This window comes from uncultured Slackia sp. (assembly GCF_934630525.1).
Lineage (GTDB): Bacteria > Actinomycetota > Coriobacteriia > Coriobacteriales > Eggerthellaceae > Slackia.
In genome coordinates this window covers 57,672-115,342 of sequence record NZ_CAKTVX010000007.1, presented here as the reverse complement: position 1 = coordinate 115,342, position 57,671 = coordinate 57,672, and the positions used below count along the sequence as shown (strand labels likewise).

The 57,671-nt window shown below is 57.0% G+C and carries 43 protein-coding genes (2 of these 43 cut by a window edge); 28 read left to right on the top strand and 15 right to left on the bottom strand.

Annotated features, from left to right (window positions below; genetic code table 11):
* Window positions 1-764, top strand: partial view of an iron-containing alcohol dehydrogenase gene (locus tag Q0D41_RS07145; RefSeq protein ID WP_294377288.1) — the 3' portion only. 406 nt of this gene lie to the left of the window's left edge; the window shows 764 of its 1,170 coding nt (coding positions 407-1,170); the start codon falls outside the window, past its left edge; its stop codon occupies window positions 762-764.
* A 179-nt stretch (window positions 765-943) separates the two neighbouring features.
* Here the strand turns inward: Q0D41_RS07145 and Q0D41_RS07140 are convergent, their stop codons facing one another.
* Both Q0D41_RS07140 and Q0D41_RS07135 read right to left on the bottom strand, forming a co-directional pair.
* A complete protein-coding gene (locus tag Q0D41_RS07140; RefSeq protein WP_294377287.1) occupies window positions 944-1,414 on the bottom strand; it encodes an HAD family hydrolase in 471 nt (156 codons plus the stop codon).
* Window positions 1,415-2,320: 906 nt separating this feature from the next.
* Window positions 2,321-3,085 (bottom strand): hypothetical protein, encoded by a 765-nt coding sequence (locus Q0D41_RS07135; RefSeq protein WP_294377285.1) that lies wholly within the window; start codon window positions 3,083-3,085, stop codon window positions 2,321-2,323.
* A 357-nt stretch (window positions 3,086-3,442) separates the two neighbouring features.
* Between Q0D41_RS07135 and Q0D41_RS07130 the strand changes: the two genes are divergently transcribed.
* Window positions 3,443-4,156 carry a hypothetical protein gene (locus Q0D41_RS07130; RefSeq protein WP_294377281.1) on the top strand — a complete coding sequence of 238 codons (714 nt, stop codon included), beginning with the start codon at window positions 3,443-3,445 and terminating at the stop codon, window positions 4,154-4,156.
* Here the strand turns inward: Q0D41_RS07130 and Q0D41_RS07125 are convergent.
* Window positions 4,143-4,664, bottom strand: coding sequence for a GtrA family protein (locus Q0D41_RS07125; protein WP_294377278.1), 522 nt, complete (start codon window positions 4,662-4,664; stop codon window positions 4,143-4,145). The genes Q0D41_RS07130 and Q0D41_RS07125 overlap by 14 nt on opposite strands.
* Before the next feature lie 500 nt (window positions 4,665-5,164).
* Between Q0D41_RS07125 and Q0D41_RS07120 the strand changes: the two genes are divergently transcribed.
* The 5 genes from Q0D41_RS07120 to Q0D41_RS07100 all read left to right on the top strand — a co-directional run bounded on the left by Q0D41_RS07120 (window position 5,165) and on the right by Q0D41_RS07100 (window position 9,873).
* Window positions 5,165-5,926, top strand: coding sequence for a MerR family transcriptional regulator (locus Q0D41_RS07120; RefSeq protein WP_294377273.1), 762 nt, complete (start codon window positions 5,165-5,167; stop codon window positions 5,924-5,926).
* A 91-nt stretch (window positions 5,927-6,017) separates the two neighbouring features.
* Complete coding sequence (nirJ2, locus tag Q0D41_RS07115) at window positions 6,018-7,037, top strand: putative heme d1 biosynthesis radical SAM protein NirJ2 (RefSeq protein ID WP_294377271.1); 1,020 nt, start codon at window positions 6,018-6,020, stop codon at window positions 7,035-7,037.
* A 28-nt stretch (window positions 7,038-7,065) separates the two neighbouring features.
* Entirely contained in the window at window positions 7,066-8,061 is a 996-nt protein-coding gene (locus Q0D41_RS07110) for an ABC transporter substrate-binding protein (protein ID WP_294377267.1), read from the top strand.
* Window positions 8,062-8,069: 8 nt separating this feature from the next.
* Window positions 8,070-9,110, top strand: coding sequence for an iron ABC transporter permease (locus Q0D41_RS07105; protein ID WP_294377264.1), 1,041 nt, complete (start codon window positions 8,070-8,072; stop codon window positions 9,108-9,110).
* On the top strand, window positions 9,097-9,873 hold the full coding sequence (locus Q0D41_RS07100; protein WP_294377262.1) for an ABC transporter ATP-binding protein: 777 nt from the start codon (window positions 9,097-9,099) through the stop codon (window positions 9,871-9,873). Before Q0D41_RS07105 ends, Q0D41_RS07100 begins: the two co-directional genes overlap by 14 nt.
* Before the next feature lie 66 nt (window positions 9,874-9,939).
* Here Q0D41_RS07100 and Q0D41_RS07095 read toward each other — a convergent pair whose 3' ends face one another.
* On the bottom strand, window positions 9,940-10,308 hold the full coding sequence (locus Q0D41_RS07095; RefSeq protein ID WP_294377259.1) for a VOC family protein: 369 nt from the start codon (window positions 10,306-10,308) through the stop codon (window positions 9,940-9,942).
* 485 nt (window positions 10,309-10,793) lie between these two features.
* Between Q0D41_RS07095 and Q0D41_RS07090 the strand changes: the two genes are divergently transcribed.
* The 3 genes from Q0D41_RS07090 to Q0D41_RS07080 all read left to right on the top strand — a co-directional run bounded on the left by Q0D41_RS07090 (window position 10,794) and on the right by Q0D41_RS07080 (window position 17,743).
* Window positions 10,794-10,940: a hypothetical protein gene (locus Q0D41_RS07090; protein ID WP_294377257.1), complete on the top strand. Its 147-nt coding sequence runs from the start codon at window positions 10,794-10,796 to the stop codon at window positions 10,938-10,940.
* 202 nt (window positions 10,941-11,142) lie between these two features.
* Window positions 11,143-16,872: a hypothetical protein gene (locus tag Q0D41_RS07085; protein ID WP_294377254.1), complete on the top strand. Its 5,730-nt coding sequence runs from the start codon at window positions 11,143-11,145 to the stop codon at window positions 16,870-16,872.
* 199 nt (window positions 16,873-17,071) lie between these two features.
* Window positions 17,072-17,743, top strand: coding sequence for a hypothetical protein (locus tag Q0D41_RS07080; protein WP_294377249.1), 672 nt, complete (start codon window positions 17,072-17,074; stop codon window positions 17,741-17,743).
* 402 nt (window positions 17,744-18,145) lie between these two features.
* On the opposite strand, the gene Q0D41_RS07075 is transcribed toward Q0D41_RS07080, so the two are convergent.
* Window positions 18,146-19,495: a nucleotidyltransferase family protein gene (locus tag Q0D41_RS07075; RefSeq protein WP_294377246.1), complete on the bottom strand. Its 1,350-nt coding sequence runs from the start codon at window positions 19,493-19,495 to the stop codon at window positions 18,146-18,148.
* 212 nt (window positions 19,496-19,707) lie between these two features.
* Here Q0D41_RS07075 and Q0D41_RS07070 point away from each other — a divergent pair, with 212 nt between their 5' ends.
* The 14 genes from Q0D41_RS07070 (at window position 19,708) to Q0D41_RS07010 (ending at window position 33,082) form a co-directional block, all read left to right on the top strand.
* Window positions 19,708-20,505 (top strand): hypothetical protein, encoded by a 798-nt coding sequence (locus tag Q0D41_RS07070; RefSeq protein WP_294377244.1) that lies wholly within the window; start codon window positions 19,708-19,710, stop codon window positions 20,503-20,505.
* Window positions 20,495-20,761, top strand: a complete 267-nt coding sequence (locus Q0D41_RS07065; protein ID WP_294377239.1) for a PqqD family protein — start codon at window positions 20,495-20,497, stop codon at window positions 20,759-20,761. Before Q0D41_RS07070 ends, Q0D41_RS07065 begins: the two co-directional genes overlap by 11 nt.
* 36 nt (window positions 20,762-20,797) lie before the next feature.
* Window positions 20,798-21,328, top strand: coding sequence for a hypothetical protein (locus Q0D41_RS07060; protein WP_294377237.1), 531 nt, complete (start codon window positions 20,798-20,800; stop codon window positions 21,326-21,328).
* The gene (locus tag Q0D41_RS07055; RefSeq protein WP_294377234.1) at window positions 21,325-23,100 is read left to right on the top strand and encodes an ABC transporter ATP-binding protein; all 1,776 of its coding nucleotides are present in this window, start codon (window positions 21,325-21,327) and stop codon (window positions 23,098-23,100) included. The genes Q0D41_RS07060 and Q0D41_RS07055 overlap by 4 nt, the downstream gene beginning before the upstream one ends.
* A gap of 98 nt (window positions 23,101-23,198) precedes the next feature.
* Window positions 23,199-23,639 carry a hypothetical protein gene (locus Q0D41_RS07050; protein WP_294377231.1) on the top strand — a complete coding sequence of 147 codons (441 nt, stop codon included), beginning with the start codon at window positions 23,199-23,201 and terminating at the stop codon, window positions 23,637-23,639.
* A gap of 158 nt (window positions 23,640-23,797) precedes the next feature.
* A complete protein-coding gene (locus Q0D41_RS07045) occupies window positions 23,798-24,568 on the top strand; it encodes a metallophosphoesterase (protein WP_294377229.1) in 771 nt (256 codons plus the stop codon).
* Between the two features lie 80 nt (window positions 24,569-24,648).
* Window positions 24,649-25,479 carry a DUF6994 family protein gene (locus Q0D41_RS07040; RefSeq protein ID WP_294377226.1) on the top strand — a complete coding sequence of 277 codons (831 nt, stop codon included), beginning with the start codon at window positions 24,649-24,651 and terminating at the stop codon, window positions 25,477-25,479.
* A gap of 316 nt (window positions 25,480-25,795) precedes the next feature.
* A complete protein-coding gene (locus Q0D41_RS07035; protein WP_294377224.1) occupies window positions 25,796-26,800 on the top strand; it encodes a LysR family transcriptional regulator in 1,005 nt (334 codons plus the stop codon).
* Window positions 26,797-26,997 carry a 4Fe-4S binding protein gene (locus Q0D41_RS10080; protein ID WP_367113819.1) on the top strand — a complete coding sequence of 67 codons (201 nt, stop codon included), beginning with the start codon at window positions 26,797-26,799 and terminating at the stop codon, window positions 26,995-26,997. Before Q0D41_RS07035 ends, Q0D41_RS10080 begins: the two co-directional genes overlap by 4 nt.
* A gap of 105 nt (window positions 26,998-27,102) precedes the next feature.
* On the top strand, window positions 27,103-29,463 hold the full coding sequence (locus Q0D41_RS07030) for a molybdopterin-dependent oxidoreductase (protein ID WP_294377221.1): 2,361 nt from the start codon (window positions 27,103-27,105) through the stop codon (window positions 29,461-29,463).
* Between the two features lie 3 nt (window positions 29,464-29,466).
* Entirely contained in the window at window positions 29,467-30,069 is a 603-nt protein-coding gene (locus Q0D41_RS07025; protein ID WP_294377219.1) for a 4Fe-4S dicluster domain-containing protein, read from the top strand.
* Window positions 30,045-30,884: a DmsC/YnfH family molybdoenzyme membrane anchor subunit gene (locus tag Q0D41_RS07020; protein ID WP_294377215.1), complete on the top strand. Its 840-nt coding sequence runs from the start codon at window positions 30,045-30,047 to the stop codon at window positions 30,882-30,884. The genes Q0D41_RS07025 and Q0D41_RS07020 overlap by 25 nt, the downstream gene beginning before the upstream one ends.
* A 216-nt stretch (window positions 30,885-31,100) precedes the next feature.
* On the top strand, window positions 31,101-31,313 hold the full coding sequence (locus tag Q0D41_RS07015) for a hypothetical protein (protein WP_294377212.1): 213 nt from the start codon (window positions 31,101-31,103) through the stop codon (window positions 31,311-31,313).
* Between the two features lie 320 nt (window positions 31,314-31,633).
* Window positions 31,634-33,082 (top strand): ATP-binding protein, encoded by a 1,449-nt coding sequence (locus Q0D41_RS07010; RefSeq protein ID WP_294377209.1) that lies wholly within the window; start codon window positions 31,634-31,636, stop codon window positions 33,080-33,082.
* Between the two features lie 171 nt (window positions 33,083-33,253).
* Here the strand turns inward: Q0D41_RS07010 and Q0D41_RS07005 are convergent, their stop codons facing one another.
* The 3 genes from Q0D41_RS07005 to Q0D41_RS07000 form a co-directional block, all read right to left on the bottom strand.
* Complete coding sequence (locus Q0D41_RS07005; RefSeq protein WP_294377207.1) at window positions 33,254-33,454, bottom strand: hypothetical protein; 201 nt, start codon at window positions 33,452-33,454, stop codon at window positions 33,254-33,256.
* 300 nt (window positions 33,455-33,754) lie between these two features.
* The gene (locus tag Q0D41_RS10075; RefSeq protein ID WP_367113818.1) at window positions 33,755-34,039 is read right to left on the bottom strand and encodes a serpin family protein; all 285 of its coding nucleotides are present in this window, start codon (window positions 34,037-34,039) and stop codon (window positions 33,755-33,757) included.
* A 232-nt stretch (window positions 34,040-34,271) separates the two neighbouring features.
* Window positions 34,272-34,835 (bottom strand): TetR/AcrR family transcriptional regulator, encoded by a 564-nt coding sequence (locus Q0D41_RS07000; protein ID WP_294377332.1) that lies wholly within the window; start codon window positions 34,833-34,835, stop codon window positions 34,272-34,274.
* Window positions 34,836-34,951: 116 nt separating this feature from the next.
* Between Q0D41_RS07000 and Q0D41_RS06995 the strand changes: the two genes are divergently transcribed.
* Window positions 34,952-35,482, top strand: coding sequence for an FAD-binding protein (locus Q0D41_RS06995; protein ID WP_294377204.1), 531 nt, complete (start codon window positions 34,952-34,954; stop codon window positions 35,480-35,482).
* Between the two features lie 366 nt (window positions 35,483-35,848).
* Here Q0D41_RS06995 and Q0D41_RS06990 read toward each other — a convergent pair whose 3' ends face one another.
* From Q0D41_RS06990 to Q0D41_RS06970, 5 genes are all read right to left on the bottom strand, one after another.
* Window positions 35,849-36,979 (bottom strand): AAA family ATPase, encoded by a 1,131-nt coding sequence (locus Q0D41_RS06990; RefSeq protein WP_294377202.1) that lies wholly within the window; start codon window positions 36,977-36,979, stop codon window positions 35,849-35,851.
* Window positions 36,980-37,196: 217 nt separating this feature from the next.
* A complete protein-coding gene (locus Q0D41_RS06985; protein WP_294377200.1) occupies window positions 37,197-39,023 on the bottom strand; it encodes a DUF262 domain-containing protein in 1,827 nt (608 codons plus the stop codon).
* A 46-nt stretch (window positions 39,024-39,069) separates the two neighbouring features.
* Entirely contained in the window at window positions 39,070-40,236 is a 1,167-nt protein-coding gene (locus Q0D41_RS06980; protein ID WP_294377198.1) for a hypothetical protein, read from the bottom strand.
* Window positions 40,236-45,944: a type ISP restriction/modification enzyme gene (locus Q0D41_RS06975; RefSeq protein WP_294377196.1), complete on the bottom strand. Its 5,709-nt coding sequence runs from the start codon at window positions 45,942-45,944 to the stop codon at window positions 40,236-40,238. Before Q0D41_RS06975 ends, Q0D41_RS06980 begins: the two co-directional genes overlap by 1 nt.
* 1 nt (window position 45,945) lies before the next feature.
* Window positions 45,946-46,152 carry a hypothetical protein gene (locus Q0D41_RS06970; RefSeq protein WP_114616093.1) on the bottom strand — a complete coding sequence of 69 codons (207 nt, stop codon included), beginning with the start codon at window positions 46,150-46,152 and terminating at the stop codon, window positions 45,946-45,948.
* A 512-nt stretch (window positions 46,153-46,664) separates the two neighbouring features.
* Here Q0D41_RS06970 and Q0D41_RS06965 point away from each other — a divergent pair.
* On the top strand, window positions 46,665-47,456 hold the full coding sequence (locus Q0D41_RS06965) for a TetR/AcrR family transcriptional regulator (protein WP_367113817.1): 792 nt from the start codon (window positions 46,665-46,667) through the stop codon (window positions 47,454-47,456).
* Window positions 47,457-47,468: 12 nt separating this feature from the next.
* Window positions 47,469-52,196 (top strand): 2-hydroxyacyl-CoA dehydratase, encoded by a 4,728-nt coding sequence (locus Q0D41_RS06960; RefSeq protein WP_294377185.1) that lies wholly within the window; start codon window positions 47,469-47,471, stop codon window positions 52,194-52,196.
* A gap of 287 nt (window positions 52,197-52,483) precedes the next feature.
* On the opposite strand, the gene Q0D41_RS06955 is transcribed toward Q0D41_RS06960, so the two are convergent.
* The gene (locus tag Q0D41_RS06955; protein WP_294377183.1) at window positions 52,484-53,182 is read right to left on the bottom strand and encodes a response regulator transcription factor; all 699 of its coding nucleotides are present in this window, start codon (window positions 53,180-53,182) and stop codon (window positions 52,484-52,486) included.
* Window positions 53,163-55,112 (bottom strand): DUF3365 domain-containing protein, encoded by a 1,950-nt coding sequence (locus Q0D41_RS06950; RefSeq protein WP_294377181.1) that lies wholly within the window; start codon window positions 55,110-55,112, stop codon window positions 53,163-53,165. Before Q0D41_RS06950 ends, Q0D41_RS06955 begins: the two co-directional genes overlap by 20 nt.
* Before the next feature lie 234 nt (window positions 55,113-55,346).
* Between Q0D41_RS06950 and Q0D41_RS06945 the strand changes: the two genes are divergently transcribed.
* Window positions 55,347-57,671, top strand: partial view of a molybdopterin-dependent oxidoreductase gene (locus Q0D41_RS06945; RefSeq protein WP_294377177.1) — the 5' portion only. 33 nt of this gene lie beyond the right edge of the window; the window shows 2,325 of its 2,358 coding nt (coding positions 1-2,325); the start codon lies at window positions 55,347-55,349; its stop codon lies off the right edge, out of view.

Here is a 57,671-nt window from a genome sequence, read left to right as displayed (position 1 = left end):
TGGGATGCGTGCTCACCATGGCCGGCACGGGTTCGGAAATGAACGCGGGCGCCGTGATTACCGACCATGCTGCCAAGCTTAAAGTGGGGCACGTTTTCGCGAACAGCGACGTGATGCCCAAATTCTCGATTCTCAACCCCGAATTCACTCTGAGCTTGCCGCATAGGCAGGTTGTGGCCGGCATCTACGACACGTTCAACCATATTTGCGAGCAGTATTTCAGCGGGACCGACAACAACGTGAGCGACAGCATCGCCGAAGGCCTTATGCGCAGCGTGGTCGAGACCGGTCGCATCGCTGCGGAAGACGACCGGAACTACGAGGCGCGCAGCAACATCATGTGGGCCGCGACCTGGGCGCTGAACACGCTCATCGCCAAGGGCAAGCCCACTGATTGGATGGTTCACATGATCGGACAGGGCGTAGGGGCCGTGACCGACGCGACCCATGGCATGACGCTTTCCGCCGTGAGCCTTCCGTATTACCGCTTCATCATGGATGCCGGGTTGCCGAAATTCGCGCGCTTCGCAACGCACGTGTGGGGAATTGACCCTGCGGGCAAAAGCGAACGCGAGCTCGCCGAGGCCGGCCTTTCGGCCATGGAGGCATGGATGCACGAGCTAGGCGTTGCGATGAACCTCACGGAACTGGGCGTGGCCGAAACCGACCTGGACGACATCGTTGCCGCGACATTCATCATGACCGGCGGCTATAAAACGCTCACCAAAGAAGACGTGCGCGACGTTCTGAAACAGTGTTTGTAGAAGGCGAGCAGCGTTTGTGGAAGACGGGCAATGTTCGTAGAAAGCGAGCATCCCTGAAACAGTGACGCCCCGGCGCGCGGCCAAGCCTAAGCTGCGCGCCGCACAGCATCGCCCGCGCGGCGTCGCCCACGCAGCATCGTCCACGCGGCATCACCCACGCGGCATTACCCGGAGCAGCATTACCCACGCAGTGTAGCGCGCAGGCGATCAGTGCGAAGCAGCAGGTCAAACGCATCGAGCGCGTTCGTCACCACGACATCGGCGCAGGTCAAAAGCTTTCCGCACGCACCTTCTTTCCCCATAATCGCAATCGAAAGCGCGGCTTCGCCGAACATGGCGATGTCGTTGAAGCCATTGCCGATGCACACGCAACCTTCGGCGCCAAGCTCGCGCACAATCGCGGCCTTACAGGCGCTCGCATCGTCGCGGGCGAACACGCGCACGTCAGCTGGAAGGCCATCACATTCCGCACGCACCGTACCAAACGTGTCAGCAGTGAGCACGCTGACCTGGGCAAACTCGGCAATTTCCCGAATGCGACCCGCGATACCTTCCATAAGGCGCCCGTCGACGGCAATGGTTCCGTTGTAGTCGCACACCACATGGCGAATTTCGAACGTGCCACGTCCTGGGATGTCGATTTCCAACATAGGGAAAGGTTCCTTTCAATTACGGCCTTAAATGCTTACCGCTTTTCTAAACATGTCGTTTTCATAGTCGCTCCGACTTGCGATATACATTTAAAACGGCGCAGCATGCCAAACATGTCCGGTTTCCGCAGATTTTGGCAGAAAATTGCGGTTGTGAGCGATACGGATTGCTTTCTTAAAAGAAGCGATTCATAAAACACCAGGTCAGAAGCAAGTCGATACGATACCCTCTTATTATGGGCCTTACAAGCCTCTTTAAAATCGTTCACAACCGCAATTCTCTGCCAGAAAAGTCGAAATCGGGACACGATTTCGTCGAAGACGCAAAGAAGAAGGCGGCTGGAAAAGTACAGTGGGGAAGAGACGTGCTGTGCGCCCGCAGGCAACACGCAGCGCGCGGCACGAGACACAGGCGAAGCGCGACAAGCGACATACAACACGCACGCACGCGACATGTAACACACGGCAAACGACAAGTCGCGAGTAGCGAGAGTAGCAAGGAGCACGCAGCCAAAGCTGAGCAAACAAGCAACAAGGAAAAGAACAGCACTCGAAGCAAAAGCACGAGTGCGGGCCCGCAGAAGCCTGATCCAAACTGGCCAGGCCCGTGGAAGCCCGATTCATACCACCCGAATTCATGGAAATCCAGTCAAGCTACCTAAGCCTGCAGAAGCCCAGTTCAGAAACCACTCAAATCTATGGGAGCCAGCCCGAGTCTGCGCCAACCCAGATCGAACCAACTCTGCCCACGCTGGTCACCTCAACCCAACCGACCTCAACTACTCTTGCTTTCCTCACCCAAACCGACTCTGGCAACATCGGCCGCTCTGGTCCGAAGTGACCTAGCGCACGCCGAATCGTGTCGACTTGCGCCAGCCAACATTCGCTTGCACTGACAAAGCATCCCTAGCCCAACGCCGGCGAAATCCCTTCGTTCGGCGCCGATGGATCGTTCGCCCCCATAGCTGGCAAAAGACCCATATCCGAAGACACGATTCCAAGCTCTCGCCAAAGCCTCTCTTGTTTGAGGCGAAAATCGCCTGGCAGGCGCACCCTTTTCCCGAGAATTCGCGCAATACCCTGCGCCGCCTCATCAAACAACGAAGCCCGACGCAGATGCTCGGCGGTCAAATTGACGCTCGTAACGTCCATGGATTCAAGCGCTATGCGTCGCATCGAATCGTTCGCAAGCAGGCGCTCCGCGGAGTGAAACTCCGCGCTGTCGTATTCGACATCGAGCCGCGCGGCAGGCCAATACAAATCACAGCGCAGCGACGATCGCCCCGTCGCGCCCACATTTTTCGGAAGCGGCATTTCCGTATTCATCGTAGGGTGCGGCAAACCATAGCCTCCGAGCGAATAGGGAAGGCACAGCAGCATGGCCAGCTCGCTCTCGCGCGGCGAAGCAGAACCAGCAAGAATGAAGGGCAGCGCACGACGAGCTTTCTTCACGCCTTTGAACGGGGGCGACTTCTCGATGAATGACGCAAGGGCGGCGGGGGAAGTGAGCAGGGCCGCATCGTATCGAGCCGATCCGAAGGTTGAAGCGCGGCGGTACGTTCCGCAAAGCTCAAAGCCGAGCGCTATGAGCTGTTCAAGAGAAAGCGCGCTCGCCATTTCGCAAAACGCCATTTCCGGCGTGCTCACGTACAAGCCGCCGTCAATTTGCATGAACGACCGCGGATGAAACGGCCCCTTGCGAACGGAAGTTTCGAGTCCGCCTCTCACGCGTCGAAGGCGTGCGTGCGCCACGGTTGCGTGAACCGGAACCCCATCGGAAAAGAAGCGGGCTCTTGCTGAGGGGCCAAGTGCGGGCGTCGCGCCCGACATGAGGAACTTGACGGCGGCTTTTGTGTCGCGCTCCAACGCATGGCGAAAATCGCGCGAGCTTTGGAACGCAAAAGGTACGCTCCTGCTGGCGATGGATGCGCCTCGACTGGCAGCGAGCGTGTACGGCGGGACATGAATGCTCCAATTGGGAGACGCGGCGCAAGCGGCAGATGCGCTCCCGCTGGCGATGGATGCATCTTGGCTGGCAGTAGGCATGTTCGGCGTGACATAAATGCGTTGGTTGGGAGACATGCCTCGATTAACGGGCGCGTTCCAATCAACGTGCGCATCACGATTACGGTCGGCGACAACGCCGTCCCAAACGCGCAGAGCACTTTGCTTTCCGAGCACAATAGCCATGGCGGCCTCTTCCTCCGGCGATTTCGCAACGCACCAGATGCAGCTTCGGCAACAACGACGTTTCTGCGGCAACGACGTTTCTGCGACAGCGGCGCCCTCCGCAATAACGGCGTCCTTCGCGATGGTGGCGCATTCCGTAATAGCGGCGCCTTCTGCATCCAGGGATTATGCGAAGCACTCTATCATGAACGCATCCGTTTCCTTCTCGTTTTGGCACAAATTTGCGGTTGTGAACGATGGATTTTTTGGAACGCAAAAGACGCTCTACAAAAGACCAGGTCAGAAGCGTGGAACGTGTCAAAGCGTTCAGAAAAGCCCATCAGCAAGACGAAAAATCGTTCACAACCGCAAATTTGTGCCAGAATTGCCGAAATCGGGACACGTTTTCGGCAAAGCCGGAACAAAAGGAAGGTCGAGAACAAAGCGGAGACCACAGATCACGCAAACCAGCGGCGTACGGCTCCCTTATCGAAGAACAACCCACTTGCGGAAAGCGGGAGCGCACAGATTACACACACCTGCAGCGGTGCCGGCACCCTTAGCGGAAAATGACCCATTTGCACAGGCAGAAACCCCAGATGCCCTGCATCGCCATGGTGATGAATTTGCCGACCATCTCGGGACACCCGAACGACGCAGCCGCCCAGCCTATAAACCAGGTGCCGAACAGGAAGTTCCAGACATACAGGGCGACGAACATGGCCACGCTGCGCCAGAAGTTACTCGACGCCTTGAACGTGATGTTGCGGTTCATAAGGAAATTGAACGAACCCGAGCACGCGACGGCAATGCCGTTCGCGATGCCCGTCGGCAGCGCGAGCTGGGTCAGGGCGAACACGCCGAACTCGACGAACGTCTGCACGATAGATACGCCGTAATACATGAACGCCTGGCGAATGCCGCGAGCAAGAGACGACTGGCTGGCCGGCCTTTCGGCGGTTCTAGCCTTGTCCTCGAAAGTTGTCTCCTCGGACTTTTTGGTCCGTTCCTCGGCGGCGGGACTTCGCCCCTCAACAGCGCCGAGCTGCCCCTCAGAAATATGTGTTCTCGCGTTTTCCATAGGCGCGATTCTAAAACCCACGCACGCCCCGCACCAAAACGTTACCCTTTCGTTGCGGTCGGGGCACAAGCACCGCCACATGCTGAACCCCATGACGAAAAACCCAACGTTTTCCCACGGCAAAAGCCCAAACAAACCCACAGCGAAAGGCTAAGCTAGTCCACGGTAAAAGCCCAAGTCAACCCATAATAAAAGGCCAATCTAGCTATGGCGAAAAGCCCGGCTAACCCATGCTCAACGTATTCAAGTAATGCAAACAACGCAGTCCACGGGCATGCGGCCGTTGATTGTCTGAACACCAGATGGCATGGCGCCCAAGACTCCGAAGATGACGTAACGTCACATCCTGAAGTTTGACGCAGGCGAAACACCGCGCGGCAGGGGAGTCGCTTTGGCGACAAGGCCACGACGAGCGCAAAACCGCGGCAACCACAAAACCGTGGGAACCGTAAAACTGCGCCGCACGCAAACCGATCGGCGCACGCAAAACAGGGGGAAACATGGACGAACAAGGCACTCGAGGTCTCATGACGGTGGGCGAGCTGGCATCGCGCGTAGGCGTGACCGTTCGCACCATTCAATACTACGACCAGCGCGGATTGCTGCACCCCACATGCAAAGGCGAGCAAAACCTGCGCCTGTACTCGTCGGCCGACAAGGAGCGCCTCAACCGCATCATCACCCTGAAATACCTGGGCTTTTCGCTCTCGCAAATTCAGGAAGGCGAGGGAAGCGACTCACTGGCCGAATTGACGGACGCGCTCGCGCAGCGCGAAGCCGAACTCGAGCGCGAAAGCGCGAAAATCCTGCGGGACATGAACGTCGTGCAGGGGCTGCGCGCCCGCCTTACCGGCCACGACCACGCGAACTGGAGCGAGCTTGCCGCCACCGTGGGCGCCGCGCAAGACCGCGAAGACATGCTGTGGTCGGCCATCGCTGGCGACGCGCTTGAGGAATGCCCCATCCCCGAGCTTTCGCGCGAAGAAGTGATCTGCTGGCACCAACTCATGGGCGATACCATCGAAGCCATGCACGACGGCGTTCTGATCACCGACGACCGCGCGCAGGCGCTGGCCATCCGTTTCTCCAGCTTAGGCGGCATGCCCCATGCCCTTGCCGGCCTGAAACGCCTCGCGCGCCAGCGCAGCTCAGGGCCCAAGCAATACGGCCGCGACTTCTACGCCGGCATCCAACGCCGCACGCTCAGCTTCCTGCAAGACGCGCTCGATTGCTCCCGCGCCAACGCCAATACGAAGGCGTAACGACGCGTTTACGTCGTACGCGGTATTGGCCACGACGCAACGTCGCCATCTATCGTCATTCCCCGTCACAATTTCGATCAAAGGGGGAACGATGATCGTATCGTGGATGACCACGAACCGATGCAACCTGAAGTGCGCCCATTGCTACCAAGACGCAGACGAATGCGATAGCAGGGAGCTCTCAACCGAAGAAGCGCGCACGATGATTTCGCAAATCGCACGCGCCGGCTTCAAAATCATGATTTTCAGCGGCGGCGAGCCGCTTATGCGCGATGACATTTTCGAGTTGGTCGCGCACGCAGCGTCGTGCGGCCTGCGCCCGGTGTTCGGCAGCAACGGCACGCTTATCACGCCCGAAATCGCGCGCAAGCTCAAAGAGGCGGGCGCATGCGCCATGGGCATTAGCATCGACAGCCTCGACGCCGAAAAGCACGACATCTTCCGCGGAGTGCCCGGCGCCCACGCGGCCACGCTTGCGGGCATCGAGGCATGCAAGAGCGTCGGCCTGCCGTTCCAAATCCACACCACCGTGGTCGACAGAAACCGCAACGAGATCTGCGACATCACGCGTTTCGCGAAAGAACTCGGCGCGATGAACCATTCGGTCTTCTTCCTGGTGCCCGTCGGCCGAGGCAAAGACATTTCCGATGAAAGCATCGACGTCGAGCAAAACGAGCAGCTGCTCGCCGACATTTTGCGCGCCGGCAGCGACGCGGGCATCGAGGTGAAGCCCACGTGCGCGCCGCAGTTCATGCGCATCGCCGAGCAAATCGGCGTTCAAACGCGCTACACGCGCGGCTGCCTGGCGGGCCTGACCTATTGCGTCGTAGGCAGCGAGGGCATTGTGCGTGCATGCGCATACATGACTGAAGACGCCGGTGACGTGCGCAAACAGCCCTTCGACGAAATCTGGCGCGAAAGCCCCGTATTCCAAAAACTGCGCACGCAGGCGTACAAAGGCGCGTGCGGAACCTGCGACTACAAAGGCGTATGCGGCGGCTGCCGCGCCCGTGCCGCGTACTACCACGACGGCGACATTTTGGGCCAAGACAACTACTGCGCCTGGAGTCGAAAGAACGCGCAGCAAGCCGCGGCCGACGAACGCGCATAGCGCCACAAAGCATAACGAAAAGGAGCATATGATGAAGAAAATCGCGCAAGACACGATTGCGATTTCCTGTGCGCTCGCCATGGGCATGGGCGCGTTTTCCCTGGCAGGTTGCTCGTCGCAGGCCGATTCGAGCGCGTCTGACAACGCGCAAGCAGCCGCATCTGCCTCGCAGGAATCCTACACGTTCACCGACGATTTGGGCCGCGAGGTAACCGTTGCTTCGCACAACCGCGTAGTTGCCGGCATGGGCAGCTTCGCGAACATCTGGGAGCTGGCCGGCGGCACGCTGGTAGGCGCTTCCGACGACGCATTCTCCGATTACGGCATCACCTCGGACGCGCAGAAGATCGGCGATTTCTCTTCGCTCAACGCCGAATCGATCATCGCGCTGAACCCCGACTTCGTGATTCTCACGGGTTCGAGCTCGGGTCGCGGCGGCGGCGTTGCGCAAACCGAACTCGCCGACACGCTCACCGCGGCAAACATTCCCGTCGCCTACTTCAAAGTGACCACGTTCGACGATTATCTGCGCATGCTGCGCACGTGCTGCGATATCACGGGCGACGAGCAGGCATATGCGGAAAACGGCCAGGCGGCGGCAGATAAAATCGAAGAGATTCGCGCGAAGGCCGAAGGCCAGCAGGCCGGAAGCGCGGTGGTGCTTACCACGTATTCGGGCGGCACGCGCGTACAGTCGTCCTCTACGCAAACGGGCGTCATGCTTTCCGAGCTGGGTGCGGAAAATATCGCCGACTCCAACAAGGACCTGCTTTCCGACTACAGCCTCGAAGCCCTGATCGAAGCCAACCCGCGCACCATCTTCCTGCTTCCGATGGGCGACTCCGACGAAGCGGCGCAGAAGGCGCTTGAAGACCAAACGACGGCCAACCCCGCATGGGCGCAGCTTGACGCCGTGAAAAACAACCGCGTGGTCACGCTCGACCCGAAGCTGTTCCAGTACAAGCCCAACAAAAATTGGGACCAGGCGTATCAGTTCTTGTACGACGCGCTGTATAGCGAATAGGCCGACCGGTGCGCAATAACCAAACAACCAACGTGGCGGCTCCGAAGCACGAGGGCCGCCGCTTTCGGGCCATGCTCCTGCTGTCGCTCGCCGCGCTCGTCGCCGTGACGTTCGCCGGCCTGTCGCTGGGCTCTTCCATCATCGGCGCAGCCGACGTTGCGGCGTTCGTCATAGGCGGAGCGTCCGATATGGCGAACAACGTGCTGGCGAACGTGCGCGTCCCGCGCGTGCTGGGCGCCGTGCTGGCCGGTGCCGCGCTGGCCGAAGCGGGCGCGCTCATTCAGGCGACGCTCAACAACCCCCTGGCCAGCCCAAATATCATCGGCGTAAACGCGGGTTCGGGCCTGTTCGTGCTGCTGTTCGCCTGCGTCGCCCCTCATGCGTTGGGCATGTCGGCGGCAGCGGCGTTTCTAGGCGCGCTCGCCTCGGCGCTGCTCGTGTTCTTCGTGTCGGCGTACGCGGGCGCCTCCCGCCTGACCATCGTGCTCGCGGGCATGGCGCTCACAGCGATTTTCACGGCGGGCATGAACACCGTTCTTATTTTCAATCCCGACGCATACGTGAATTCATCAGGCTTTTTGGTGGGAAGCCTCTCGGGCGTCATGATGTCGGAACTCGCCATACCCGGAATCATGATTTGCGCAGGCCTGATTCTCGCCATGGGGCAGGGAACGCGCCTGAACATTCTGTCACTTGGCGATGAAGGGGCGCACGCGCTGGGCCTGAATGTGAACCGCACACGGCTCGCCCTGCTTTCGCTCGCGGCCCTGCTGGCAGGCGCGGCGGTGTGCTTCTCGGGGCTCATCGGCTTCGTGGGCCTCATCGTCCCGCACGTGGTGCGCTACGTCGCAGGGCACGACAACCGGCGCGTTCTGGCGCTCTCGCCAATCGTGGGTGCCATTCTGGTATGCGCGTGCGACACCATCGCGCGCACGCTGTTCGCGCCGTTCGAGATTCCTGTGGGCATTTGCATGGCGCTCGTGGGAGGCCCGTTCTTCATCTATTTGATTCTTCATTCGCGGAAAGGGGAGGTCGATGGGCGAGCTTGATTTTGAGAACGTCGTATTTGGATATGGCGGAAATTCCCTGTTCAACGGCTTTTCCGCATCTTTCGCGAAAGGACAGATCAGCTGCATCGTCGGACCGAACGGGTGTGGAAAATCAACGCTCGCGAAACTCGCCATGGGACTTATGAAGCCCACTTCGGGACGCGTGCTTATCCAGGGGCGCGACGTTGCGTCGCTGGATTCGCGCGAAAGGGCGCGCCGTTTGAGCGTGCTCGTGCAGCAACAGGAAGCGCCCATGATGACGGTGCGCGAGCTGGCGGCGTGCGGAAGGTTTCCACATCATGGGCCGCTGTCTCGGCTCGATGAGGCCGATGCACGATGCATTGACGAGACGCTTTCGCTTGTGGGCGTCTACGATTTGCGCGACCGGCCGCTGCGAAGCTTATCGGGCGGTCAGCGGCAACGGGCGCGCATGGCGATGGTGCTGGCGCAGGACACGCCTGTCGTATTGCTCGATGAGCCCACGTCTTTCATGGATGCGGCGGCGTGTTTCGACATGATGCGGCTCATTCGCCAAGTGCGCGAGCGCGGCAAAACGGTTATCGCGGTGATCCACGATTTGAACTTGGCGCTTTCGGTGGCCGATGCCGTATTCGTGATGGAGCGTGGGCGCTTGGCGGCGCAAGGCGCACCCGGCGAAGCAGCCGTGCATAGCGCAATCGAGCAATCGTTCGGCGTACGCCTCGAGCGCGCCGAAACGCCAAGCGGCGTGGCATGGGTACCGTTCGAGCGAGCCGATGCTTAGCAACGCTTCGCTCGGCGAAAGCTCATGCCACGCCGCGTGCTGCGCTATTCCGTTGTAGGCTCCGCGTTAGCAGGCAGGCAGAATCTCAATCCACTGGCCCTCGGGGTCGGCGATGAAATAAAGGCCCATGCGGGGGTTCTCGCGAATGATGCAGCCCATCTTTTCGTGAAGCTCGTGGGCGGCGTCGAAGTCGTCCACGACGAAAGCGATATGGGTATCTTTTCCGCCGTTCTCGTAAGGCTCAACACGTCCGCGGTTCCAGGTGAGCTCAATCTCGAAGGGCACGTCGTCGTTGCCCATGAACGTATTGGTCCACGAGCCGTCTTCAGGACCCATTTCACGCAGCACCTTCATGCCGAGGGCTTCCTCGTAGAACTTGATGGTTGCTTCCTTGTCGAGCACATGGGTGCAGCGGTGAACGAACTTCGCTTTCATGCAGTGTCTCCTTACAAGTCGAATGGTCGCTTTTCGGGCCGGCGCCGACCGAGGGCTTCCTCGCGAGCGATGGCCGCACGGAAAGGGTCGGCATCAGGCTGAAAAGCAGCGGACATAACCGTTCACCGCCGATTTTACCCCTTTCCCGGCGAGGCTTTCCGCATACGCGCGCGAACCAATGGCAAAACACAATCGCTCATCAAAAGGAAAGAGCAGGAGGGGAGACAATCAAAACTGAAGGGGCACGCACAAAACGACGTGGGCAAAATGCGCTCGGAGCCCCTGAAAACAATGTCAAGATTGCCCGCTTCTCTTTCGGCGCGGTCAAAGCGATTAAAACCCGCCATACAACCTCATTCCCATTTCCGGCCCATTTGACTCCAAAATGACGATTGCCACAGAAGTGCCCATCCCTCAAAAGCGATTATTCTGTTACCATTTTCGTGTTTTAATACGCATAAGCGCCCTTGAACCGAGGTGACATCATGGCTGAGTTGGAAGCGGGCGAATTCGCTGTTTCGGAACAAGGCGAAACCATGCATGTCATTGGCAAAGCGGCGCATCTTGGCCAGCATCGCGCCGACAGAGGGGGTACCTTGAAAAAATGGGGGTACCCTTCTTTTTTCCCTTGAAGTTAATTGAATTGAACTTGGCGATGAAGCCGCAAGCGCCGTCGTATCGGCACAACGCGCCAACGCTTCGCATGAATGCGGCGCGGTATTCGCGAAGTTCCTCGTTCGGAAAACGATTTCCCGTCAAAAGCCGTAACGGCGGGAATGGACATACAGAACAATTATTGGAACCACGGGAAACAGAAGGGAAGATGCAGAGGACATGAAGACAAGCAATGCAAACAAAGTCATCTCGGTCTTGGTGAGCGTTGCAATGTGCCCCATGATGTTGCCAACCGCAGCATTCGCCGCCGAAAACGACGCGGCGTCGAGCACCTCCTCCTCAGTTGAGCAGGCGCAGCCTGCCGACCAGGCAGAAGGCACCGAAGCGGGCGCAAGCTCATCGAACGACACGCTTGCCGCGCAGCCCGAAGCAGCTGGCAACACCGCCAATGCAACGGCCAGCGAGGGAACATCGGCACCTGCAACCACAACCGAAAAAGCCGAAGCGACTACCAGCGAAGCAGCGGCCCCTGCAGCCGAGACTGGCGAAGAGGGCGCTGAAGCAGCCGTTGCCGAAGTGAACGGCAAGAGCTATCCCAGCTTGCAGGCTGCAATTGACGCTGCGACGCGCAATGCAACAGTGAAATTGTTGGCGGACACGAAGGAGAACGTCACAATCTCCACGCCCTATGTCACGCTCGACCTGAACGGTTATACCCTGAACGGCGGCACCGAGAAGGGTAAGCCTGCGCTGACCGTTACGGCTCGCGTTACCGTCAAGGACGGTAGCGCGGCTCAGACCGGCACCATCAAGCGTGAGGATACCGCAGAGAACTCCGGCGTCAGTTCCCACTATGTCATTGACATTCAGGGCAGCGGCTGGCTCACCTTCGAGAGCGGCAACGTAACCAACAACAGCGGCAACACGGAGGGAAAGGGCGCGTCTCTGGTGCGCGTGGGCGATGACAGCGTCGCCAAGTTCCCCGGCCTGAATATCAAGGGCGGCACGTTTACTCAGAATGAATTCATCGTAATCAAGGTCGATCGCGGCGACTTGTTCCTGAACGGCGGTACGCTGAATTCCACCGACAGCTACGCCATCGAAGACTGGCACAGAGCTAGCATCAAGGGCGGCACGGTCAACGGCGCAGTGGCGGCCTGGACGTACAGCGGCGGTCACAACAGCGATCTGACGATCAGCGGCGGCACCGTCAACGGTAAAGTCGAGTCGGTGACTTACGACGGTGCCGAAGGCAAGACGGCGAAGGTGTCCATCACGGGTGGTACCGTCAATGGCACGCTGGGCGCGGGCAAATACGGTTCGACCAGCTTCGATGACCCCACAAAGGCCACTATCGAGGTCACGGGCGGCACGTTCAGCACCGATCCTTCCCGCTATCTGGTCGAAAGCTCCACTGCTACTCAAAACGCCGACGGCACGTACGGCGTGACGAAGGCCTACCTTGCCCAGGTTGGCGAAACCAGCTATTACACCATGGACGAGGCTTTCAAGGCTCAGACCGCAAGTGGCGAAGCCATCACCTTGCTGCGCGACTACACTACGGGCAGCACGTTCAACTCTGGAACCGTTGCTCGAGTGGTTGACCTGAACGGACATACTTGGACCTGCACCGGAACCGATGCAAACTCTGCGGCATTCGAGATTAACTATGCCGACGCTTCGCTCACGGTGAAGAACGGCAAAGTCGTGAGCTCGCAGCTCATCGGGCTGATTCCGTCTGCTAAAGACAGCCTCACTGGTGGCACCACCACCTACGACAACTCCACTCTTACGTTCGAGGGCGTTGAGGCCTCTACCACCGCCACGAGTGGCATCGAGACGAACGGCAACAACACGAACGACACCGTTGTTTTGAAGAACAGCACGCTCAACGTTCCCAACGGCTTTGGCATTTACTTCCCCAGCAGCGGAACGCTGACCATCGATAGCTCCACGATCAACGCGAAGACGATGGGCGTTCAGGTGTGCTCTGGCAACCTGAACGTTAACGCCGGCAGCACGATTACCGCGTCGGGCGACTCGGTTGCAAAGACCGAGGGCGACGGTGCCATCCAGGACGGCGCGGCGATTTCCGTCGTCAACCGCCCCGGCTACAAGGGCCTTGGCCAGATTGCCATTACCGGCGGTACCTTCACGGCGAAGGGTGATAACGCGGCCATCAAGGCCTACGCCTGGGATTCCGCAACCAAGCAAGAGTCGGATTTCGACAACTCCGCTAAGACAGTCGCTGTTTCCGGCGGCACGTTCTCGTCTGCCGTGCCCGCCGACCTGTGTGCTGAAGGCTGCACTCCTATCGCAAATGCTGACGGCACGTATGGCGTAGGTGTTCTCGTAGCGCAGATTGGCACGAAGAAGTACGCCACTCTGGCCGAAGCCGTTGCGGCAGCTGAGAACGGCCAGACCGTGACCCTGCTGGGTGATGTCGAGCAGAATAGCCAGCTGGCCATCAGCAAGAGCATCACGCTGGACTTGAACGGCAAGACCATCCATAACACGGTGGACATCTGGGGCGATAATGCTAACGCCATCCTGTCCATCACGAATGGCGCCAAGGTGACCATCACTGGCAACGGCACCATAGATGCCAAGGAGAACGATTGCTACGCTATCAACGTGGTGAAGGGCGACCTGACCATCGAAAACGGCACCTTCTACGGCAACGTCAGCGTGGTTCAGGTGCAGGAGGGCACCCTGTCCGTCAAGGGCGGCACCTTCGACCTGCACCAGAAATGGGAAGGTAGCAGCAAGTATCTGTTCAACTGCATCGATGATGCGTATGTGAACGGCAGCGCGAGTGTGGCCATCGGCGGTGGCACGTTCGCCGGCTTCGACCCCAACGTCTCCCCTGAGCAGAAGGTGGACGGCAAGACCCCCAGCTTCGCGGCTCCCGGCGTTGGTATTACAAAGAACGAGGACGGCTCCTTCACGGCAGCTGCCGGCAAGACCGCCCAGATCATGGACAAGGACGGCAACTCCGTCAAGGCATGCGACACCCTGCGGGCCGCTATCGACGCAGCTCAGGACGGCCAGGCCGTCACGCTGCTGGCGGATGCGACCGAAGACGTGGCCATCAGCAAGAACATCACCCTCGATCTGGGCGGCAAGACCCTGACCAACACCAACTCCGGCAAGTCCACGATCTCCGTGCAGGGCGGCACCGTTACCGTGAAGAACGGTAACGTTGTGGGCGGCACCGGCTACTACAACATTGAGGTCACGAAGAACAGCAATGCCAACCTGACGCTGGCGGATGTGACCGCCACGGCGGGCAACACAGGCTCCTCCATGATCGATAACTGGGGCACGCTGGCCATCGAGAGCGGTTCGTACACCGGCGGCATGAACACCGTTAAGAGCGAGGAAGGCTCTACGCTGACCATTAATGGTGGTACGTTCACTTGCGATTTCGGGCAGAAGTGGAGCTACACGGCGGTCATTCTGGTATACGGCGATACCACCATCAATGGCGGTGAGTTTATCCAGAAGACCACAAATACTTCCTCGTATGCTAAGGTCGTTATGACCGGCAAGGTGGATGGGTATGAAGCTACCACAAAGGTCACTGGCGGTAAGTTTGTAAACGAAAAGCTAAGCGGAATTTTCTGGGCACTTGGCAAAGCCACTAGCGACAATTTCGAGGTCTCCGGCGGTACCTTCAACAAGAGCATTTCCGAAGGCTACTGCGCCGATGGCTTCATTCCCACCAAGAACGCGGATGGCACCTATGGCGTCAAGGAAGGCCACTATGTTGCCCAGGTCGGCAGCAAGAAGTACGAGACGCTGACCGATGCGATCCGTCTGGCTGCAAAGGGCAAGACCATCCAGTTGCTGACCGACACCACGGAAAATGTCACCATCGCTGCGACGAAGCAGATCACGCTTGACCTGAATGGCCATACCCTTAACGGTGGCACAGGCACTGCGAACGCAGCCATCCTGAACAAGGGCAACGTGACCATCACCGACACGAGCGCCGACAAGACCGGCACCATCAAGCGTGATGATCAGGGCATCGCGAACGAGAAGAGCTATTACGTCATTGACAACAATGGCACGATGGTCATTGACCAGGCGAACGTCTTGAACAATTCTGGCGCCAAGGGCTCTTCTTTGATCCGCAATGGCGGTGTGGATAATGTATCGTTGCTCACCATCAACGGCGGCACGTTCGAGCAGCAGAACTTCATTGCTGTTAAGAACGACAGCAACGGCGAGCTCACCATCAACGGCGGCACACTGACCAGCAAGCAATCTGTTGTTCAGAACTGGAACAAGGCTCAGATTCTGGGCGGCAACCTGACGGGCATCATTTGGACCGACTCCTGGACCGAAGCGGGCACGGTTGGCGAAACCGTCATCGGCGGCGACGCTCACTTCACCGGCAGAATCTACATGGATGTCACGAGCCCCAATCCTTCGACCTTAAAGATCGAGGGCGGCTCGCTTGATGTTACTAAGTGGACGGTGACCAGCGCTGCAGCCGAGGCAAACTCCACCATCGCGGTTTCTGGCGGCACCTTCACGGCTGCCGTTCCCGAGAACTACTGCGCTACAGGTTACGTCCCCGCCACTAACGCCGACGGCACCTACGGCGTGGCGGTGGGTAAGTTCACTGTCCAGGTGACGTCCCGCACCACTACCAGCGACAGTCCTGTGGCCAATGTGTCCGGCGGCGGCAGTGATATCACCTACGCAGAGGGTACCACGGTTACGACGTCCGCCATCAGCGGTTACAAGTTCGTGGGCTGGTTCGTCAACGAGTATGCTGGCACGCCGTACAGCACCGACCTGACCTGCACGGTCAAGCCAACCGACAATTGCACCATGATCGCGGTCTACGAGCCCGTCAGCGGCGGCAAGTTCTGGCTGAGCGTTACGGCTTCTGAGTTCACGGTCAACGGCGGCGCGGTGCAGGATTCCTACCTGTATGAGCAGTACGCCATCGGCGCATCTGTGACGGTGAACTTCACCGGTTCGGAGAACTTCCTGTACTGGGTCAACGCATCCAACAAGGTGGTTTCAACCAATAAGAGCTACACCTTCACCATGGGTAGCGAGACGACCCTGAAGGCTGTGTACGGCAAGGCGCGCCAGAATCAGGCCACCGTAGTGTTCATTTCCCACAGCGACCAAATCATCAGCTCCAAAGCCTACACCGCCAGCGATACCATCCAGTTCCCCATGCCTCCCATTAAGATGGGCTGCACCTTCACTGGCTGGTCCATGACGGAGTCTGGGATCCGTGAGGCCATGGCCAACAACAGCGGTATCATTCAGGTGCGTGCGCTCTATACGGAGCCCAGCGTCGACTGCAAGGTGACGGTGGTTTATCCCGACGGCACCAGCAATGATGTCGTGAATACCAAGATTGGCCAGCTTGTCAATGTAACGGCCAAGGACATCGAGGGCAAGACCTTTTCCTATTGGACGGACAACGACGGCAACGTTCTGGGCTACACTAAGACGCTGAAACTGGCTCCCAGCGGCGACATGACCGTGAAAGCTATTTACAGCGACGGAACCACCGAGGCCAAGCCTGTCATTTCCATGACGGCTGTTGATACCAACGCTGGCAATGGCTATTATCTAATCTCCTTCACGGCAACGCGCGCGGTGCCTGAAGGTTATGAGCTAGTGAAACAGGGCGTTCTGTACAGCATTGACAGTCGCTGCGCTGGCGATGCGGGCAAGGATTACCTGAAGCTAACGGCGGACGGTACGGTGCCCGAGGGTGTGTATGAGTCCATTGGCAACAACAACGATTTGAACGGTGTGACCCGCGTCAACTGTAAAGTCCGGACGGCTGATACCACCCTCTACGGTCGCGGTTACATGATTCTGAAGAACAGCGCTGGCGAGGTTCTGTATGTGTACACAGATGAAATCCTGTCTGGAAGCTACAACAGCCTGAATAATGGAGGTAACTAAGGATGGACAAGAGACAGTATGAGTCTCCGGAGATGCTGGTCATTCTGATTGACGGCGAGGACGTCATCACGGCGTCTGGTCCGGATGAGATTGACACGCCAGATATCCTCGGCTGATTCGCTCATCTCCAACCCTAACCTAAAACAGGGGCGTAGCCCGCGTGGGCTACGCCCCTGCGCTTAAATCAAGGGAGCGACTTATGAAAAAACTCATCCCCGCGCTGCTGTCGCTGCTCATGGCGCTGGCTGTGGCGGTTCCGGCGTTTGCGGACACCGTCTACACCGAGGGTGCGCTGAACTATACCATCGCGGATGAGTCCATCACTATCACCGACTATTTCGGCAAGGAAGCTGAAGTTACCGTGCCCGCCAGTATTGCTGGCACTCCTGTGAACACCATCGCCGCAGGTGCGTTTGCTCACAACGACAACGTCAAAAAGGTGAACCTGCCGGACACCATTACTACTGTGGAAGAAGGGGCCTTTGCTGCTGGCATTACGGTGAACTACCAGTCCAACGTCGTCGGCGGCGGTACATCGATCGGTGAAGGCGATTCCACTGGAAGCGGCTCGGTTGGCGGCTCTGATTCGTCGACCGGTATCGACGAGGCCACCGTCGACGCGGATGGCTCAGCTACTTCAGGCAGTGCCGCCGCTGCGGCCGCTGGTGCCGCATCCAACACTGACGGCGACGCGGCGGACCCCGCCAATGCCGCTTCTGAGTCGGGCAGCGAGCAGGTTTCCCAGCTGGACAGCTCGACCGAGCAAGAGCAGGGCGCAAGCTTCCCCTGGTTTTGGATGACTCTTGGCATCGTTGTTGTGGCAGCATGTGCCGCCGCCTGCTTATGGCTATGGCGAAAGAGAAACCGCTAAGGAGCATCGGCTCGGGACGCCGGTTCTGGTTCGACGTGCTTCCGGCCGCCGCAGGCGCAGCCGAGAACCCGTCTCCCTCATCGGCAAGGCAAGGCCCGCGCCTGGTGGCGCGGGCCTTCTCATCTTCTGAAGCTGAAGGCCGCACACTTCCGACCTGACACTATGGAAAGGCACCCGCGCGCCAGCAATGGGCAAGCAAGCCACGGTAAAACCTGCGCACATCGAGCAAATATTTCAGCGGAAAACCAGCTCTTTATATTAAACAGTTCAACCGTAAAACCGGATTTGCATTCGCGGAACAAAGCTGAAACCGATACGGAAAAGCCACTGGAGGGTCGATTTTGCAGTCGTCGCCGGGTATTCCCTATTCAACGTAAAGAACTTTCCCTGGCCTTCGCCTTCCTACATCCTGGTGACCTCAAGGCGTTTGAGCAGGTCGATATCTTCTTGAGCACCGCGCGCGTCGGTGACGAGCTCACTCATGCTCGCGTTGCGCGCGAGACCCTTGCGAATAATGCGCCCCACCTGGTAGAAGCACGCAGCCGGGGCAAGCCACGCGTGCTTGCGCGCCGGTGCCCAGTGCACGCGCCCGCCCTCATACAAGTAGCGCACCAGGGCTACGGGATTGCGGAAGTTATGCAACACGGTGCGAGTCGAGCGCGCGCCGCGTTCCACCTTGCGGCCCATGTTTCCTTTTTGCATGATGTAGAGCAATAAGTCATCAGCAAGCTGCGCATCAGCATCATCAAACCACGTTGCCGACGTCTGCAGCCCCAGATACGTACGGCAAAGCGACGTTGCTGTAACGGCCAGCTTCTCCATGCCGATCTGCTGTGCTGCATGCTGAAAACCGCTTTCCCAAAACTCATTGGTGAGGTGTGCCGCAACGAACATCTGCCAATCAAGAATCTGACGAAGCCCCAGGCCCGAGCATAAGTGCTGATTAACATGTGCAAGTAGCACCAGGCCGTTTTCGAGCGGCGGCAAAACAGGCACCTTGAAACCCGCGACATCGACCAACGTCGCATGCGGAATGGCATCATATATGGCCTGGTCAAGGAACTCAGCCTGCCGCTTGTTGGCGCACGTGCTGAAAAAGCGATGCAGCTCAACTTCGGGACAGCCCACCTTCTTGAAACCGGCATGGCGCGGATTGATTTCAAGTTCAATATCGTTTTCCCAGCCCAAGCGCTCCATGAGCGAAAACGCCCGATCGAAATAATCGGGCGGCACAATAAGGTCGATATCGCCCATGCTGCGGCTGTTTGGCTGCGGATAATGCGCTGCGGCCGCAGCTCCCTTCAGCGCGACAACAGGAATATCCGCCGCGCGAAATTCCGCAAGCACGCTATCTTGCGCCATCATGAGGCTGTACCAGTTCGACAGGTTTTTCCCAGCAAGCGCAAGGTATTCAGTCTGGTCGGCGGGCTTAAGTGCAAGGGATTCAACCGCATGCGCCGGATAGCCAATAACCGATTGCGCCATCAGTTCGGCGCGCACGGCCGGCCACAAATCATCGGGAATCGCAAGAGCGGGTTCGGCAGCGCACGCTATCGTGGGCGCAGAATCGAACATTGACGCCGGGGCGGGTTCGTGTTCAGGCCCCAACGCAAAACCAGGCTCCAATTCGAGCGCAGAATCGCTCTCGTGCGCAGCTGAAACCGCAGCCGGCATTTCGCCTGCAGGACGCTGCATGCCGCCCTCGGCGGCGATAATCTTGATTGCGTACTCTTCGGCAGCGGAAAGCTCCACGGGCACTTCCTCTCGCTGCTCGTTGCAGCATGCGTGACAACAGTGGAAATCGCTTGCGTGCTTGACGGCCAAGCGCGCGCACGTTCAGCGCGCTTTATAATAAAACAACGACGGTCGCGCCGCGCAAAATGCCTGAAAACGGTGCAATAAACGCAACGCCATGAATGCCGCCGCCATATCACGCTTGCCGTCCCCCCCAAGGAGCAAAGCCTATGTTCTGCGTCCAAATTGCCGAGGTTCTTATCACCATCGAGAACCGCTACGCGTTCACCGAACGGCTTTGTGCGAACTACATTGTCGACGCCTCTCCCGATGGGTGCGATTTTTCGGTAGCGGCAACGCCCGATGAAATCGCAGCCGAGAATGACGAAGCGGGCTCATTTTCGCCCGCATATTGCGAATCGTTAGCACTCTACCGCAAGATTTGTACGCGAATGCTCGATTTCGACGCGTTCCTGTTCCATGCGGCGATCATCTCGTATGCGGGGCAAGGCTTCGCGTTCACGGCGAAAAGTGGCACGGGCAAAAGCACGCACATCGCGCAGTGGATGCGCGCGCTAGGCGAGCGCGTAACGGTGGTGAACGGCGATAAGCCCATTCTGCGATGGCAAAGCGGGGAAGGCGCTGGCAACGAGGACGCATCGGGTTCATTTATTGCATACGGCACCCCATACAACGGCAAGGAAAACTGGGGGCGCAACACGAGCGTTCCCCTTCGTGCCGTTTGCTTCATCGAACGTTGCGAGCAGGGCGAGGCCGACCATCTAACCCGCCTGAACGACGATGGGGAAATCGTCTCTCGCATCATGAACCAAATCCTCATGCCGAAAGACCCGCTTTTGGCCGCCCGGCAGCTTGATTTGCTAGACAAACTCCTGACCAGCGTCGCATTCTACGTACTGCGCTGCACACCGACCCCCGCTGCCTTTGAAGCGGCATTCGAGATGACGCTGTGCAATAATGAAAACGAACGATTGCGCCGAGACGAAAGACACCAGCATGAAAATTAAAGACGGCTTCATTGTGAATAAAGTTGGCAGCCAGCACGTTGTGGTGCCGGTAGGCGAGGCCAGCATGGAGCGTCATTGTATGATTCGTCTGAATGGCACCGGCGCGTTTCTTTGGGAAAAGCTCGGCGCGAACACTACGGAAGACGCGCTGTTTCAAGCCCTACAAGCTGAATATGCCGTTTCCGACGATACGGCGCACGCCGATGTCGCGGCATTTCTGGACAAGCTGCGCGCCGCTGACCTGCTGGACGAGTAGTCGCCTGGTAGCGAGGCGCCCAATGGCATCGGATTCATGACGAACGAAAAAGACATATCCTCTGCGGCAGGAAAACCACGCACAATCGAAGAAGTTTTGGCGACCGAGGGCTTCTATATGGGGCCTCCTGCAGGTATTTCCATGTGGCCAATGCTTCGCAACCGCCACGACGTGATGATGGTCGTGCCGGCCAAAGGCGAGCTGCGCCGCTACGACGTGGCGCTCTATCGCCGCGGGGAAAAATACGTGCTGCATCGCGTTGTGGGGCATTATGAGCATGGCTCCAAAAAAGGCTACGTGATCTGCGGCGATAATTGCATCGCTTTGGAATACATCCCACGCGAAGACGTGCTGGGCGTGCTGAGCGGCTTTTATCGCGATGGCCGCCGCGTCGATTGCGAGACCTCGCGCGCATACCATGCGTATGCAAAGCTCTGGGTGGCCCTGTTCCCGACACGAAAGGCATGCAAGGGTGCAAACGCCGCCGCAAGGCGAGCCGCCAAGCGTGCTCTTTCAGCGTGCGGTCTGCTCAAGCGCGACAATGCGCGCGAAACGGGGCGGAAATGACGCGCAGCAAGGAGTCGCGCGAACGCGATAACGCCACTTACGCGTGGCTGTTTGCGCAGTCAAAGGAACTGCACGGCGGCATCGTTGCGCTTTCTGCGCTGTGCACGTTGCAAGCGGCGGTGCTCGTAAGCTTTGCGCTGGCATGTCGCGCCGTTATCGACCAGGCAGTCGCCGGCAACACGCACGGCCTGTTGACAAGCGTGGCGCTTCTTGCGGGCGTTATTGTTGCGCAACTTTTCTTGCGCCTCGCCATCAACAGTATGCAAGAACGCATTCGCGCGCGCTTCGCCCTCGACTTGCGCAAATCGATGCTCGACAGCATTTTCTCCGCGCATTACCGCAACGTTCTGCGCTTCCATTCCGGCGAACTGTCCAATCGCATGTTTTCCGACGTCCAGGTCGTATCGAACGGCGTAGCGACCATCATCCCGAACTTCGTATCCATGATCATGCAGCTCGTGTTCGCCATTGCGGTGCTCGCGCTCATCAGCCCGCCCATGGTTGCGCTGTTTGCGGCGGCGGCATTGGTTTCGTTCGTACTGGCGCGCACGCTGCGCGGCCGATTGAAAGCGCTGCACAAAACCGTGCAAGAAAAAGAAGGCGCCGTGCGCGTATTCCTGCAAGAGGCGCTCGAGCATCAGCTGGTCATCCGTTCGTTTGGCGCTCAGCCCGCCACGAGCGAGCGCGCCGACAAGCTGCAGGAGGACCACTTCACCGCCCAAATGCGCCGTCGTGGATACTCTATTGCCGCCAACGCCAGCTTCTCGTTCTTCTTCAACGCGCTGTACGCCGTGGCGCTCACGTGGTGCGCGTTCGAGCTTTTGCACGGCACCATGAGCTACGGCACGCTTATGGCGGTGCTGCAGCTGGTCGCGCGCATCCAGGCTCCGGTTTCGAACTTGTCGGGCCTGCTGCCGCAGCTCTATCAAACGCTTGCATCGACGGAACGCCTAATGGAAGTTACGGAACTGCCGCATTCGGAAAATCGCCTGCCCTTAACCGCGACGGAATTCTACGAGCGCCTTACGGGCGTGAGCATAAAAAACGTGGCGTTTTCCTACAGCGAAGGAGAAGACGAAGCGGAAAGCGAAGCGACATGTGCTTCAGGGAATGACGCTTCGACCCAGGCGGCGGAAGCTTTTCTTGAAGACAATGACGTTAGCTTGACCTGCGTGGACGCCTTTGTTCCCAAGGGATCCTTCGTGGTTGTGGAAGGGCCTTCTGGTTCGGGCAAATCTACGTTGTTCAAGTTGGTGCTCGGCGCCTATGACGCCGAAGGGTTCGCATACGAGCTTGCTCGCGACGGAAATGTCGCATCGTGCGCCGCATCCCAAGTTCCGCCCGGGGTGTTCGCCTACGTGCCGCAGGACAACTTCCTATTCGCGGGAACGGTGCGCGAAAATGTGGCCTTCGCAGCTTCCGACGCGAGCGACGACCAAATCGAACGCGCCTGCAAAGCGGCGTGCGCATGGAACTTCGTAAAAGAGCTTCCCTTGGAGCTCGACACGATGATCGGCGAGCATGGGCAGGGGCTTTCCCAAGGTCAGCTGCAACGCTTGGCCATTGCGCGCGCAATATGTTCCGGCGCGCCCGTCATGGTGCTCGATGAGGTTACAAGCGCACTCGATGATGCAACCGAAGCCGCAGTGCTTGCCAATATTGCCGCTCTACCCGACAAGACGGTTTTCGTTGCCGCGCATCGCGCAAAAGCTCGCGAATTCGCGACCATGCGCCTTCGTGTAGAAAATGGCGTGATGAATGAGGTGCGCTAGGGCCTCGCTGCTTGAAAAGCCGTTTGCAAAAGCGGGCGAACACCCGCATACTTAGGACGCTATTCCGCATCGAACCTATATCGCTTAAGGGGAAACGCATGGCCCTGCAAAAGAAGAACGTGAAATGCGCCCGAGAGGTCGCCATCCTTGTTCCCTTTGCCGCGAAATGCTGCGTAAGGGACGGCATCTCCAACATGCCTTCTTTTACCGCCTGCATCGAATATGCGCTCGAACGCGTTGATTCATTCGAAGAGGAATACGGCAAAATCAACTTTTACGCGCTTATAGGCATGCCACTCGCCGTATTCGACGTTCCTGCTTCTTTCGACGGCGCCACACGCTACGAAGCCTCTTTGTTTGGATCCGAAGCGTTCTTCTTGAAGCTCGAAGCCTTTCGCGCCGCGCTCGCAAAGCTCGATTTCCCGGGCGTGCGCATGGTGTACACCAATTTTGCCCTACGGGCCGTGCTGCGCGCACTGTACGCCATCGAACACCACGAACGCGACTGCTTCAGCGGTGTCTTCAACCGCCTGGCATAACTAAAAAGAAAAGCTTATGGAGACAAAAGGCCCTAGCCTCTATTTCTCATTGACAGGGCGGGTGTACTCCCGTATTATTAATGGCGGGAGCACGCCCGCGTACCTTATTGGGAAAACCGCCCCATTGCAAACGGCTACAACCTAGGAAGAGCCCGCCTATGATTTATGCAATGAGCGACATCCATGGCTGCATCGACGCCTTCGAAAAATCGCTTTCCTTCGTCGACCTGTCGGATGGGCATTCGACGCTTATCCTGTGCGGCGATTACTGCGACCGGGGCCCGGCGAGCCTTGAGGTCTACCAAAAAATCATGGAGCTCCAGCGCGTTTATCCTGGTCAGGTAATCGCACTAAGAGGCAACCACGAGGAAATGCTGTTGGAATACTGCGCCATGGTCGGCGACCCGGCGTTTACTCAAGGTTGGATTCTTGCTGATTCCAACCTCGCAACTGCAAAAAGCTTTCTTGAGGAAGATGCGTTTAGCCAGGTAAAACGCCTGCTCGCGCGTAGAAAGTTCGAAGAAGCCTACCGATTCGTCGTCGATTGCATGAAAACGAACCACGCCGATGTGCTTTCCTGGATACGGAAACTTTCATATTACTACGAAACGCCATACAAGCAGGTCTTCGTGCATGCTGGAATCGACGAAGACGCGGGCGATTTGTGGCGAATAGGCACATTTGAGGAGGCCTTCACGACTATGCAGCCGGAATTCGTGGGGCAAAAATTCGCGCTCGACATCATAAGCGGGCACATCGCCACCGAAACTGTCTCGGGCATTGCGGGCTACGAAGGCGTGTGGCACGACGGCGCGTCGCATTTCTATATCGACGGCGCCGTCATGAAAACGGGGCAGATCCCCGTGTTTGCCTACGACGAAAGCACAGAGGAGTACTGGGAGCTGTGGCCGCGCAAAAGGCGTCTTTAGCGCCGTGGACAGCCTTCAAGCGGACCACCGCGCCTCGGCAGCAATCGAGACCATGAATGTATAGACAAATGGAGGGCTCAATGCATTCTCTTGAATTCAATTACCTGCACGATTTGGCCACGGCAAACTACGATCTCGACAATCGCCCCGACCCCGATTCCGAATCGATAATCCTCAAAGAAGGCTTGGTAGAGGCTTTTTGGGGACCCCAGACGAATGAAGCGCGGGTTTCCGCCGAAAAGAATTATGGGCGCAACCCCTCCCAAAGTAGACCCTTCCGAGACATCGAGGTGCTATCAGGCAGCCAAAAGATTCTGCTCTCCGTAGACTACCTTGGCCCGAGCGTGCACTGGCTTAAAGATTACTATTCAGAACACGGAATTGACGCCCCAGAGGCAGACTCCCGCATTCGCGAGTTCCTTAAAGAAAGTCGAAAGCTCGGGGGCCATGTCCTGTTCCCGCGAGGAAACAGCGGCGGATTCCATGAAACGCTCAACCAGGCCCGTGGTGGGGAAAGGGGCGTTTACGACAGGATTGATGTAACCTTACTGTGCTTGAAAACATTCTATGCCTGTCCCGAAGTTTCATCGACCAATCACCAGCGCGGCGCATCGGCGTTTGTACGAGAGGCGTCGAAGCTCTTTTTCGATGATGGACAATTCGAAAAAGTGAAAGCGAATTTGATGCGCATCTTCGATTCGCTTCAATACTATGCCGAAGATTTCGCATATTTTGGTGACTTCAGAGGCTTCTGCAAAAGACAGATACTCACAGGCTCGTTCGTAACGGAAGAGGGCGAAGTTGAAATGTTCGCGCCTCTGTACCCCCTGAAGCCAAAGAACTACGAAGAATATGCCGAAAACGTCAACGAAGCGATTAAAAAGAGGAACCAGGAGATGCATTCCGCCTAAGCGCCTCTTTCGGATCGACGTTGCGCAGCAAATCGGGATTCTCGAAAAGGGGCGCGCATTAAGATCTTCTCGAGACAGATTGTTTTCCGCGAACCCCAGGGCATTTTCATAGAACGCGACCAAAAAGCTATCGTCGGGCATTACACCCGGTTCCTAAACCTACCGCGAAAGAAAACATCGAACGCGAGCGGGCAAACGAAAAGTTTTTTGACGGGCGTGCACAAGCAAAGGCAAACCACAGCCCGTACCGAAGGAGATACCCAACGCAGCCGAGAGCCCACATGCTATGCTATGAGGCGAAAATCAAGGGGGCCGCATGCGCATCGAATCACTTGAGTTGTTTTTATCCGTCGCCGAACACGGCTCGGTTTCTCGTACCGCTAAACAGCATTTCATATCGCAGCAGGGTGTGTCCTCGGCCCTTAAAGCACTTGAGAAAGAGCTCGGCACGCCCCTATTCACACGCGGCGGCCCCAAACTCGAGCTCACCGAGCGGGGGAGGGCAATTGCCTCGGAGGCCCAACGCATCATCGATTCCCACCGGCGCATGCTGGCAATCGCGTCGGCGCCCATGGAAGCAACGACGCAAAACCTCCATACCGTCGAGATCCTTACCACGCCGTTTGCCTCGGCAGCACTCGAAGAATTGTTCCTCGATTACGAAGCGACAACGCCCGGAACGCGACTGCGCGTCACCGAACGCGATCTCTTCCGTATTGTCGACGATTTCGCTGAGGGATACCCATCGGCACGTCGCGCGACACAGCAAGGACGCCAGCCACTCGCAATCATCTGCTGCATGCCGGGCATGGACAAAACGATTAGCCGCATGAACCACGAGTTCGAGCCCCTCGTGAATTCTGAGCTTATGGCAGCATGCTCGACAAGCTGCGCGTTGGCGAGCAAGGATTCAATTACGCGCGATGAGCTGTGCAAATACCCTATCGTGTTCTACAGCGAGCCCTTCCTCAATAAAGTGGTGGGCAAGCTCTTCAACGGGCTCGAACCCAACATCCAGCAAAATACGACCAACACGAGCATGCTCGCGCGCGCCATGGAGCGAGACGGCGCCGTCACGTTCAGCGACTCTTTCTCAAGCTATCTGCAGCGCCAGCATGGCTCGACCGCGTTCGTTCCCATTAAAGACAGCGTGTACTTCTCGATAGGTTTTCTGGGAAACGTCGCGCCCGACACGCCCGAAGCGCAATTCGCGAACTTTCTGCGAAAGTACCTTGCAATGGCATGCGCCCCTTACCAGGAACGATATGGGTCGCTTACAGGCGACGCATTCGGCTATAACTGGAATCGGAGCCATCCATGAAAACGCGACGCTACGCAATTAACACTGCGGCATGCTGTAGATGCGGCGCGTGCGCAAAGGCATGTCCGCGCGGAGCTATCAAAATCGACATGGAGAATGCCCAAATCAACTACGACCTATGCGATGCATGCGGATCGTGTGCTTCCGCATGCAAACTTCGCGCAATTTCCCTGAAGCACGGCATCTGGCTCAACTAATCCTTAACAACATTTCCTTGTGCCGCCAACCCCGTTTCCCTGTTTGCCGAGCATGGCAAGCACCGCCACAATCGATGGCAAGGAAAACAGGCGAAAGGGGGAAACGTGTCGTCTGTCGTACAGCTGCCCGATGGCGGCAAAATCGTGAAGACTAACTGCTTCGAATGCCATGCGAAATGCGGAGTCTTATGCGAGGTAGACAAGAACGGAAAGCTCGTAGGGGTCAAGGGCAACCCGGAAGATCCGCGCAGCCAAGGCCGCATGTGCGCAAAGGGCCTCGCCGCGCCGAAGATACTCTATGACCCCGACAGGCTGCGTTATCCGTTGCGGCGCAAAGCCGGTACGCCGCGCGGCGCAGGTCAGTGGGAGCGCATCACCTGGGACGAGGCCATCGAATGGCTTGCGCAACGCATCGAAGAAATCTGCGACGAATACGGAGCCGAAGCCGTTGCGTATGGCCAAGGCACAGGCCGCGGCACCAATCAGTGGACGAGCCGTTCGTCGAATGCCGGCGGCGCAGTGAACCACTCGCTGTCGCCAGGCAACATCTGCCTGGTGCCTATGATGGTGCAGTCCATTCTGCAATTCGGCATGTTCCCCATATTCGATGGTGTCGACTTCGACAGTTCCGACTGCATCGTGATGTGGGGCTGCAACACTATGTGGACCGAAGCCACGTATACGTCGGGCCAAGTCGGTCGCTCGCGCGACCGCGGCGCCAAGCTCATCGTCATCGACCCATTCTTCGAGCACCCGCTTGCGGCAAAAGCCGATCATTTCGTGGGCCTTCGCCCAGGATCCGACACCTATTTGGCGATGGCATGGCTCAACGTGATTATGAACGAGGGCCTCTACGACGATTATTTCACGAAGAAGTTCACCAATGCGCCCATGCTCATCATCGAAGGCGTGAACGCTCCGCTCAATGAGTCACTGGTAAAAGAAGGCGGCAACCAGCAAGTCATGCTGTTCATGGGCAAAGATGGCCAGCTGCACCCGCTGCAGGAGCGCACCGATGAAGTTGAGCTGGAATACCGTGGCACCGTAACCGGGGCCGACGGCAATCCGATACCTGTAAAAACCGTCTGGATTGGCCTGAAGGAAATTGCCGATGAGTGGACGCCCGAGGCGGCTGCCGAAAAATGCTGGTGTCCCGCAGAGGTGATTCGCGAAAGCGCACGTACCTATGCAACAGCCCCCAGCGCATGCATCGAGGTCTTCCAAGGCATCGAAGAACAGACGAATTGCCGCGATTCCATCCAACTCATCAATATCATCATCGCCATCTGCGGAAACCTTGAGAAAAAGGGCGGCAACCTTTCCATGCCGTTCTGGAATCAGATGTTCACCCTCTCGGGCGCCAACCCCGAGACGCACGAAGAGAAACGACTGAAAGACGAACGCGCAGCGGGCACATTCAACGGCTCGTCGAACACCGCTATGTGCTTCGAGGCAATGAAAACCGGCAAGCCTTACCCAATCAAAGGCTATATTCACGTACAGGGAAACCCGCTGTCGTGGTCGGAGGATACCAAGAAGGTGCGCGAGGGTCTGATGAACCTCGATTTGCTCTGCACAATGGATTACTACATGTCACCCACCGCACAGCTAGCCGATTTGGTGCTGCCTTCGACGCATTGGGCCGAGCGCGACTACCTGGCCGACGAGGTGTGCAGCGAGTGGGTATTCGCCCAGCAACATGCCGTCGAACCGCTCTATGAGCGTCGAAGCGACGTGTGGTTCTGGCGCACACTGGGCCGACGCCTGCACCCCGATTGGTGGCCATGGGAAACCGATGACGAGCTGTTCGAATGGCAGCTTGAGCAGACCCATGCGGGCATCACATGGAACGAGCTCAAGAAGCAATGGATCCACCACGTGCCCCAGATGCCGAGCCGCGACTACGAACAAAACGGCATTGCAGCACCCACGGGTACGGGCCGCGCTGAGCTGTATTTCACAGTCGGCCTCATGAGCGGGCTGAACCCGTTCCCCAGCGCGAGCGAGCCGAAACAAAGCGTGTACACCACGCCGGAAATTGCCGAAGAATACCCGCTGACCGCTGTCACGGGGCGCCGCTATCCAGTCTATTACCACTCGGCGTACCGGGGCATTCCCCAACTGCGCGAAATCGTTCCCGATCCGCAGGTCATGTTCCACCAGAGCGTGGCCGATGAGCTGGGCATTGCGTATGGAGACTGGTGTTTCGTGGAAAGCCCAACAGGGCGCATCGTGATGAAAGCACGCCCCACGGTCGGCCTCGACCCGCGCATATGCGTGATTCCGCATGGCTGGTGGCAAGGATGCAAAGCGCTCGACAAGGAAGACTACCCAAACGACATGTGCAATGCAAACGTACTCACCTCGAGCAAGTACTACAGCAACGAATACATGACGCCGGGCCTGCGCTCGACGCTTGTCCGCATCGTCAAAAAGGCCAACCCCTCGAGCAAGGAAGGTGATTGAGCCGTGGCCGAGAAGAAATACGGAATGGTCATAGACCTCGATAAATGCTCAGGCTGCCAGGCTTGCTCCGTGGCCTGCAAAATGGAAAACGACGTGGATTTGGGCGTTTTCCGCACACGTGTATACCGAATGGGCCCCATAGGGCAATGGCCCGATGCTCTCGAGTTGTTTTACTTTCCCAACGGGTGCATGCACTGCGAAAACCCGAGCTGTATAGACGTGTGTCCCACAAAGGCGACATTCAAAACCGACGAAGGCGTGGTACTCGTCGACGCGAATCGCTGCTTCGGCTGCCAATATTGCGTATGGGCATGCCCGTATGAGGCGCGCACGCTGAACCCCAATACGAAGGTCGTCGAGAAATGCACGCTGTGCGTCGACAAGCTCGACGCCGCCGAACAGCCGCTGTGCTGCTATACCTGCACTACGGGTGCACGCGTTGCCGGCGACATGAACGACCCCGATTCCCGCATCTCAAAGGTGCTCGCCGAAAACGCCGACCGCGTGTTCCGCGTGCATCCCGAATTCGGGAATGACCCAAAGGTGATCTATCTCGTTCCCCGGAAAGGAGCTGAGACACTATGCAAGTCCATTGGCCTCTCGTGATATCGACGGCATGCCAACGCGCTGGATTAGGGCTTTTGCTGTGCGTGGTATTCGCCAATGCGGTATTGGGTTCACAACTTCCCTCGAATATCGCATGTCTCATCACCCTGGCGCTCTTATGCGCAGGCGGCATTGCCTCGGTGTTCCATCTACAACGCCCGTCGAGATTTTTCAACGCGTTCTCGAACCCAAAATCGCACCTCACGCAAGAGGGCATCATCACGCCGTTTCTTGGCGTGGCTCTGATCGCTGCGGGCCTTGATGGAATCGCATTCAACGCTGGCGCGGCCAGCACGGTGCTTCTGTGTATCGCTTCCGTTTTGGCGCTCGCATTTCTCGTATGCACGGGGCTCGCATATCAGATGAAATCGCGACCAGCCTGGAGTACAAAGCTTGTATTCGCGCTGTTCTTGCTAACCGCCGTAGCGGCAGGATTCATGGGGGCATATACTCTCGCGCTGCTAGAAGGGGATGCGGCAGCCGACAAAATCCTCGCATGCGCACTTGTGGCGACAATAGCGGCGGCAGCAGTGCAAACGGCCTATGTTTCGAGGATGAAGCATGTGGGCTATGGCGTGGCGTACGACGCGATGAAGCAGCCGTACCGCCCCTATGCACTGGGCTGGATGGCGCTCACCGTTGCAGCGCTCATTTTGGCAGCCTCATGCATTACCATACCATCGGCGATGTTGGCATGCGTCGCATGGGCGCTCTACGTTATTTCGGTGGCGCTATGGACCGCGCTGTTCTTCAAGGGCGCCCACAAAGTGAGGATGTTCCCCATGTATGCAGACGACTTGAATTTAGACATGTAGGCTGTGCAAAAAGAAAGCTAAGCGTTCAGACGAATTTGCAAATTAACCCCTTGGATGCACTTGGAGGTCTTTCGGATTTTCGCTGAATTGTCACCAATCACAATGAGTACTTGGTTTATGATATTTTCAGTGAAACAGTCCTTGTGGACTCTACGTGAGGCAGGGACAAAGGAGGGTCGTTGGGCAACCAGCGGCCCTCTGATTTTATAGGGAGGCATGTTGAAGGAATTCAAAACCATCGCCGAGCAAATCCATGTCCTGGAAACCAGGGGCATGCGCATCGGCGAGGAAGCCTCCACCATTCTGCTACGTGAAAACTACTATTCGATAGTAAACGGCTATAAGGATGCCGAAACCCTACTGGTTAAGTACAGTGATGAACTCCATATGATCACGATGCAAAACCTCAGAAAGCAACTGGCGCTGTAGCCTGTTTTGACGGGCATAATGCTTTTCTTGCATTGGCCTAAAATCGAAAGCCCTTCCTGCTACATGGATTCTGCCACCTGAGGAGCCAAGGGCTCGCGAGGTCCCTTGTTCGGTCCACAATGCTAGACTCTTTATCAATTTGAATGACCGAAACAAGGTGTAAATCCCTCGATCAGATGGATTTCAAAGCCATCCTCGGACTCAAGCCATCCGTTAGAGCAATCCAAAATTTGCTAACTTGCTAAACAACTTGCTAACTTATCAACTAACTTGCTAAACTTGTCAAAAAGTTAGCAAGTTGCGAGAAACGAGATTCCGACATGAACGACAAAGAACTCGAAGCCGCGATTCAGCAGTTGAAATCATCGCATACCGATAATCAATCGATTGAGGTGAAGGAATCTGTCGGGAAAATGCCGTCAACTATCGCCGAAACGATCTCTGCGTTTGCGAATGGATCGGGCGGCACAATTATACTAGGGCTGTCCGAAGAAAACGATTTTGAGCCGGCGAAGGGTTTTGACGCCCGACGCATTGCCGATGCTCTCTCGCAGGCATGCTCCGACAAACTTACCCCGCCCGTTCGCGCCGATATCGACATCCTAGAACATGGCGACGCCAATGTCGTCGTTGCCTCTATCGATGAGATCCTGCCTCGCGATAAGCCCTGCTACGTCACCAGCAAGGGAATGTACAGGGGGTCCTTCATCCGTTCATTCGACGGGGACAGGAAATTGAGCCCTTACGAAATCGACAGGCTGCTTGAAGACAAGACTCAGCCGTCGTACGATGCCGAAATCGTGGCAAAGTCGACGATGGATGACTTGAACAAGAACCTACTTGACGACGTAATCCAGCGACAGAAATCGCTCCATCCGAGATTGTTCGCGAGCTTCAGCGACGAGGAAATCGCAATCAACCTGAGAATAGCGGCAAGGGATGCCGACGGCATCCTCCGACCCACTTTGGCGGGCCTTCTCGCCTTGGGCGCGTATCCCCAGAAGTACTTCCCACGCCTTACCGTCACGTTTGCGGCGTACCCTGAGGAAGATAAGGCATCCGCAGGCGGCGTAAAGTACCTCGACACCGAAAAGATGGCGGGCCCCATACCGGCCATTATCGCCGATACCGTTGCTGCCGTCCGAAGAAACACCAGGCTTGGCGGCGCCATGGTCGGAGCGAAGAGGGTCGACGTTCCCGATTACCCGCCTGCGGCGGTGCGCGAAGCGGTCTGCAATGCCCTTATGCACAGGGATTACTCCGAGCTTGCGCGCGGCACTCAGGTCCAGGTGAACCTTTATAGCGATCGCTTGGAATTCTTGAGCCCGGGCGGTCTTTACGGCACAGTAACTACCGCAACGATTGCAACGGCGGGCTATTCCTCGACTAGAAACCAATATCTCGCTGACATTCTGGAATCCACTCCCTACGAAGGGGGGTTTGTCGCAGAGAACAGAGGGACGGGATTCAAGCTCATGAAGCTCGAGTTGGGACGCAATCGAATGGAGGCGCCAATTGTCAAGGACTCCATTGCAATGTTCTCACTTGAGTTTCGCAGGCGCGAGAGCCATACGTCAATCGAATCAGCCTATGACGACATAATCGCATTTGTTGCCGCAAATGCGCCCTGCAGCGCCGGTGAGATTTCCGAGAGCTTAGATATCCCCAGGAGCACCGTTACGTACCGCCTGAAGAAGCTCATGGATGAAAGAAAGCTGGAAAGAATCGGTGCAGAAAGAAGTCGGAATCAGAGATATCGTTTGCCATAATCGAATCAATCGGATTTGCCCTAGGCATTGATTTGTCGGGCGCTGGACGCACGCCAAACACGGATACTGGATCCCCGGGAGGTAAATCAAAATACCCAAAGGGACCTCGCGTCCCTTGCAGGTTGTATTTACCGCGAGAAAAGCGTCGAATCAAGCAGCGTTACCGCCAATCTATCCGCCATAGGCAAAATCGGCCGTCGACCAGCACATTTGCACGGAACCCGAGCAAATGATAGCAAGGGCGCCCTCGCAATCGTCCATGGTCGCTTGGCCCGCTACACCCAAATTCTGTACAACGCCGATCACGTTTTTGTCGAGCGCCTTGTCGCTGAGTTCAACGCTGCGGCCTTGGCCATCGAGCGTTCCGGTCACGAGCTCAATCTACCGTCCCGAGGAGAGGCTGATGTTCGCTGCAAGTTTTACGGTCGCTCCAGCCTCAATGGTGGTGGGCAACTCGTCGGCGGAAGCAACCGTTACGGCCTCACTGGCCTTTGCAACGCGTGCATCGCCCGACTGCTGGCATTCGGCGCCGTTTTCGGCGTTTTGTGCCTCGGCAACATCTCACTCGTTCTGCCGAAGCGCAGCTGCGAGCGCGGCATCTTGGCCAACCACGAGGTCGGCGGTAATTATCGAATTAAAGACCGACTAATGCGCTGGAAGACAACGTCTCGATTAATTACCCACGTATGCCCCAACAAACAACGGCGCACCGGAATGCGAGAAAATGGCGAACGCGAACGGGCGATCGAAAACAACCCTCACGGATTCTGGCATAGGTTCGGGCGGGCAACCCGCCTCCACAGCAAAGATGGTATATGCCGCGCCTTCCGCCCCGTTGGGGTCAAGCTTGAGCATGGTCCCCTGGATAACTCTGCTCACCATAGCATCCGCTTCGGTAATATTCCCGAAATCGGCTCCTGGCAAAAACGCTTTCTCGATTCCCAGAGCACGAAGCATGCCCCAAGGTCACGATCGTCGGAGCGCCGTTAGCAACGCCGGACGCCCGAACCACAGCAGCAAAAAACGCTACTAGGCGAATACCGAGTAAGGCATCTATGCCCATCTCGCCACAACCGCCGTGCCGAAAGTCCGAGCGTCTGAAGCACTTGCCCGAAAAAAATTGAACCGCAAAGGCCCTAACATCGGGATAAGACCAAACCTTACAGCAACCTTTGTTTTCGCATGGAAATCAATCCGAAGCGCTCGTATCTTCAGAAAGAGGAAGTCCATACATTGCCGAAAAGCCTTGAACAATGATGTCGAGGTCGCGATTAAACGCACGCTCGTTGAACATCTTCGAAAATTCCTCGAGATCATCCGGCAATTCTTCGTACGAAGAAAGAGCTTTGTTCGCATACCCTTCAGCAATCTGAAAGCCCGTCAGGAAAGAATGCAAAACGCTCAAAAAATCATAGGGCATGGTCTTCGGTAGGTTCTGGCCCTCGTGCGTCGCGAAAACCGATTGGGTGTACTCCTTTACGGGAGACTCAAATGGAGGAACCTGCAAGAAAAGCCAGTAGGCCTTCGGATGCGCAAGCGCCATGTTGCGAACATGGTGGGCAACGCGCTTCAAGCTTTCATCCCACGTCTCATTGGGATGAAACGACGGCTCGTTTTCTGAAAGCATGACCACCAGAGCCGCCTTAAGCAGGTTCTCCTTCGAGCCAAAGCGATTGCAGATAGTCATTGTCGCCATTCCGGTCACCTGGCTAATTTTCCTGAAAGAAACAGCCTCGAGGCCATATTCGTCAATAAACTATGCAGCCAACACTGCATGTGAACGAAAACGCACAACGCTATTTCAATGAAGCGTTCACTTCCGACTTCACGAGCTGAGGCAATGCCCTTTCATCTCAAGGTTCCAACTACGTGATTATCGATGACGCGTACATCGATCACATCGAAACCGTTGGGCCTTGGATGCCCATGCCAAACCTTGGCGCATTTGCGGGGCGGCCATTCGAATGCCGAGATGGCATCGAGAGCGCAAAAGGACTTGTGAAAGCCGACACTATTGAAGAACTCGCCGAGAAGCTCGGGCTGGACAAGGAAGCGCTTGCAAAAACCGTTGATAATTACAATAAGTACTGCGAAAACGGCGTGGATGAAGAGTACGGCAAGAGTGCCGACATGCTCCTGCCCATTTCAAAGGCCCCGTTCTATGGTGGCAAGGTTACCCCGACGCTGTTCACAACGGTTGGCGGTTTGAAAGTGAACTCGCAAATGCAAGTTGTGAATGAGGCAGGAGAGCCAATCGGCGGTCTTTATGCGGCGGGCGGAGACGCGAACGGCATGTATGGCGCAAACTACGACGTCGACGTTATGTCAGGCGGTCAGCAAGGCTGGTGCGCAACTTCGGGACGCCTTGCAGCAGAGCACGCAGTTGAAACATTGAAATAGTCGTCAGCAGCTCGGCTCTTCATATATAGCCATTGATACGGCGGCCATCTGGGCCGCCGTATCTTATTGTAGGCTCATGAGCCTATGGACGCGCTGCGCGCGCCCACAAAAAACCACCCGCTATGCGGGTGCGCGTCGAAAGCTCCGCCCTTGCCTTGGGAGCGGCCGCCGAGCGGAGTAAGATGCGTTTGTTCAGGACGCACCAGCCCGGAAAGACGGCCACCATGACAAACCAGGCGAACAGCCTGTCCCACATGAACACGATGCACAAGTACCGCATCGTGTTCATTCCGAAGGAATGAACAGATTGCATCGTGCGGATCGACGGCGAGTATATGCTAACCGACCTGGGCCAGACAACGCTTTCTACAAATCCCGTTCTTCCGCAATGCGCTCCTGAAAATATTCTTTGAATCCAGGCAAGCAGAACTCGAGCAAGCCTCTTGAGCGCTCCTGAATAATCCCTTGCTGCATCAGTCGCTTCTTGTATCTCGAAACATGCCCGCTCGGCTTATTGAGCCTTCCCGCCAAATCCGCTTGCCGCGTTATTGTGGGGTCTTCCACCATGGCTAAAAGAAAAGATTTGTCGGCTTCGCTCAGCTCAAACCAAACCGCTTCGTATACCCTTTGATCCAATTCCTTACGAGCGACGCTTGCTGCGGCGTTGACAATTGAGACATCGACGGTGTCCGAATCGCCAGCCATGCGCCACACACGATAACCCACAAGCTGAAGCATGAAGGGAAAGCCCTTAACGGCGTTGACGGCGGCCTCGAGCGCATCGGGCTCAAAGTTTTTGCCGCCGTCTCGCATCGTTCTCATCAAGGCCTCTTCAACTTCATAATCGCTCAACGCCTGAAGTTCATATCGTGCAGCCCTTCGCAAAAACGAAGTCGATTTGCCCGAAAGCAACGACGTGACCGCATATGGAAGACCCGCCATAATAAGAGCGACCTTTTTTCCTTCGTCGAGAAAATGCTGAAAAGCCGCGACAAGTGTCGCCATCTCGTCAACGCTCGGATTGACCTCATCGATAGTCACCAGCAAACCGGTATCGCATTCGGCCAAAGCATCCAGGATATCGTCCATTCTTGAGCGCCAATTCGATAGTTCGCGAGGCGAATCCTCCAATTCGAATGAAACGAGATCGGCAATCCCCGCACCTTTGATTTTGCGGGCAGGCTCAATATCCACCAAATGTCGCGTTGCTCGCTGCGTTCTAATGAGAATGTCTTCAAGCATTCCCGCGACGCACGTCACACGAGCGGCGACCCAACCAGACGACTCGGCCGTATCAGCGAAATGAGACAAAAGGGCCGTTTTACCCATTCCACGTGGACCGACCAAAAGGCTGATGATTGCCGGATCGTTGCCCGCACCAGCAAGCGCACCTTCAACGTCGGCAATGATTTCTTCGCGTCCGGCTATATGCAAGGGGACCTTGCCAACTACCGGAGTAAACGGATTGACGAAATCCTTTGTCATGTCTGCCTCCATCGACGGCCTTCTTTCGTCACAGCATAGCATCTTTCGTTTTGATTAGCATCAGTTAGCTTTTTTAGCTTGTGTTAGTCTTTTCAGCTTTTGTTAGCTTTTTCAGTTTACGTTAGGTTTATTAGGAATCCAGGCATCGGAGTTCCTGGCGCTCTGGGATGCAAATGTTTCTTTGGGCCGGTTACGTCGCCAACCCCAGGGGCTCCTGCTGTTCTGGAATTCATTCAAGCGATGCACCGAATTTTGCAACCACCTCATCTGAAGTTCGGTCTGAGACAGGCTTGCCCATCGCATCTTCAATCAGGTCAAGAAGAGCCCTGGCCCTTGCGGTAAAGTAAGTGTCGAAGTCGTTGTTTATGAAGGAGTCGAATTCAACAAGGTGCGATTCGATTCGGGATGCCAATTCCTCCCGGGAGGCATTCGGGCATTCCCTGCAGATTCGCTGAAAGTATTCGCTCGGCGCCTTACCGCCTATGGTTCTATTCGTCGACGGCAAAAGCGGCGTTTTATTTACAATGGAATTCCATCGCGTCCTGTCGAGCCCCATCTTTATGCAATACGCTTCGGGGAAAATGTGGTGAATGTCGGGTCGTTTCGCCATGACCTCAAAGGCGTTAGTCGGTTGACCAGAAATGAAATCCCTGCAATTCTTCCGGTAGATAAGCGCCATGATTCCTTTATAGGCAGCGCTGTTCCTTGTCTGCAGCCCTAGCAAACGCGGCGTTTGGAAGTAAGCAGCGTTGACAGTGCGCATCTGAGAGCCGCTTCCGTCAATCGCCGCAGCAAGGTCTTCCATATCATTCGCGTAGCGAGTCTCATTTGCTCCGCCATACATCTCGCCCAGGATGCCGCACCATAGCCAACGATGAAGAACGTCTTTGGTTGTCTGTTTATTCGCAAGACCAGAATTCTTCGCATGCGCAAACGCACATGCAAGTGGTATGAGCTGCGTGGAATATGGCAAATCGCGAGCTCGGAAGATGTGCTCATTGACTATAAGGAATTCGGCAGCTAGAACGAACCCCTCTTGAACTGTGTCGGCATACAGCTTATAGCTATCGAGATCAAGAGCAAGCACGTCCTTCTTCTTGCAGCTGACGAAACCTTTTCCATCCTGCTTTGCCATGAAGCTCGCATACAGCGTCACAGCGGTGAGAAAAGTGGTCGCGTCGAGCTTGTCAAGAATGTCGGTAACGACCCTCTGGTCTTCCTTTATGCGCCGCAACCTCTTTTCCCAGTCATCGCGCAAGCGGAAACCATCCATCGCGAAGGAGGCTGTTACTAGCTCGAATACAGTGAGCGGCACCCCGCCGGTGTTGACGTTCTCGAAAACCCTGCACACGGCTTCCCTTGGCGTCGCTTTGCTCAACGTTATAACGGGAAGTCGGTAGGATTCGATGGTATCGAGCACCTCGTGCTGGAACTCGTTGAACAACGACTCCTCTGGACTGTCGAAACCGTACGTCCGCACTATCCCTTTGTACCAAGATTGTCTTTCGCTAGCATCGAAGGCGATATTCAGCGGAAACATCATTTGCTCGATCTCTTTCTCACGAGTAGAGATGTCAAGCAGGATGTCTCTGCCGATATTCTGTGTAACAATTCGGTTCGCGGGCACCGAGACGATCGCATCGACACGATCAACGCCGTCGTCGAGGCACGCCCTAATGTCCGCATAGTAGAACAGGAGACGCTCGTCGCCTCTGACGTTCTTGGTATGAACGGGTTTCTTGCAGCATAGGGAAAGATACAGGGAGATTAGACGCTGCTGCCCATCGAGCACAAGTTTATCTGGCTCGACCGTTTCGGCATCGATTTCGACCCCGGCAAAGCAGCGCCGCTTGAGCTTGAAGTCTCCGCCATTTTCCAAGCACATCACCGCGCCCATGGGGTAAGCCATAGTTAAGCTCGCGATGATTCCTTTTATGCGGTCGTCGTCCCAAGTCCAATCGCGCTGAAAATCAGGGAGCTGGTAACGTCCTTTTGAGACATCGTGAATCAGCTCGCTGATGTCGTCATCATGAGATGCTGGCGCATTCTTTGCCATTTGTTTCAGCCTTTCTTTTGGCACCAGCGGATAAACTATTCATGAGTTAGTTCGGCGAATCTTTTGACAGAGCTTTTACTATCGCAGCGAACGAAGCAAGCTGTTTTTCATTTAACCCTCTGTCAAAAAGAGCGTTCGAGATTGTCTTTTCTTCCTTATCTCCAATTTCCCCTTTGATGAAAATTCGGTCGGCTATCTTGTTGGTAATTTCCCTCTTATCCTCTTCGCTAAGATTCGCAATGAAAGGCTTGTATTCCCTAAGCGTCAGCTCGGTGCGTCTTGCCGCTTTGGCCTCTCGCTGGTTGTAGGTACCGCGCTTGAAGAGAAAGCCCGAAACGGTAAAGGACGCAACAGAGACGGCCAGTTTGAAAACCGAAGCGGACGTCGCATCCGCATGAAGGCCGGTAAGAGCGAAAGCGACCAACGCAATGCCAACAATGGCGAAGAGAATAGCCAGGCCATCGTATATTCGAACAGCTTTCTCCTTGTCCGTCGCATACTTGGCATAGTCCGTCGTCATAGCAATGCCACTGATGGAGTTGGCGGTATTTTCGACCTCATTGAGAATTTGATCGACGTTTGCCTTGGTTGAGCTGAGACTCTTTCTGTATTCGTTTTCAACGGCGGCGAGGCTTGAGCTGGCTTTATTAGCGCGTTCTTTAACCTCCGATTCAAACTCGTCGCCCAGCTCGTCGCGCCGCTTTTCGAGCTGCGTCTTGGACGCAGCTATCGATTCGGCATACGACGACTTTAGCTCAACGAGCCCAGCTTCGTATTCACCCTTCTTCTCTTGGAACTGCCGGGACAGATCCTCAACCTTGTTGGCAGCATCTCGCGCTCGCTTTATCCTCTCCTCCGAATCGGCAAAAAAGGCATCGCGAACCGCTTCATCGATATCAACGATTTGACGCCCATTGTTTGCAGGCCACTCGGAAGCGAGGATACGCATGCATTCGTCAACTGCGCTATCGATATAACTCGGGTAATCAGGAAGCCAGTCGCGAATGTTGCACAGCTGTCCGTACACCTCATCAAGCGAAGAAACCCGCACGTAATAGGCGTTAGTAGTTCTTCCTCGTTTGTCGAGCTGCTCAAGTAAGTATCTTACGTACTGACGTGTATCAAGGGGAAGGCTGGTGATTCTATCATCGCTTTTCAGCTCCTCAACCAGACCCCAGAGTTGATGTTCGTCAAACGCCTTCTTGTTTTTCACTACTCACCAGCCTTCCAGGCGAAAGGCCAGTTGACGGGTTGCGGAAGCTCAGATACCGGCGGTAGTTGATCGACTATCTCCATGGTTTCCATTGAGACGCGAATGAGCTTCTCAATGAGATCGACTATATAGCGCGGGTCATCGCTGTACTCGTTGGGATCGTTGACGATACCGGACGCCTTGTCGGTCTTCACTTGGTAACGGTCGATCACCCATTCCAACGGGCTTCGACCGTTGACGGTGTAGCGCTGAGCAGCCTCGGGGATGTCCTTAATCACGAGGTTCTCGTTGTAGATGAGAACGGTATGGTCATCTACCTTCTTGCCTGTTTCGGAATCCTTGCGCTTACCCCATTTAATTTTCTGAACCGGCCCAGGCAAAAGCGATGAGCCCGCTTCTTTCACCGGCCAAGGTTCAATCGCTTCATAGTCCAGATGAAGCTTGGCAAGGGCTCGACCTGCAGCGCAGAACTCACGGAAGTTGCGCGACAAGGGGATGCGCGGAAGCTCTTTTTGAAGATTAGCCTCGAAACGGCCACGGTATTCAGGCGAATGAAGAATGCCATACACGTAGTAGAAGATGTCGACCTTGTTCACATCAAAGCGTTCGTTGCTGTTGGCAATCTTTGGGGGCAGGCCGTCGGCTTTGGCTTGTTCGATCGTGCGCCCCTTACCGCCTCCGAATGCGTTTGGATAGGCAGCACGGAACACTTCGAGGGCCTCGTCAGTGATAGCGTCATGGCATACATAATTGCTCTGCTTCATGCCGGTTTCAGCGAATAGACCTTCGATATCCTTCTTTTCCTCGTACCAATAGAGGGGGAAGCATTGCGAGTCGCCATCGAAGTGATAATTAGGCAAACAATCTGTCACCAAAACAGAGAATTTGCTTCCTCCGGAAACGCAAATAGACATATTGGGCATGCCATCTGGATATTGCTCCGGCATTAAGTAAACCATCTCATTAAGACGCCTATCGAAATAAACCCATTGCTTACAAAATGGGCGATATGAACTCAAGACAATTTTATTTTCATCAAATGTTATCGGTTTCAAACGGCGCAAATCGTTCTTTAAGGCACGAGTCCAACTGATTTGCGTAGGATCGGATACGACAAAAGATGCCACATCAGTCATCCTTTCAGATTCTGCATACCGATTCAGCTCACTATTGTATGTATCGACTAACCGTTGCATATTGTTATGAACTTGCGTTTTACCATATCCATACGCCCAGGCATCTCTTGCCGTAAGGACACCTAAAGAATAGGTTTCCATCAGCCCTGCTATTCCATGTTTATCGATAGCGATAGGGATAAATTCATACCACGAATCATCACGTTGATTGAGCCAGTCGCCGTGACGGTCTGGCTCAATTATGTCCCACTCAAAAGGCTCACCGGGAACCGAACTCGCCACGATGGACAGCTTCTCCTCGCGCGTGAGGTAGTCGCCAATGTCGTGATAGTAGATGACACCATGTTCGCTGGAATCAGGATTCTTCACCAGAATGGTGATGGCAACAGGAGTACGCGAGCCCGACCCGAAGATTTTACCGCCTTCCTTACGTGACTGCTCACCTTGCGTGCGCTGGTTGCCCCTGAGGTTGAAAACGTAAATAGAGCTGAACTCGTCGACAAGAGTCTTGCGGAAGCCATCCATAGCCTGGCCGTCGAGCCATCCGCCGTTCGTGACGAACGATACGATACCCTTATCCTCGATGCGATCGGATGCCCAACGAAATGCTCGGATATACGAATCGTATAATTTATTTTTAAGAGTAGCAGAAGATGCCTCGGCGTAAGTGCTTCGAATTTTCTCATCCAATGTCGGATAGCTCAGATTCTTGGCATTATCGTTTTCATTCTTTTGCCCAGCCGAATAGGGCGGGTTACCAACGATAACATCAATAGGCGTCTCCATCTGCCTTAGAATGCGTTCGGTGTTCTTTGCGAATATCTTGGCGTCAATGGTATCCCCATCCTCGTGCATCTGGAACGTGTCGGTGAGCACGCCTCCCTCGAAGGGAACGTATTCCTGCGGCATGCGCGAATGGTACGCATGCTCGATGTTGATGGTGGCAATGTAATAGGCAAGCAGCAGGATCTCGTTGCAATAGATTTCGTTCGCATACTTGTTCGGCAGTTTTTCGGTCGGGATGAGCTCCTCATCCTGCAGCAAGTTCACGACGAAGGTGCCTGTACCTGTGAACGGGTCGAGGATGCGCACGCCCTCGTCGGCCAAACACTTCCCGAATTCTTTTCTCAAAATTCGGTCAGTAGCGTGCAGGATGTAGTTCACCACCTCGTTAGGGGTATAAACGATACCCATCTTCTCAGATGTGGCCTTGAATGCCTGGCTGAAGAATTTCTCGTAGAGTTCCTTAATGATCTTCTGCTTTCCGGCGTCGCTGCGAATGGCCTCGGCGCGCAAGCGCACGCTGGAATACAGCTCCGCCAGCTCGCGCTTCTCGGACTCGGTCTCGATGCCGTAACCGCGAAGCGTCGCCACCATAGATTCCATAGCGATTGAGACGGGGTTCGACTTCGCGAACTCGGCTTCCGAGAACAGCGCGTCGAACACGGGCAGCGTGATCATATGTTGGGCGAGCATCTCCACTGCCTCGTCTTCGGTGATTCCGTTGTTGAGGGAGTCGCGCAAACCCCGCAGGAAGACAGCGAACTCAGCCGAAGCGGGACCGCCATTCAAAACCAGCTCGCCCACGCGCTCGATGTGGCGCTTGGCGATGTCGCCGATGTCCTTGGCCCAGTCTTCCCAATACACCTTGTTGCCGCACCTTTTCACGATTACGGCGTTCACGGCCTCCTGCAGCTCTCGATCGGAGAAATCCATCTTCATCTGGCCGAGATCGCCGGGAGTGCTCTCTTGCCCGTCTTCGCCCGCGCTTCCGCCCGCAGCAGAACCACCATTCTGGTCCCTGCCCTTATTCTTGTCAACGTTGATGACCTGCACCACGGAAGTGGTCGCCATGTCGTATTGCAGCGAGTTGACGCCACCCTCGAGTCGCTCGTCATGGCTTCGCAGGGCCTGCACTATCTCCCACACGACTTTGAAGGCATCGGTGTTGTCCAGCGCCTCTTCGGGCGTGTAGCCTGCGGGGATGACCACGGGCAGGATGATGTACCCATAGTCTTTGCCTTCGAAGCGGCGCATGACGCGCCCAACTGCCTGGACGACCTCCACGCGGGACTTCTTGGGCTGCAGAAACATAATGGCGTCCAGGTTCGGCACGTCAACGCCCTCGGAAAGGCAGCGGACGTTGGAGAGGATGTGGCACCTCTCTTCGCTGGTGTCTGCGAGCCAGGCGAGCTTGTCCTTGCGGTTCGCCATGTCCATGGTACCGTCGACGTGCTGCACGGCGCATTCCATGCCGGAAATGTCGTTGCCCTGCTCGCGCTCGTAATCTATGTAGGCCTTGACCGTTCGCTCGAAGTACTCGGAGATGCGCCTGGACTCGGGGATGGTCGAGCAGAAGGCGACGGCGTTCTTCAACGGATGGCCGCTGCCGTCCTTCTTGCCCTGGTCCGCCAAGCCCTTCCAGCACCCGATGACCTTCGCGGCATCAGTGATCTCGAAGCCCTCCTCGTCGGCCATGGCGCGCTGGTACACCTCGCTCACCACGTCTTCCGAGACGGTGAGTGCGATGACGCGATAGTCTGTGAGCAGCCCCTCGTCCACGGCGCGGCCGAACGAGAGGCGGTAGAACACCGGGCCGAACTTCTCCTCGTCGTCCATAGACGAGACCTCGTAGCTCTCAGTCTTCGCCTGCACGCGGGCCTTGTCGCCGTAAATCTTCGGCGTGGCGGTCATGTAGACGCGCTTCCTCGCCGAGACCAGGCGGTTGTCGTGCACCTTGGTGAACGCGCTCTGCTCGGTGAGGTCGTCCGATGCGGCGGAGGCGCCGGTGGTGCGATGAGCCTCGTCGCAGACAATGAGGTCGAACGGGTCGAGCCCCATGCGCTGGGCATCGGAAACCACCTGGATGGATTGGTAGGTCGAGAACACGACGTTCACGCCCTGCGTGCGATCGAATCGCTTTATCTGATTGTGTAATGCCGTCGGGTCCGTGGTGGCGGGATACGGAATATCGGAAAGGGATGATTCCCAGGTGTCACCCTCGGCGTTGGAAGCCGTCTCGTCCGAGCAGACCACTGCGCAGCGCAAATCGCGCTTCGACTGGTTGGCCCACACGCGCATCGTCTGCGCGACGAGCGAGATCGACGGCGCCAAAAACAGCACGAGAGACCCTTCGGGGAGCATCTCCTCCGTGAGACGCAGCGACGTGATGGTCTTGCCCGTGCCGCATGCCATGATGAGCTGGCCGCGGTCGTATTGCTGGAATTTCTGGAGGCAGGCGTCGATGGCCTCGCGCTGGTGAGGCATGGGCTCCTTGAACGAGCGTTTGCCGACCGCCTTGCCCTCAACAAAGGCGTCCCAGTCCACATCGGACTCTGCCATGCTGTCGGCAAAAAGGCGCACCGTGCCGTACTGCGTGGCGGTCTTGTCCAAGTTCGGGCCGAAGTCCTCGCAAGTGGTGATTATCATGTTGTGCGCGTAGTCGTCGGTTGCGCTTGCCTTGGTGTAGAAGGTGGCGACGTCGCGGAGGTCGAGCGTCGCCTTCTGGTAGCACTTGCACTGGATAGCCCAATACGTGCCGTCCTCCGCGTCTTGGGCGACAAGGTCGATTCCCAGGTCTGCGCCGTCGTTTGTGGGCGCATCCTTCCACATCCACACGTCGCTGAAGCGCTGCGCGTAAACAGGGTCGTTCATGAGGTAGTACCGGCTGGCGCGCTCGAACCTGTCTCCCTTGTCGCGCTCCGATTCGCAAGTGTCACGAATCCAGTCGATTACCTCGTATATGGTTCGCGAGCCCTCGTTCGCCCAGTTGACCGAGGGTCGAGAATGTCGGGGTTTGTGGCCCAGGATGTCGTTCTCCACCATGGAGAGGAAGGATTCGTCGAGATCGAGCACCGACATCGACCAGGACTTCTGGAGCCAAGGGTTGAAAAGCCCGATGCGAGTCACGGCCTTGAACTCATCTTTGCTGGAGCGAAGTCCCATGAGGTAGTAGAGCAGCACCTGCATCGTGTTCTTGATCGTTGGCTCATTCTTGGACACCTTAAGGTCCCATAGGGTGTCGCCGCAGATGTAGTCGCCGTCGCTTGCGCCCGCGTCATCTGTGTAAGCGCCCTCGAAGGTGAACCCTGCAATGACCGTTTCGGCGGACGCATCGAAGAAAGCCTTCGTTCGCAGGATGAGGTTGCCGATATCCGCGATGGTCTGCCTGTCGGGATTTATCTCGGAGACGGGCCTGTATGCAGACGCCCCTGCGCGGAAAGCCGAATCGAAGCCGGACAACTTACACAGCGAAACAACGCTCTTCTCGTCGATCTCGCCCGACTTCAGCGCCGCGGCGTCGATATCCGCAATCAGGGATTCGGCAACGTCGGTGGCTCCGACCATGCCCGCGCCGACCGTCGCCACCCCAAAGGTCTCCTCGGGGTCGTTGCCCAAGGCGATGCGCGTTCCGTAGTCGACCGCGAGTCCGACGAGCGAAGGCGCGATGTTGTAATCGCCGACGACGCGCAGATCGTCGCAATGCGACGCAATATCAAAATTTGAAAGCGGAAGGTAACCGCCGCGCGGCTGCTTGATGTTTGCCAGAATTCCAGTAACGGACGCTGCCATTCTATGCATCCCTTCTCGTAAGGTCTTCGATGAGCTGTTCGCGCACATAGGCGGAGAAGCTCATGCCTTTTAGAGCTGCCTTTTCTTTGGCGGCATCTCGTAATGTTTCCGGTATCCGAATAGTGATGGCGGCAGGCCGGCCGCTCACCAAATGCTCCCTTATGTCGGTTTGGCTGGCGTCTTCCCTCAGTAAATCCAAATAACCCATGGAAACCGTCCTTGTTATGCAAAGTGCAATACGGATTTTATTTTAGCATCTGATAAGTTGCCAAGCGCCGCCGCGAAGACAATGATGCACGCACTTCCTGCGACAGCCCTACTTAAGCCTCCATTAATTGCTCAATTATTCTCCTGGCGAAAATCGAGAGAAAAAGATTCAGCGGACCACAAACGCATTTAACCTGGTACTTTATCGTTCACGCAATGCATATCGTAACTCGCTATTAATTAATGGACTGACGCGGCTAAGCTGCGAAAGCAAACCCTTATCAACGCCGTCGTGCTCAACGAAAGCCGTTGCGTTTTCGGGACGCGTCCACCCTGGGCAAAGATGCTACCGACTCCGCATCATCCCCCAAACCCCAATTGTCAAATCGATAACAAGCCCTCCATAGTTTGTTGCCGCGCATGTTTTCGAGCCGTATAATGCACTATTGAACAACATGTTGAATAATAATCAACGTGTTTAATAGACCAGATGATTGAACCCAAGGGGGACATTTGACGGCATCGAATACCGCCATCGAAGCGCCCGCGGTGCACGCGACACCAGCCGATCAGGGATGCGGCCAAGCCGCAACCCCGGTCACAGCCACGGCATCCGCGCCCGCACCCACGGCGCCCGCGCCCGCCGCTTCCGCAGCTGCCGCTTCCGCTGCAGTGCCCGCGCCCACTGCTTCCGCGTCCGCCGCAGCCGAACGCGACCCGCGCATCGCTCGCTCTCGCGCCGCACTGCGCGAAGCCTTCATCGCGCTTGTCGAAGAGCGTGGCATCGACGGCTTCTCGGTGGGCGACCTGTGCACGAGCGCCGGCCTGAACCGCGGCACGTTCTACAACCACTTCCGCGACAAAGAAAGCCTGCTCGCTTCCTTTGAAGACGAGGTCATCGAGGGCCTCGGCGGAGTGCTCGCGAAATTCCAAAGCATCAAGCTGCGCGAACTCGCCGCATGCAGTCTTACGCACCGACCGCTTCCCATGCTCGTGGAGCTCTACGACTACCTGCGCGAAGAGGGTCCTTTCCTGCACGCGATGCTCGGCCCCGGCGGCGACGCCCGGTTTGGCATGCGCCTTCGCGAAGCCGTGTGCGATCGCTTCGTGCGATCACTTCTGCACGAGCGCTACCAAAACGACCCTTCGGCGTTCACGCGCTACTACATCTCGTTTTATTCCGGCGCCTACCTGGGCGTAATCAGCGAATGGATCGATTCAGGAATGACCGAGACCTCCGAAGAAATGGCACTTATCTCGATGCGCCTGCTGTTCATCAAGCCGGGCGAATCCATCAAAATGTAAAAGGGGACCAACATGGCTGAAACCAACGACAAGCAGGCAATCGCCGCCGAAGCGCAGGCCGCCGCAGGCGCCGCGAGCCAGGCGCCGCTCCACATTGGCATTGACGTAGGCTCCACCACCGTGAAGGTGGCCGTGCTCGACGACAACAACGAGATTCTGTACTCGTGCTACCGCCGCCACCATGCCGACATTCGCGCGACCATCGTGGAAGTGGTGGGCGAGGCGGCCGAGCAATACCCGGCAACGCCCATGACCATCGCCATCACTGGTTCGGGCGGCCTTTTGCTCGCGCAGTGGCTCGGCATCGACTTCGTGCAGGAGGTTATCGCGAGCAAAACCGCCGTCGAAACCTTCATTCCGCAAACCGATGTCGTCATCGAACTCGGCGGCGAGGACGCGAAGATCATCTACTTCGACAACGGCATCGAGCAGCGCATGAATGGCACCTGCGCCGGCGGCACGGGCGCATTCATCGACCAAATGGCGGCCCTGCTCGACACCGACGCGGGCGGCTTGAACGAGCTCGCGAAAAGCCACACCACCATTTACCCCATCGCAAGCCGCTGCGGCGTGTTCGCCAAAACCGACGTGCAGCCGCTTCTGAACGAAGGCGCACGCAAAGAAGACATCGCGGCCTCCATTTTCCAGGCCGTTGTGACGCAGACCATTTCGGGCCTCGCGTGCGGCCGCCCCATTCGCGGCAATGTCGCCTTACTCGGCGGCCCCTTGCAATACCTCTCTGAACTGGATAAACGCTTCTGTGAAACGCTGAATCTCGACGATGAGCACGCCATTCGCCCGAAGAATGCCCACCTGTTCGTCGCGAGCGGCGCGGCTTTGTGCGGCAAGAAAACCGCCACGCCCGAACTGCTCGCCGACGTGCTCGAGCGCCTGCGCGGCCTGGGCGACATTCAGGGCAGCGAAGTCGTGCGCCTGCCCCCGCTGTTCGCCAACGAGGCCGAGTTCAACGAATTCGAAGCGCGCCACGCAACCGAAAAGGTGAAGCGCGGCGACCTTTCCACCTACGAAGGCGTGGCCTACCTGGGCATCGACGCCGGCTCCACCACGTTCAAATCGGCCCTCATCGGCGAAGACGGCAGCCTGCTGTGGACTTTCTACGCCAACAACAAGGGCGATGTTTTGGGCACCGCCAAGCGTGCCATCGCTGAAATGTACGCCGCGCTGCCCACCGCAGCCGACGGCCAGCCGAAGGTCACCATTGGACATGCAACCGTGACCGGCTACGGCGAGGGCCTGCTGCTTGAAGCGCTGCGCGTCGACTCCGGCGAGATCGAGACCGTCGCGCACCTTCGCGGCGCACAGGAAATGCTGCCGGGCGTCGAGTTCATTCTCGACATCGGCGGCCAAGACATGAAGTGCCTGCGCGTGAAAGACGGCGTCATCGACCACATCATGCTCAACGAGGCATGCTCTTCGGGCTGTGGCAGCTTCATCGAGAGCTTCGCCGCCGGCCTGAACCTCGACGTGACCGAGTTCGCGAAAACCGCGAACGCCGCCGAAAACCCCGTCGATCTGGGCAGCCGCTGCACCGTATTCATGAACTCCCGCGTGAAACAGGCTCAAAAAGAAGGCGCCACCGTGGGCGACATCGCCGCGGGCTTGGCCATTTCCGTCATCAAGAATGCCCTGTTCAAGGTCATCAAAATCCGCGACCCCAAAGAAGTGGGGCAGAAGGTCATCGTACAGGGCGGCACGTTCCTCAACGACGCCGTGCTGCGCGCTTTTGAGCAGCTCGCCGGCGTGAATGCCGTGCGTCCCGACATCGCGGGCAACATGGGCGCCTATGGCGCGGCCCTGCTGGCGCGCGACCGCTACCAGGCCGCCATGCGCGCAGCCGAGCGCGCGGGCAAAACCGCCGACGTGCACACCGCCATGCTCGGCGCCGCCGCACTTGAGGCCCTCGCGCCCACGCACAAAACCGTGCGCTGCAAGGCCTGCGCGAACCACTGCCTGCTTACCGTGAACGACTTCGGCAAAGACGAAGCCACCGGCAAGCACCGCCGCTTCATCACGGGCAACCGCTGCGAGAAGGGCGCGGGCGTGCTCAACGAGAAGAGCGACGTGCCTAACCTGTTCGAATACAAGAGCCATCGCCTGTTCGACTACGAGCCGCTCTCGGCCGACGCCGCCCCGCGCGGCACCGTGGGCATTCCGCGCGCGCTTTCCATGTATGAAAACTACCCGTTCTGGTTCACCTTCTTCACGAAGCTGGGCTGGCGCGTGGTGCTTTCCGATCCCTCCACGAAGAAGACCTACGAGGCGGGCATCGAAAGCATGCCGTCGGAAAGCGTGTGCTACCCGGCGAAGCTCTCGCACGGCCACATCATGAACCTGCTCGCGAAGCACCCCGACTTCATCTGGTTCCCCTGCAGCAAGTGGGAGCGCCAGGAAGACGCGACCGCGGGCAACCACTTCAATTGCCCCATCGTGGCAAGCTACGCCGAGGCGCTGCGCCTGAACATCGACGAGCTTCGCGAGAGCGACGTGCCGTTCTTGAACCCGTGGCTGCCCTACGACAAGAAAGACCACCTGAAGAAACGCCTGATGGTTGAGCTGGTGCAGGCGCACCCTGGGCTCATGGGCGAAGGTGTTGCCGCGCCGACGCAGGCCGAAATCGACGCCGCGGTCGACGCCGCATGGGCCGAAGACGAAGCCTTCAAGCGCGACATTCGCGAAAAGGGCGCCGAAACCCTGCTGTGGATGGAAAAGACCGGCACGCACGGCATTGTGCTGGCCGGCCGGCCGTACCACAACGACCCCGAAATCAATCACGCGATTCCCGAGCTGCTCACGAGTTTCGGCCTGGCCGTGCTCACAGAAGACTCCATCGCGCATTTGGGCACGCTTGAGCGCCCCATTCGCCTGGTTGACCAGTGGATGTACCACACGCGCCTCTACGCCGCCGCGAAGGTTGCCGCCGAGCGCCGCGACCTCGACCTTATTCAGCTGAACAGCTTCGGCTGCGGCCTGGACGCGCTCACCACCGACCAGGTGCAAGAGATTCTGGAAAGCGCCGGCAAAATTTACACCGTGCTCAAGATCGACGAGGTCTCCAACCTGGGCGCCGCCCGCATTCGCGTGCGCAGCCTGCTCGCCGCGCTGAAGGATCAGGCCGATGAAGAGGCCGACGCCGAAGCCGCCGCACAGGAATGCCCCGCGTGCAGCCTCGACGTGAAAGAGCTTCTGGCCGAGGCCGAAACGCGCGTCGCCGCCGCTGAAGCCGCCGGCTCTAACAAGCAGCAGGCCGGTTCCGCCGACGCCGCGGCGATCGAAGCCGTGGCCCAGGCCATCGAGCCGCCGGCGACCTTCACGGAAAAGGCCGCGCCCGAGGCTCGCGAGCGCTTCAAGCAGCGCGAGGCAACCTCGACCGAGTTCGAGCGGGTGCAGTTCACCGAGGAAATGAAGGAAGCGGGCTACACGATTTTGGCCCCGCAGATGGCGCCGTACCACTTCGAGCTGCTCGTGCCCATTTTCAAGCGCTTCGGCTACAACGTCGATTTGCTGCCGAGCGTCGACCACGGCGCGGTGGACGCGGGCCTGAAGTACGTGAACAACGACATTTGCTACCCGTCCATCCTGGTCACAGGCCAAATCATGGAAGCCGTTACCTCGGGGCGCTACGATACCGACAAGCTGGCCGTGCTCATTACGCAGACCGGCGGCGGCTGCCGCGCCACGAACTACATCTCGCTCATCCGCAAGGCGCTCAAAGCCGCCGGCCTTGGCCATATTCCGGTTATCGCGCTTTCGTTCAAAGACCTGGGCGAGGTGAACCCCGGCTTCAAAATCACGCCGAAGATGCTGCTGCAGGCCGTGTACGCGCTGTGCTACGGCGACCTGCTCATGATGACGCTCTATCGCACGCGCCCCTACGAAATTGAACCAGACGCGGCCAACCACCTGTTCGACCATTGGATGGCCGAATGCAAGGCGCAGCTGGCGCGCGGCGTGAAGCGCTCGGAATTCAAGCGCACGGTGAAGCAGATCGTGGAAGACTTCGACACGCTGCCGCTGCAGGGCGAGGGCACCAAGCCGCGCGTCGGCGTGGTGGGCGAGATTCTGGTGAAGTTCCACCCCACAGCGAACAACCAGATCGTCGACGTGATCGAGCGCGAGGGCTGCGAGGCCGTTGTGCCTGGTCTCATCGAGTTCTTCCTGTTCGGCATCGCGGGCGGCATTTTCCAGAAAGACCCGCTGGGCCGTTCCGCCAAGGGCGCGCTCGGTGGCAAAATCGGGCTGTCGGCCATCGCGAAGTTCCGCAAGCCGGTCAACGACGCGCTCGCCGCATCGACGCGATTCAACCCGCCGGCGAACATCTATGAGCTGGCCGAATACGCGAGCGAGATTTTGAGCCTGTGCAACTCGATGGGCGAGGGCTGGCTGCTCACCGCCGAAATGGTTGAGCTCATCGTGTCGGGTGCGCCGAACGTGGTGTGCACGCAGCCGTTCGCGTGCCTGCCGAACCACGTGGTGGGCAAGGCCGTGATCAAGGAGCTGCGCCGCCGCTACCCCGAGAGCAACATCGTGGCCGTCGACTACGACCCGGGCGCGTCTGAGGTCAACCAGCTCAACCGCATCAAGCTCATGATTTCGGTGGCGAAAGCGAACCTCGAGGAAAAGGAAGAGGCCGCCCGCGCCGAGCGCAACGCGAACCTCACCAAGCCCGCCGACGAAGAAGTGCTCGGTGCGCTCGAGATCGAGGAAGAGAAGCTGAGCTAAGGGAGCGAAGCGACTTCCATGCCCCGACCCGTTAAATGCTCGTTGCGTTTAACGGGTCGGGTGGCGCCGTTTTTCCCATACCCGTCCCCAAGCGCGCCCGCTCAATGCTCGTAGCATTGAGCGGGTTTTCTCGGTAGCTGCAGCCAACGCGAATGGGTGGCCGAAACATGTTTTCGGCCACCCATTCTTTTTGCCAACATCGCATTCGTCTCAAAGCCTGCACTCCGCAGGCCTGTTAAACGCTACGAGCATTTTACAGGTTGTTAGCTTGTTAGGTTGATATCTTGCTAGCAAGCGCCTTCGACTAGGCGATACCCGATTCCCCATACTGTTTCAATTATGCGAGGGTCGCTCGGGTCGTCTTCAATTTTGTTGCGGAGCTTCTTTATGAACACCGTAATGCTTTGCGTTTCGCCGACGAATTCAGCACCCCAAGCGTCTTCAATAAGCTGCTCTTTCGAAAGCACCGTATCGGGTGTACGGGCAAGCGCAAGCAGGATCTTGAACTCTTTCGGCGTGAGTTTGATAGGCGTTCCGTCTTTGGTGACCTGGTGCTTTGCGGTGTCAATCACGAATCGGCCAAGCACAAGCGTTTTCGGCTCCGGCTTAGCGGGCGCAGCATCCATATGCGCGCGGCGCAGGTGCGCCTCGATATGCATGAGCAGCTCGCGAGGGTCGAAGGGCTTGGTCATATAATCATCGCCGCCAGCAGCAAACCCTATGCCTTTATCGACGATATCGCCTTTTGCGGAAAGAAAAATCACCGGAGCCGTTACGCCCCGGGTGCGCAATTCGCGACAAGTGGCAAACCCATCCATCCGCGGCATCATGACGTCGAGAATCACAAGGTCGAACGAACCGTTCTCAAACGCCTCGAGCGCATCAGCGCCATCTTCGACGCAGACGCATTCATGGCCCTCATCCTCAAGCAATCCGCTTATGAGCTTCTGAATGCTCACCTCATCATCAGCAAGCAGAATCTTCATCGAAATCCTCCTCCTCGTCCGGCAGGGGAACATAAGGAATGCGCACGCAGAATGTGCTGCCAACCTTGCGCCGCGATTCGACGGTCGCCACGCCACCGTGCAATTCCGTCAATTCCTTCACAACGGCAAGGCCCAAGCCTGTGCCGCGATAGCGACGATTGGGCGATTGACCAGCCTGTTTATACAACTCGAAAATATCGGAAATATCGCCTTCGTCAATACCCATTCCATCGTCTGCGACCGTAACGCAAATAGTGCCATACGGGGCGGAAGAACAGGGGAGGGAGACTTCCCAATCGTGACGCGCAGAATCCGATTCCGCCTTGGAACCAGAGCGCGCGACGGCGTCGTGGCCGTCGCCGCCCGCGAGCCAGGCTTCGTCCTCTGCGCCCAACGCACCATCGTGCGCCTGCGGATCGAGCGGCGCCAAGAACGTCGCGCGAACGTCCACGCGACCACCGCGATGGGTGTACTTGATGGCGTTGTCGGCGAGGTTCTCAATCACGCGACGCAGCTTTTCCCAGTCGGCCATAGAGATTGGCACGTTCGCATCGGCCTTCGCGGAAAGCGCGATGTCCTTGTTGGCGGCGATAGGATCGAGCGTCTTCTTGATGAATCCAAGCAGGTCAACAAAGTCGACCGGCTCGACAAGCAGTTCGTTGCGATTGGCTTCGGCCTTCGAAATGGTGAGGATGTTGTTCACCAAATTAAGAAGCAGCGTTCCGTTTGCCTCGATATCGGCAATGGATTCGTGCGTTTTTTCATCGAGGTTCGGGTTCTCGAGCAGCAAGCGCGCAAAGGCAAGAATCGACGTGAGCGGCGTGCGCAGCTCGTGGCTCACGATGGCGAAAAACTCGCTCTTGTAAGCCGATTCCTCATGCAGCTTATCGACCGCCTTTTTCAGCTCACGCTGCTGATACATAAGCATGTCATTGAGCACGCGCGTTTCTTCGGTTTGCTTCTTCACTTCGCTATTCAAGTCGGTACACAAGCGCTCAAGATGGCGCGCCATGGAGTCGAAATCGCGCGTGAACTCGGAAAGTTCATCTTCGCCTCCGACGCGCGGCGACGTGTCGAGCTTGTAATCGAAATTGCCCGATTCGATATCATGCGCTGCCTGCGAGAGGCTCTCGATGGGACGCAACAACAAGCGATTCGCCGCAAGGAAAATGCCGAGGCCAGCGACCGCAACCATGATAAGCACCATAAGTGCCTGCTGCGTGACGGATGTCGCAATGCCTTCTTCGTAGATACTCATAGGCTCGGTAATGGACATAGCGCCGCCAATGTCGCCTACCTTCATGCCCTCTTTCGGGTAGCCATACTGGTCGATTTCTCCAGCTGGCTCACCATGGCACTCAAGGCACGATTCAGTCACATACAACGGTTCGGAATAGCGGAACACGCGCTGGCCCGTTTCCTCGTCGGTTCGAACACCGCTATACGAAGCGAGGCTCGAATCGGCGCGGAACGCATCGAAGGCCTCCTGTTCAAAGACGTCGGGTGCATTCGCTTTCTGCCGGGGAGTTTCCCCCGTGAAGCGAATAATGTAGTCGGTGTTGCTTGTGAACAACGTGCTCACAGACTTAGCAGCTACTACGCACACGAGCGTTTTCGTGCGGAAATTGCCATCCTCGTCTCGATTGATGACATCTTGGTTCATGTCGATAAAATCCCACATGGCACGCATCTCGGAAGCAAGCACCTCGGCCTTTTCCCGAGCTTCGTTCTCGGCCTGCGTGCGCTGGAGGCTGTAATTCCACAACGCATCGGCGCCCATGAGTATGACGATAAGAACGATTACGATGATCGCCATTTTGCTGCGTAAGCCGCGACGACGAGATGAACCCCTTGCTTTTTCAGGCACGAGCTTCAAATTCCTCACTATGGTTTGCTTTTCGCTCGTTCGCTCGTTCAATCGGTCGGACATTGATCCCCCTTGCGCCAAACGCGAACCCCCATTCGCCAGCTGGCAAGCATAATCTTCATGCCTAGTATCCCTGAATAATAGAGTGATTTTGCGATTGATTCGATGTTAATAATTTCTTAAGAATTAGAGCATTTTCTTAATGAAATATTACAGCCCGTTCAATTGAGTTAACCAGGGGTAATGATGAAAATATGAAGCATCCTTTCAAATCTTTAAGGAAAAAGGGGGAAAGATATGAAAGAGCATGCAGAAACCGCCATGCCCGCTCTGTCCCGTAGGGCGTTCGTGGGAACTGCGGCCGTTACCGCTGGCGCAGTTGCTGCAACAAGTCTTGTCGGATGTGGAAGCACAGGGGGCAAAAAGGCCGACAAACAGGAAGAAGCCGCAACCGATCCGTACGAGGGCGCGCAAATTTTCTATTCAACCTGCCCGCCAGAATGCCAGCACCACAACCTGAAGGCATATGTTATCGACGGCAAAATCGCCAAAGTTGAGTCTTCCGAGCTCAATGATTGCGCAGCATGCGCCCGAGGCATCGCTCGCGGATTCATGACGAAAGATCCCAATCGTCTTACCAAGCCTCTGCTCCGCACTGGCGACAAGGGGTCTGGCGAATTCAAAGAAATCGAATGGTCCGAAGCCTTCGATTTGATTCAGGAGAAGTTCCAGGATGCAATCGACACCGACGGCGTTCATTCTATTTGCTATGTAACCGGATCGGGCAACTTCGGAGCAATGCACGGTCCCATTGCATCGGCGTTCTTCGCTCACCTGGGCGGAGCCGCAACGACCGTTGGCTCACTGTGCTGCGCTGGTCAAACTGCTGCCGAGGTTCCAATTTACGGCAAACGATACATCGACGTGCGCAATCAGATTGAAAAAAGCGATTATGTCATCGCCTGGGGCAACAATCCCGCTATTTCCAAACAGGGCTATTTCCAGCGCTTTGAGAAGATGATGGAAAAGGGCGGCAAGTTCGTCGTCATCGACCCCATTTGCACTGAATCTGCCGCCAAAGCGTCCGAGTGGATTCAGCCTTGGCCTGGCACCGATGCCGCACTCGCACTTGCGATGATCAAAATCGTCATCGACGAAGACCTGTTCGACAAGGAATTCACCCTTGCCCACACCTGCGCGCCATGTCTCGTCGATAAGGCGACCGGCGAACCTGTCTTACAAGACAAAGATGACCCGACGTCTTTCGTTGTTTTCGATACGAAGAGCAACGAAATCGTGCGCCACGACAAAGAGGGCATCGAGGCAGCGCTGAAACTCGACGGAACCTCTGCCGCCGATGCATATAATACCGAGTTCGAGCTCATTTACGCCGAAGCGGAGAAATGGGATTCCGCCGCAGCCGAAGCCGAATGCGGCGTTCCGGCTGCCGACATTGAGCGTATTGCTCGCGAATATGCGCAAGCCGATAAAGCAATCATCGTCCAGAACATGGGCGGTTTTATGCGCACAGAAAACGGCTCCTGGGCGGTCGGCACTCAGCTGTACCTTGCAGCTCTGTGCGGTCACGTCGGCCACGAAGGCGACGGCGTGAGCGACGCGGGCGGTATGAACGAGGTAAAAACCGGCGCACCAATCGAGGTCCCAAAGGTCGAGAATCCCGCCCCGAGCATTCCGCGCTTCAAGTTTGGCGAGGCCATTCTGAACGAAGACCCGCTCAAAGTGAACGTCCTGTACTCCATGACGGGCAACCCGATGACGCAATGGCCGAACACCAATATGGTGAAGAAGGCTCTAGAGAAGATTCCGTTCGTCATTACCGCCGATCAATACCTCACTTCTACCGCCCTCTACTCCGACCTCGTTCTTCCTGCAACGGGCGTGTTCGAGACGGAAGGTGTTCTTGCGCAAAATCGCAGCCACTGGATTCAGCTGTGCGAAAAAGCCGTTGACGGACCTGGCGAATCGAAGAGCGACTTCGAGATTTTCGCCGAACTTGCTACGCGCTTCGGATTCGGCGATGCCTTCAGCAAGCCCATGGACGAAATGATTTCCAATGTTCTTGAGCCCACTGGCGTTACGCTCGACGAGCTCAAAGAAAAGCATGCCGTATGCGTGGTCGACGACAATTACATCCCGTTCAAGGACGGCAAATTCCTCACAAAATCGGGCAAAGCTGAATTCTGGGTTGCGGCCTGGAAGAAGGACGGATTCAATCCCATTGCTTCATACGCTCGTGCCGAAGAAGACGCACGCAACGGGGACGAACTCGCCCAGAAGTACCCGCTCTTTAGCGTGCAGCGCAAAACTTATCGCAGTGTGCATTCCACCTTCAACAATCTCGAATGGATGAATGAGGTCTGCGATCAGGCGCCGGTTATTCTCATTAACACCGCAGACGCCGAAGCGCGCGGCATCAAAGACGGAGATAAGGTCGTCGTGTTCAACGACCGCGGCGAACACCATGGCATTGCAGAGGTAGGCGAGCGTATCAAGCAGGGCGTTGTCGGCCTTCAGAATGGCTGGTGGGAGCAGCAGGGCGGCTCAAGCAGCTATGTAACGAACGACAAATGGAAGACCCTCGGCGGTACCCATTGCTGCAAC

What these genes read in the sequence shown, in the direction of transcription:
- Q0D41_RS07140 (WP_294377287.1), bottom strand. Translation starts at nt 1,414, where the DNA reads ATGTTGGAAATCGACATCCCAGGACGTGGCACGTTCGAAATTCGCCAT.
- Q0D41_RS07135 (WP_294377285.1), bottom strand. Translation starts at nt 3,085, where the DNA reads ATGCAAATTGACGGCGGCTTGTACGTGAGCACGCCGGAAATGGCGTTT.
- Q0D41_RS07125 (WP_294377278.1), bottom strand. Translation starts at nt 4,664, where the DNA reads ATGGAAAACGCGAGAACACATATTTCTGAGGGGCAGCTCGGCGCTGTT.
- Q0D41_RS07120 (WP_294377273.1), top strand. Translation starts at nt 5,165, where the DNA reads ATGGACGAACAAGGCACTCGAGGTCTCATGACGGTGGGCGAGCTGGCA.
- nirJ2 (WP_294377271.1), top strand. Translation starts at nt 6,018, where the DNA reads ATGATCGTATCGTGGATGACCACGAACCGATGCAACCTGAAGTGCGCC.
- Q0D41_RS07110 (WP_294377267.1), top strand. Translation starts at nt 7,066, where the DNA reads ATGATGAAGAAAATCGCGCAAGACACGATTGCGATTTCCTGTGCGCTC.
- Q0D41_RS07100 (WP_294377262.1), top strand. Translation starts at nt 9,097, where the DNA reads ATGGGCGAGCTTGATTTTGAGAACGTCGTATTTGGATATGGCGGAAAT.
- Q0D41_RS07095 (WP_294377259.1), bottom strand. Translation starts at nt 10,308, where the DNA reads ATGAAAGCGAAGTTCGTTCACCGCTGCACCCATGTGCTCGACAAGGAA.
- Q0D41_RS07090 (WP_294377257.1), top strand. Translation starts at nt 10,794, where the DNA reads ATGGCTGAGTTGGAAGCGGGCGAATTCGCTGTTTCGGAACAAGGCGAA.
- Q0D41_RS07085 (WP_294377254.1), top strand. Translation starts at nt 11,143, where the DNA reads ATGAAGACAAGCAATGCAAACAAAGTCATCTCGGTCTTGGTGAGCGTT.
- Q0D41_RS07080 (WP_294377249.1), top strand. Translation starts at nt 17,072, where the DNA reads ATGAAAAAACTCATCCCCGCGCTGCTGTCGCTGCTCATGGCGCTGGCT.
- Q0D41_RS07070 (WP_294377244.1), top strand. Translation starts at nt 19,708, where the DNA reads ATGTTCTGCGTCCAAATTGCCGAGGTTCTTATCACCATCGAGAACCGC.
- Q0D41_RS07065 (WP_294377239.1), top strand. Translation starts at nt 20,495, where the DNA reads ATGAAAATTAAAGACGGCTTCATTGTGAATAAAGTTGGCAGCCAGCAC.
- Q0D41_RS07060 (WP_294377237.1), top strand. Translation starts at nt 20,798, where the DNA reads ATGACGAACGAAAAAGACATATCCTCTGCGGCAGGAAAACCACGCACA.
- Q0D41_RS07055 (WP_294377234.1), top strand. Translation starts at nt 21,325, where the DNA reads ATGACGCGCAGCAAGGAGTCGCGCGAACGCGATAACGCCACTTACGCG.
- Q0D41_RS07050 (WP_294377231.1), top strand. Translation starts at nt 23,199, where the DNA reads ATGGCCCTGCAAAAGAAGAACGTGAAATGCGCCCGAGAGGTCGCCATC.
- Q0D41_RS07045 (WP_294377229.1), top strand. Translation starts at nt 23,798, where the DNA reads ATGATTTATGCAATGAGCGACATCCATGGCTGCATCGACGCCTTCGAA.
- Q0D41_RS07040 (WP_294377226.1), top strand. Translation starts at nt 24,649, where the DNA reads ATGCATTCTCTTGAATTCAATTACCTGCACGATTTGGCCACGGCAAAC.
- Q0D41_RS07035 (WP_294377224.1), top strand. Translation starts at nt 25,796, where the DNA reads ATGCGCATCGAATCACTTGAGTTGTTTTTATCCGTCGCCGAACACGGC.
- Q0D41_RS10080 (WP_367113819.1), top strand. Translation starts at nt 26,797, where the DNA reads ATGAAAACGCGACGCTACGCAATTAACACTGCGGCATGCTGTAGATGC.
- Q0D41_RS07020 (WP_294377215.1), top strand. Translation starts at nt 30,045, where the DNA reads ATGCAAGTCCATTGGCCTCTCGTGATATCGACGGCATGCCAACGCGCT.
- Q0D41_RS07015 (WP_294377212.1), top strand. Translation starts at nt 31,101, where the DNA reads ATGTTGAAGGAATTCAAAACCATCGCCGAGCAAATCCATGTCCTGGAA.
- Q0D41_RS07010 (WP_294377209.1), top strand. Translation starts at nt 31,634, where the DNA reads ATGAACGACAAAGAACTCGAAGCCGCGATTCAGCAGTTGAAATCATCG.
- Q0D41_RS10075 (WP_367113818.1), bottom strand. Translation starts at nt 34,039, where the DNA reads ATGCTTCGTGCTCTGGGAATCGAGAAAGCGTTTTTGCCAGGAGCCGAT.
- Q0D41_RS06990 (WP_294377202.1), bottom strand. Translation starts at nt 36,979, where the DNA reads ATGGAGGCAGACATGACAAAGGATTTCGTCAATCCGTTTACTCCGGTA.
- Q0D41_RS06985 (WP_294377200.1), bottom strand. Translation starts at nt 39,023, where the DNA reads ATGGCAAAGAATGCGCCAGCATCTCATGATGACGACATCAGCGAGCTG.
- Q0D41_RS06975 (WP_294377196.1), bottom strand. Translation starts at nt 45,944, where the DNA reads ATGGCAGCGTCCGTTACTGGAATTCTGGCAAACATCAAGCAGCCGCGC.
- Q0D41_RS06970 (WP_114616093.1), bottom strand. Translation starts at nt 46,152, where the DNA reads ATGGGTTATTTGGATTTACTGAGGGAAGACGCCAGCCAAACCGACATA.
- Q0D41_RS06960 (WP_294377185.1), top strand. Translation starts at nt 47,469, where the DNA reads ATGGCTGAAACCAACGACAAGCAGGCAATCGCCGCCGAAGCGCAGGCC.
- Q0D41_RS06955 (WP_294377183.1), bottom strand. Translation starts at nt 53,182, where the DNA reads ATGAAGATTCTGCTTGCTGATGATGAGGTGAGCATTCAGAAGCTCATA.
- Q0D41_RS06950 (WP_294377181.1), bottom strand. Translation starts at nt 55,112, where the DNA reads ATGTCCGACCGATTGAACGAGCGAACGAGCGAAAAGCAAACCATAGTG.